The organism is Asaia lannensis NBRC 102526, from assembly GCF_024054035.1.
Classification (GTDB): Bacteria; Pseudomonadota; Alphaproteobacteria; order Acetobacterales; family Acetobacteraceae; genus Asaia; species Asaia lannensis.
In genome coordinates, this window is the sequence record NZ_JAMXQU010000011.1 from 1 (window position 1) to 57,671 (window position 57,671).

Annotated in this window: 44 protein-coding genes and 2 tRNA genes (1 of these 46 running past the window's edge); 17 read left to right on the top strand and 29 right to left on the bottom strand. The window is 60.0% G+C overall.

All coding sequences use genetic code 11. From position 1 onward, the window contains the following. Positions 1–77 (top strand) — tRNA-Met (locus NF685_RS12390). Between the two features lie 101 nt (positions 78–178). Here the strand turns inward: NF685_RS12390 and NF685_RS12395 are convergent. The 3 genes from NF685_RS12395 to rfaE1 all read right to left on the bottom strand — a co-directional run bounded on the left by NF685_RS12395 (position 179) and on the right by rfaE1 (position 3,740). Continuing rightward, positions 179–694, bottom strand: coding sequence for a hypothetical protein (locus NF685_RS12395; protein ID WP_252849859.1), 516 nt, complete (start codon positions 692–694; stop codon positions 179–181). 384 nt (positions 695–1,078) lie between these two features. Beyond that, positions 1,079–2,260, bottom strand: a complete 1,182-nt coding sequence (locus NF685_RS12400) for an AGE family epimerase/isomerase (protein ID WP_252849860.1) — start codon at positions 2,258–2,260, stop codon at positions 1,079–1,081. Position 2,261: 1 nt separating this feature from the next. After that, on the bottom strand, positions 2,262–3,740 hold the full coding sequence (gene rfaE1 / locus NF685_RS12405; protein WP_252849861.1) for a D-glycero-beta-D-manno-heptose-7-phosphate kinase: 1,479 nt from the start codon (positions 3,738–3,740) through the stop codon (positions 2,262–2,264). Positions 3,741–4,021: 281 nt separating this feature from the next. On the opposite strand from rfaE1, the gene NF685_RS12410 reads away from it, so the two are divergent. The 6 genes from NF685_RS12410 to NF685_RS12435 all read left to right on the top strand — a co-directional run bounded on the left by NF685_RS12410 (position 4,022) and on the right by NF685_RS12435 (position 13,577). Then, positions 4,022–5,203, top strand: coding sequence for a S1C family serine protease (locus NF685_RS12410; RefSeq protein ID WP_252849862.1), 1,182 nt, complete (start codon positions 4,022–4,024; stop codon positions 5,201–5,203). A gap of 173 nt (positions 5,204–5,376) precedes the next feature. Continuing rightward, positions 5,377–6,057, top strand: a complete 681-nt coding sequence (locus NF685_RS12415) for a winged helix-turn-helix domain-containing protein (RefSeq protein WP_025842033.1) — start codon at positions 5,377–5,379, stop codon at positions 6,055–6,057. 18 nt (positions 6,058–6,075) lie between these two features. Continuing rightward, positions 6,076–7,488, top strand: coding sequence for a HAMP domain-containing sensor histidine kinase (locus NF685_RS12420; protein WP_252849863.1), 1,413 nt, complete (start codon positions 6,076–6,078; stop codon positions 7,486–7,488). A 138-nt stretch (positions 7,489–7,626) separates the two neighbouring features. Beyond that, complete coding sequence (locus NF685_RS12425) at positions 7,627–7,926, top strand: hypothetical protein (protein WP_222546190.1); 300 nt, start codon at positions 7,627–7,629, stop codon at positions 7,924–7,926. A 188-nt stretch (positions 7,927–8,114) separates the two neighbouring features. Then, complete coding sequence (gene ydiJ / locus NF685_RS12430; RefSeq protein ID WP_252849864.1) at positions 8,115–11,210, top strand: D-2-hydroxyglutarate dehydrogenase YdiJ; 3,096 nt, start codon at positions 8,115–8,117, stop codon at positions 11,208–11,210. 186 nt (positions 11,211–11,396) lie between these two features. Continuing rightward, positions 11,397–13,577 carry a TonB-dependent siderophore receptor gene (locus NF685_RS12435; protein WP_252849865.1) on the top strand — a complete coding sequence of 727 codons (2,181 nt, stop codon included), beginning with the start codon at positions 11,397–11,399 and terminating at the stop codon, positions 13,575–13,577. Between the two features lie 34 nt (positions 13,578–13,611). On the opposite strand, the gene NF685_RS12440 is transcribed toward NF685_RS12435, so the two are convergent. Further along, positions 13,612–15,135, bottom strand: a complete 1,524-nt coding sequence (locus NF685_RS12440; protein WP_252849866.1) for a sugar porter family MFS transporter — start codon at positions 15,133–15,135, stop codon at positions 13,612–13,614. A gap of 224 nt (positions 15,136–15,359) precedes the next feature. Continuing rightward, positions 15,360–17,888 (bottom strand): ATP-dependent helicase HrpB, encoded by a 2,529-nt coding sequence (gene hrpB / locus NF685_RS12445; RefSeq protein ID WP_252849867.1) that lies wholly within the window; start codon positions 17,886–17,888, stop codon positions 15,360–15,362. Between the two features lies 1 nt (position 17,889). On the opposite strand from hrpB, the gene NF685_RS12450 reads away from it, so the two are divergent. Further along, a complete protein-coding gene (locus NF685_RS12450) occupies positions 17,890–20,106 on the top strand; it encodes a protein-disulfide reductase DsbD family protein (RefSeq protein WP_252849868.1) in 2,217 nt (738 codons plus the stop codon). Positions 20,107–20,167: 61 nt separating this feature from the next. Here NF685_RS12450 and NF685_RS12455 read toward each other — a convergent pair whose 3' ends face one another. Together NF685_RS12455 and NF685_RS12460 are read right to left on the bottom strand one after the other, a co-directional pair. After that, positions 20,168–20,452: a hypothetical protein gene (locus tag NF685_RS12455; RefSeq protein ID WP_252849869.1), complete on the bottom strand. Its 285-nt coding sequence runs from the start codon at positions 20,450–20,452 to the stop codon at positions 20,168–20,170. A 56-nt stretch (positions 20,453–20,508) separates the two neighbouring features. Next, entirely contained in the window at positions 20,509–21,447 is a 939-nt protein-coding gene (locus NF685_RS12460; protein WP_252849870.1) for an AraC family transcriptional regulator, read from the bottom strand. A gap of 398 nt (positions 21,448–21,845) precedes the next feature. Here NF685_RS12460 and NF685_RS12465 point away from each other — a divergent pair, with 398 nt between their 5' ends. Beyond that, a complete protein-coding gene (locus NF685_RS12465; RefSeq protein ID WP_222546184.1) occupies positions 21,846–22,577 on the top strand; it encodes an SDR family NAD(P)-dependent oxidoreductase in 732 nt (243 codons plus the stop codon). 43 nt (positions 22,578–22,620) lie between these two features. Here NF685_RS12465 and NF685_RS12470 read toward each other — a convergent pair whose 3' ends face one another. Genes NF685_RS12470 through NF685_RS12480 form a run of 3 tightly spaced genes read right to left on the bottom strand, consistent with a single transcriptional unit; the run spans position 22,621 to position 25,339 of the window. Continuing rightward, positions 22,621–23,346, bottom strand: coding sequence for a glycosyltransferase family 2 protein (locus NF685_RS12470; protein ID WP_252849871.1), 726 nt, complete (start codon positions 23,344–23,346; stop codon positions 22,621–22,623). Next, the gene (locus NF685_RS12475) at positions 23,346–24,968 is read right to left on the bottom strand and encodes a capsular biosynthesis protein (protein WP_252849872.1); all 1,623 of its coding nucleotides are present in this window, start codon (positions 24,966–24,968) and stop codon (positions 23,346–23,348) included. Before NF685_RS12475 ends, NF685_RS12470 begins: the two co-directional genes overlap by 1 nt. After that, entirely contained in the window at positions 24,965–25,339 is a 375-nt protein-coding gene (locus NF685_RS12480; RefSeq protein WP_222546181.1) for an HAD family hydrolase, read from the bottom strand. The genes NF685_RS12475 and NF685_RS12480 overlap by 4 nt, the downstream gene beginning before the upstream one ends. A gap of 453 nt (positions 25,340–25,792) precedes the next feature. On the opposite strand from NF685_RS12480, the gene NF685_RS12485 reads away from it, so the two are divergent. Then, positions 25,793–26,335 (top strand): YkgB family protein, encoded by a 543-nt coding sequence (locus NF685_RS12485; RefSeq protein WP_252849873.1) that lies wholly within the window; start codon positions 25,793–25,795, stop codon positions 26,333–26,335. A gap of 186 nt (positions 26,336–26,521) precedes the next feature. Here NF685_RS12485 and NF685_RS12490 read toward each other — a convergent pair. From NF685_RS12490 to hisG, 7 genes are all read right to left on the bottom strand, one after another. After that, a tRNA-Phe gene (locus NF685_RS12490) sits at positions 26,522–26,597 on the bottom strand. Positions 26,598–26,625: 28 nt separating this feature from the next. After that, a complete protein-coding gene (locus tag NF685_RS12495; protein ID WP_222546179.1) occupies positions 26,626–26,811 on the bottom strand; it encodes a DNA gyrase inhibitor YacG in 186 nt (61 codons plus the stop codon). Next, a complete protein-coding gene (locus NF685_RS12500; protein ID WP_252849874.1) occupies positions 26,808–27,926 on the bottom strand; it encodes a ribonuclease E/G in 1,119 nt (372 codons plus the stop codon). The genes NF685_RS12495 and NF685_RS12500 overlap by 4 nt, the downstream gene beginning before the upstream one ends. After that, positions 27,923–28,531 (bottom strand): Maf family protein, encoded by a 609-nt coding sequence (locus tag NF685_RS12505; RefSeq protein WP_222546177.1) that lies wholly within the window; start codon positions 28,529–28,531, stop codon positions 27,923–27,925. Before NF685_RS12505 ends, NF685_RS12500 begins: the two co-directional genes overlap by 4 nt. Before the next feature lie 10 nt (positions 28,532–28,541). Further along, the gene (infA, locus tag NF685_RS12510; protein WP_023979930.1) at positions 28,542–28,760 is read right to left on the bottom strand and encodes a translation initiation factor IF-1; all 219 of its coding nucleotides are present in this window, start codon (positions 28,758–28,760) and stop codon (positions 28,542–28,544) included. 187 nt (positions 28,761–28,947) lie between these two features. After that, positions 28,948–30,252 (bottom strand): histidinol dehydrogenase, encoded by a 1,305-nt coding sequence (gene hisD / locus NF685_RS12515; protein WP_252849875.1) that lies wholly within the window; start codon positions 30,250–30,252, stop codon positions 28,948–28,950. Next, complete coding sequence (hisG, locus tag NF685_RS12520; RefSeq protein ID WP_222546175.1) at positions 30,249–30,956, bottom strand: ATP phosphoribosyltransferase; 708 nt, start codon at positions 30,954–30,956, stop codon at positions 30,249–30,251. Before hisG ends, hisD begins: the two co-directional genes overlap by 4 nt. Positions 30,957–31,198: 242 nt before the next feature. Here hisG and NF685_RS12525 point away from each other — a divergent pair, with 242 nt between their 5' ends. Both NF685_RS12525 and NF685_RS12530 read left to right on the top strand, forming a co-directional pair. Further along, positions 31,199–32,068: an aldo/keto reductase gene (locus NF685_RS12525; RefSeq protein WP_222546174.1), complete on the top strand. Its 870-nt coding sequence runs from the start codon at positions 31,199–31,201 to the stop codon at positions 32,066–32,068. Between the two features lie 73 nt (positions 32,069–32,141). Then, positions 32,142–32,612: a hypothetical protein gene (locus tag NF685_RS12530; RefSeq protein WP_252849876.1), complete on the top strand. Its 471-nt coding sequence runs from the start codon at positions 32,142–32,144 to the stop codon at positions 32,610–32,612. Positions 32,613–32,654: 42 nt separating this feature from the next. On the opposite strand, the gene NF685_RS12535 is transcribed toward NF685_RS12530, so the two are convergent. Next, positions 32,655–34,154, bottom strand: coding sequence for a replicative DNA helicase (locus NF685_RS12535; RefSeq protein ID WP_252849877.1), 1,500 nt, complete (start codon positions 34,152–34,154; stop codon positions 32,655–32,657). 154 nt (positions 34,155–34,308) lie between these two features. On the opposite strand from NF685_RS12535, the gene NF685_RS12540 reads away from it, so the two are divergent. Continuing rightward, complete coding sequence (locus NF685_RS12540; RefSeq protein WP_252849878.1) at positions 34,309–35,091, top strand: MgtC/SapB family protein; 783 nt, start codon at positions 34,309–34,311, stop codon at positions 35,089–35,091. Between the two features lie 129 nt (positions 35,092–35,220). Here NF685_RS12540 and NF685_RS12545 read toward each other — a convergent pair whose 3' ends face one another. Next, on the bottom strand, positions 35,221–36,621 hold the full coding sequence (locus NF685_RS12545) for an aspartate ammonia-lyase (RefSeq protein ID WP_252849879.1): 1,401 nt from the start codon (positions 36,619–36,621) through the stop codon (positions 35,221–35,223). Between the two features lie 177 nt (positions 36,622–36,798). After that, positions 36,799–37,839, bottom strand: a complete 1,041-nt coding sequence (locus tag NF685_RS12550) for an aromatic ring-hydroxylating oxygenase subunit alpha (protein WP_252849880.1) — start codon at positions 37,837–37,839, stop codon at positions 36,799–36,801. Between the two features lie 123 nt (positions 37,840–37,962). Here NF685_RS12550 and NF685_RS12555 point away from each other — a divergent pair, with 123 nt between their 5' ends. Beyond that, positions 37,963–38,898, top strand: coding sequence for a LysR family transcriptional regulator (locus tag NF685_RS12555; protein ID WP_252849881.1), 936 nt, complete (start codon positions 37,963–37,965; stop codon positions 38,896–38,898). On the opposite strand, the gene NF685_RS12560 is transcribed toward NF685_RS12555, so the two are convergent. The 6 genes from NF685_RS12560 to NF685_RS12585 form a co-directional block, all read right to left on the bottom strand. Continuing rightward, entirely contained in the window at positions 38,895–39,935 is a 1,041-nt protein-coding gene (locus NF685_RS12560) for a L,D-transpeptidase (RefSeq protein ID WP_252849882.1), read from the bottom strand. The two genes, NF685_RS12555 and NF685_RS12560, sit on opposite strands and share 4 nt — an antisense overlap. 42 nt (positions 39,936–39,977) lie before the next feature. After that, entirely contained in the window at positions 39,978–42,032 is a 2,055-nt protein-coding gene (locus tag NF685_RS12565; protein ID WP_252849883.1) for a S9 family peptidase, read from the bottom strand. Positions 42,033–42,040: 8 nt separating this feature from the next. Continuing rightward, entirely contained in the window at positions 42,041–45,352 is a 3,312-nt protein-coding gene (locus NF685_RS12570; RefSeq protein WP_252849884.1) for an efflux RND transporter permease subunit, read from the bottom strand. Positions 45,353–45,495: 143 nt separating this feature from the next. After that, positions 45,496–46,389: an SDR family NAD(P)-dependent oxidoreductase gene (locus NF685_RS12575; RefSeq protein WP_252849885.1), complete on the bottom strand. Its 894-nt coding sequence runs from the start codon at positions 46,387–46,389 to the stop codon at positions 45,496–45,498. After that, positions 46,382–49,813 (bottom strand): YhaN family protein, encoded by a 3,432-nt coding sequence (locus NF685_RS12580; RefSeq protein WP_252849886.1) that lies wholly within the window; start codon positions 49,811–49,813, stop codon positions 46,382–46,384. The genes NF685_RS12575 and NF685_RS12580 overlap by 8 nt, the downstream gene beginning before the upstream one ends. Continuing rightward, complete coding sequence (locus NF685_RS12585) at positions 49,810–51,123, bottom strand: metallophosphoesterase family protein (RefSeq protein ID WP_252849887.1); 1,314 nt, start codon at positions 51,121–51,123, stop codon at positions 49,810–49,812. The genes NF685_RS12580 and NF685_RS12585 overlap by 4 nt, the downstream gene beginning before the upstream one ends. A 109-nt stretch (positions 51,124–51,232) precedes the next feature. On the opposite strand from NF685_RS12585, the gene NF685_RS12590 reads away from it, so the two are divergent. Continuing rightward, positions 51,233–52,915, top strand: coding sequence for a Na+/H+ antiporter (locus NF685_RS12590; protein WP_222546164.1), 1,683 nt, complete (start codon positions 51,233–51,235; stop codon positions 52,913–52,915). Positions 52,916–53,042: 127 nt separating this feature from the next. On the opposite strand, the gene NF685_RS12595 is transcribed toward NF685_RS12590, so the two are convergent. The 3 genes from NF685_RS12595 to NF685_RS12605 all read right to left on the bottom strand — a co-directional run bounded on the left by NF685_RS12595 (position 53,043) and on the right by NF685_RS12605 (position 56,490). Next, positions 53,043–53,942 (bottom strand): sugar phosphate isomerase/epimerase family protein, encoded by a 900-nt coding sequence (locus NF685_RS12595; RefSeq protein WP_252849888.1) that lies wholly within the window; start codon positions 53,940–53,942, stop codon positions 53,043–53,045. A 207-nt stretch (positions 53,943–54,149) separates the two neighbouring features. Next, positions 54,150–55,349, bottom strand: coding sequence for a mechanosensitive ion channel family protein (locus NF685_RS12600; protein WP_408868367.1), 1,200 nt, complete (start codon positions 55,347–55,349; stop codon positions 54,150–54,152). Between the two features lie 166 nt (positions 55,350–55,515). Continuing rightward, positions 55,516–56,490 carry a bile acid:sodium symporter family protein gene (locus NF685_RS12605; protein ID WP_222546163.1) on the bottom strand — a complete coding sequence of 325 codons (975 nt, stop codon included), beginning with the start codon at positions 56,488–56,490 and terminating at the stop codon, positions 55,516–55,518. Between the two features lie 226 nt (positions 56,491–56,716). Here NF685_RS12605 and NF685_RS12610 point away from each other — a divergent pair, with 226 nt between their 5' ends. Continuing rightward, on the top strand, positions 56,717–57,214 hold the full coding sequence (locus tag NF685_RS12610; protein WP_222546162.1) for a phosphate-starvation-inducible PsiE family protein: 498 nt from the start codon (positions 56,717–56,719) through the stop codon (positions 57,212–57,214). Positions 57,215–57,446: 232 nt separating this feature from the next. Then, positions 57,447–57,671, top strand: partial view of an NUDIX domain-containing protein gene (locus tag NF685_RS12615; protein WP_252849890.1) — the beginning only. It continues 462 nt past the right edge of the window; 225 of the gene's 687 nt are visible here — the first part of the coding sequence; it begins with the start codon at positions 57,447–57,449; the stop codon falls past the right edge of the window.

The following is a 57,671-nucleotide window of genomic DNA, read 5'->3' on the forward strand; positions in this document are numbered from 1 at the left end:
CGCGGGGTGGAGCAGCCCGGTAGCTCGTCAGGCTCATAACCTGAAGGCCGCAGGTTCAAATCCTGCCCCCGCAACCAAACACAAGCCCGCTTAAACAAGCGGGCTTTTTTGCGTCTGAACACCCAGAAAACAGAACGACCCAGACAGGCAACAACGCCGGGGAAGTGCGCCTCCAGCTCTAGAAGCCGCCGTATAGACAAAACGGAATCAAAGCGAAAACACTCCACGCAATCAGAAAAACAAGCGGCGCCTGATGCGCAAACATCCCACCACGCCGTGCACGATGCATCATCGCACGCGCATCCTCATCACTCCTCCCAAGCGTGAACTCAGATAAGCCAGGACAGCGCCGGTGAAGAACCTGCTCCTTCTCGTTCCATTTTCCGATCGCACCATAACCGGCCCTGATGCCGGGCAAGGCGATCAGGGTGAGCATGAAGCCCAGAAGAGAAAGGAGTGGCGGAATAAGAATGGCCATCCTGTCTCCCCAGCGTGTCGTCGAGCCCGTCATGGCCGTCGCATAGGCAATGACGAGAAATGCCTGTGAACTCAGCAGCGCCTGAAGACGGCCATTGACGGTCTCTGTCTCGAACCGGATTTCAGAGCGATAATAGGCGAGTAACTCGTTATCCGTCGGCTTGCCGTGGGCGATGACTTCTTCTGCGTCGGGCGGCGGAAAAGCGGGGATAACCATTACGCATTCTTTCTGAGCGAGGTGTCTGATAGCGCGTCATCCTGTCTTTGTTCGACCTGACAGAAGCATGCGCCGCCCTCGGGCTCTCGCATCCTGTTTTACGCAGGAGCACAAAGCACGACGAGCCGATCGGTTTGCAACAGAAAGGACTCATCCAGGTTAAAGTGTGATCTTGCGCGCACGACATGTGCCTTCTCTGTCGTGCCGACCCGGTGACGGCACGCAGATCGCGTCGCAGATGCCCACAGGCTTATTGTCAGTGAGCAAAGCCATCATGAGGCGGTATCGGGTAAAATGATCGATCGGCCGGATGAGTCCCGACCGCTTCATTCCGGATCGTCGGCTTTCCCACGTCGCCTTTTTTCTCGAGACGTGAGCCTGCCTTTACGCGACCGGCTTATGCCCGATGATCTCGCGACCTGCTCCATAGATATGATAGAGCGAGCTCGCAGGCATATAATCGACCAGTGCGCTGCCCTGAGCGTCGATATGATCGATCCAGCCTCCTTCGAGATGAGACGGCGCGAAGATATCCATAAAGGCGGATGCATAATGCGTTGCCTGATCTGCCTTGTCCGTCAGACCGGGAGTGTAAAGAAGACGCAGTAATTCTGTCTGTGCCCAGATACGCGCGGAGTGTTCCAGAACCGTATGGGTATCGCTCATGCTGTCGAGAACGACGCCGCGCTCAGGATCGCAGCCATGCGCGAAACCGGCCCTGAAGAGATGCAGGGCCGTCAGGTTACGCCAGCCCGCTTCGGCGTCTGATCCGTTCTGCGTCACGCCGGCAAGACGACCGAAGTCGCGTAACAGCCACGACCATTCGAAAAGATGCCCGGCCTGCACCTGATTGGCGCCGCGCGGTGCAAGAGGCGACCAGTCCGGGGCGAAGAATTCCAGCAGCAGACCGGATCGGGCATCGATCAGATGCGCGCGGGCCAGTTCGACCAGTTTTTGCGCCTTGTCGAGATAGAACGAATCTCTCGTTGCCTCGAAAACGACGAGATAGGCTTCGAGCAGATGCATATGCGGGTTCTGGCTGCGTTGCCTGCCTTCATCGGGTATCGCGTCGAGATAGCCGCCATTATCGGCTGTGAAAATAAGGTCGATCTCATCGGCGATACAGCGCGCCATCTCCCGGTCTTTCGGGCGGTCCGCATAGCGTATGGCCCAACCATAAGCGAACAGAATGAAGGCATGGGCGTAGAGATCGCGCTTCGTATTGGCCGGGCGGTTATCCGTGCCGATCGAGAATACCCAGCCTGGCTGGGAGTCGGCGCGATGAAACAGCGTCTCGACACGATCCAGACAATCCAGTGCCTGCGCACCGGCATCATACACGCCGTCGATTGCCGCACGGCAATAAGTCGCGATCTGTCGCGCCTGAACCATGAGCCTCAGGGCGTCGAGCCGGATGGGACGTCCCTGCCAGTCGAGACGTTCGTGAAACAGGGTGCGTGCAGAATCGAAGCCCGCCCGGCTCCAGAGAGGAAGAGCCTGATCGAAAAGCCAGTTGCGCCACCGATCCCGGATGGCGGGGGCCGTGTTGTGCATGCCGCGGGTCATATCAGTCAGGCTTCGAACTCACAGGGGCTGGCCGTGTCGCTTCTGAAAGAGCGACCTTCATCTTGCGCACGATCGAGGTTGTCGAGCGACCTGATACCAGATTGGCAAGCACCACGCGACCGCCCCAGGACTTTACCTCTGCGCCGCCAACGACCTGATCTTCGGTATAATCGGCCCCCTTCACCAGAATATCGGGCTTGAGAGCGCAGATCGTTTCAAGAGGCGTATCTTCATCGAAAATAACCACCAGATCGACATCGCGCAGCGCGCCCATAACCGTGGCGCGCGCCAGTTCGTCCTGCAATGGCCGCTCTTCACCCTTGAGGCGACGCACCGAGGCATCGCTGTTGAGTGCGACCACCAGCTTGTCGCCTTCCTGTGCGGCGGCCTGGATCAGGGCGATATGTCCGGGGTGGAGCAGATCGAAACAGCCATTCGTGAAAACGACACGTGCACCGTGCTGACGCCATGCTTCGATCATGGATTGCGCCTGATCCAGCGAGGCAATAACGCTGTCACGGTCGATTTTGGACTTGAGGGCGGCACTGAGTTCGGCACGCGAAACGGTTGCGGTGCCCAGTTTGCCGACGACGATCGCCGCTGCGTTGGTGGCGATCACCATGGCGGTCCGCAGATCGGTTCCGGCCGACATCATGGCCGCAAGCGTTGCAACGACCGTATCGCCTGCACCGGAAACATCGAATACCTCGGATTGCGGTACATGGGCATGCGTCATACGGCCATCGCGCTCAAGCAGGGTCATCCCTTCCTCGGAGCGGGTGACCAGCACGTCGCCACCGAACTGCTCCTGCGCGGCAAGCGCAGCGAAACGGATTTCGGTATCGGTGCCCACAGGCAGACCCGTTGCAAGGGAAAGCTCCTTGCGGTTGGGGGTGATGAGTTGTGCGCCCCGATAGGCTGAGAGATCGCGCCGCTTGGGGTCGACCACTACGGGGATACCCTGCTGATTCGCGGCCCGGATCACGGCCTGGAGCACTTCGTTGCTCAGCACGCCCTTAGCGTAATCCGAGCAAACGACCACATCCGCCCCCTCCAGGGCTGCCAGTGCAGCAGCAACGAGCCGCTCGCGCGTTGCGGGCGGGACGACAACCGAGGGTTCCTCATCGATACGCACAATCTGCTGGCGCCCGCTCAATACACGCGTCTTGGTAATGGTGACCCAGTCAGGATCCTGGACCAGATGCGTGAGATCGATCGTATCGCATGTGGAGACAGTGCGCCGGAACTCCCTTGCCGCCTCATCCTGACCGACCAGCCCAACCAGGGTGACCTTGCAGCCAAGGGCGGCGGCATTCATGGCAACATTCGCCGCACCGCCGGGCACCGTACTGTGTTTGGCGCGCAAAAGCACAGGCACCGGGGCTTCGGGAGAGATGCGGTCGACCGATCCGTGAATGTAGCAATCGAGCAGAAGATCGCCGATGATCAAGACCCGTCCGAATGTGAAGTCGCTAATCATCTCTCGTCCTCGATCGTCTGTCAGTCTTGGGGCACCGTCGCAGGGTCCCGGGGCATCGTTCACGAACATGTCGCCCGATCCTGTATTTCACAGGTGGCCTTGTCGTCCTGCCAAAGCCGTGGGCGAATGACAATCCTCCCTTCCGGCAGCCGAGGATGCCGCGCCCGGTTTCAGGGCTGCCTCTGTAGTATAAACGCAATGGAAGAGAGAGATGGCATCGTTTCATTTCTGCGCTATCGTGGGCGCATGATCCTGATAAACGCCTCGCCCGTGGTCTCTTGATGCGCAAAGCTCTTGTCCCCCTCGTCCTGGCCGGATTTGGTGTTTCCCAGGCTCATGCCCTGCCGGCTTTTCTGGAAAAATTCCTGCCGCGCCCACCGCCGCAGCCAAGCCATCCAGCCATTCCTGTGGTGCCGCCTGCCAGCAAGGTCCAGATCCCTGCGCAGGCGGCCGTGCCTGACGGCAGTCCTGCCCTGCCGCCCGTGCTCGTGCAGAGCGGTCCCCTTTCCTTCGCGCCTCTCGTGCAGCGGGTTATTCCCGCTGTGGTGAATATCGCCATCACCCAGATCAGCACCGAAGGGGGCGGGAAGATTCCTGCCCAGATCAAGGGGACACCGCTGGAGAAGCGCTACAAGGAGAAGATGCAGCGGCATCAGGAAGAGATTCTTGGCGCCGGATCGGGATTCATCATCGATCCATCGGGGATCATTGTGACGAACGATCATGTGGTGGGCGATGCCGATAACGTCACGGTCTCCCTCTCCAACGGGCAGGAACTTCCTGCCAAGCTGATCGGGGTTGATGCCCTGACGGATATCGCCGTCATCAAGGTCGAATCGCCCAAGCCGCTGCCCTATGTGACGTGGGGCGACAGCCACAAGGTCAATGTGGGGGACTGGGTTCTGGTCGCGGGGAATCCTTTCGGATTCGGGTCATCCGTCAGTGCCGGTATCGTTTCAGCGCGAGGACGCGATCTGGGAGCAGGCTCGCTCGACGATTTCCTGCAGCTCGATGCGCCGATCAATCCGGGCAATTCGGGCGGACCCGCCTTCAACATGCGCGGTCAGGTGGTGGCCGTGAACGCGGCCATGGTATCGCCCGCAGGCGGATCGGTGGGGATTGGCTTCGGTATTCCTTCTGAGATCGTCGCGCCGATCGTCGAGGAAATCAGGCGTACCGGCCATGTCGATCACGGTTGGCTGGGGGTCACGCTCGACGATGGTGACGGCTCTGTCGTTCTGGTCGACGTCGATCGAAACGGCCCTGCCCAGAAGGGCGGATTGATGAAAGGTGACAAGATTACCGCCATCAATAACGCTCCAGTCGAAAACGGACGCGCCCTGCTGCGTATCGTCGCGGCGGGCAAACCGGGGAATGCCGTGACTTTCACGGTAATTCGCAAGGGTAAAACCGTGACAATAACGCTTCCTATCGGAAAACGTCCTGCAGATGCCGACGAATAAGGGTGTATTGCATTCTTCGCCCTTTCTTCTCGCGCGTAACTGAAAGATAATAAGGTCACCGTAAAGTGAGGGGGCGGTGATCCCGCCCGTCGAGGCCCGTGACCGAATCATAATGTTTCGTTTCCGTGTCCTGACCCTGTGTTTTAGCCCCCTGTCAAAGCCAAGGACTGACCATGCGTATTCTGCTTGTCGAGGATGATCCTACCGTCAGGAGCTTCATCGTGAAGGGACTGAAGGAAACCGGACATCTTGTCGAGGAGGCCGATAACGGCAAGGATGGTCTGTTTCTCGCCGTGAGCGAGAACTTCGATATCGTGATTCTTGACCGTATGCTGCCCGGTGGCATTGACGGTCTGCGCATTCTCGAAACGCTTCGCGCCCAGAACAATGCCACACCCGTTCTGCTTCTCTCGGCACTGGCCGATGTGGACGAACGCGTGGCCGGTCTTAAGGCGGGCGGCGACGACTACATGACCAAGCCTTTCGCCTTTTCCGAGCTTCTGGCACGCGTCGAGGCTCTGGCCCGTCGCGGCAGTGCCGAGCAGGCCCCACAGACCAAGCTGACCGTAGCCGATCTGGAAATGGATCTCCTGTCGCGCACCGTGAAGCGCGGAGATGAAAAGATCGATCTTCAGCCGCGTGAATTCCGTCTGCTGGAATTCCTGATGCGTCATGCCGGCCAGGTCGTGACACGCACCATGCTTCTGGAGCGAGTCTGGGACTATCACTTCGACCCGCAGACAAACGTGATCGATGTGCATGTTTCGCGTCTGCGTCAGAAAGTCGACAAGCCTTTCGAGACCGCGCTGATCCATACGATCCGAAATGCAGGCTATATCCTGCGCGCCAACTAAGCAGGGTAAAGTGTTTTCATGAGGTTCAGTCTGTCGCGTTTCCCCCTGCTTCGCGTGTGGTGGAAGCGCGCCTGGCGGTTCCGGTCGGCAGGGCTCGGTTTTTCACTGGCCTACGGGCTGGTCTTTGCCCTGTCGGCCACTCTGTTTCTTACTTTTCTCTGGTGGCACACGATCGGCGCTCTCGAGCGCGAGGTAGGGCAGGCTGTCGATGCTGATGCGCACGGCCTTGCCGAGCGCTGGATGCAGGGTGGCCTGTCCAGCCTGCAACGCGCCATTCAGGACAGGCTCGATCAGGATGTCGAGGATCAGGATCTCTATCTCCTGATCACGCCTGGCGGCCAGCGTCTCGCCGGAAACATGCCTTCATGGCCTGATGCCGTGCAACGCGCAGACCGGTTCTATACGCTCAAGATCAGCCGTGCCGGAAACACCATTTCGGCGGCGATGCACGCCTATGTCCTGCCGGACGGACTGCAACTGCTGGTCGGTCGAGACATCAGGGGGCGCGATATCCTGCGCCGCGTCCTGACGGAAACGTTTCTCTGGTCGTGGCTTATGGTGACGGCGCTGGCGATCGGTGGCGCCTGGGTCGTTCGCGGTATTTTCAGTCGTATCCTGAGTTCGATTGCCCGCACGACGACGGCACTCGCCAATGGCGACATGAGGCAGCGCATGCCTCTTGTCGGGAACGATGTCGATCTTGTCGCCCATTCCATCAACAGGATGCTGGATCGTATCTCCAAACTCCTGGAGGGCGTGAAGCAGGTTTCCAACTCCATCGCACACGACCTGCGGACCCCCATCACACGGGCACGCAACAGGCTGGAAGATGCGGCTTTGCATGCGCGATCGACCGAGGAGATGCATGACGCGATCCATCGCGCCGTTGCCGATCTCGATCATGTCACGTCCGTGTTCGACGCGCTGATGCGCATTGCGCAGATCGAGGCCGGTGCAAGACGGGCGGCCTTCGAAACGACGGACCTGATACGCCCGCTGCACGATATTGCCGAACTCTATGAGGCCTCGGCGGAAGATGCCGGTCTTCAGATCGCGCTCGACCTGCCGCAGCGCCTGCTTTTTTTCGGCGATGCCCGTCTGATCCAGCAGGCCGTGGCCAATATGATCGACAACGCCATCAAGTTCTCGCCCGCCGATACGACGGTTACGCTCAGGGCAAGCGTTTCCGGTGCTCTGGTGCGCATCAGCGTGACGGATGAAGGGCCGGGCATGTCGGCCGAAGATCTTCTTCGTGCCTCGGAACGGTTTTTCCGTGCCGATCAGGCCCGTAATACGCCAGGGGCGGGGCTCGGTCTCTCGCTCGTTCAGGCTGTGGCGCAGCTCCATCATGGCTCATTGTCGCTCGAACCCCTGCAGCGTGGCCTGCGTGTCGTGCTGAGTCTGCCTGTCGAGGAAAATCCGATCGTCTGATCATTGAGCGGCAACATGAACACAGATAGGGAGGCGGGGATTAATAATTAAAAAACAGTTCATCAGTCGCCCATAGGCATGCAAGGTGACCCGGTTTAGTGCTAAGATATGACGCACTCGGCTTTAGCCCTATTCTGTTTGACGTGCACGCTCGGGCTGGGTGGTGCAGCACAGGCCGGTTCCTATCTGGTATCTGCGCCTGTTTCTTCACAGGCTGAGTCCGCCCCTCTGGCCGTGACCAGCGACACGCTGGATTACTGCCGGACGCTGGCGCACAAGGTGCATCATACCCTGCGCCAGACAATTCCCCCCTCCGCACCGATGGTCAATCAGGCCATGTATCTTGAGCATGAAGGCGAGGCGCTTTGTGCGCACGGACATCTGCGCTCAGGAATCGCGCAGGAACGTCGGGCATTGGCGGTTCTCCGGCGTTCCTGATCGTTCTGTCCGGTTCGAAAAGCCGACATGCAGTCTTTCGATGCACGTTCCCTAGGTACTCTCGCCTGACACTCTTTCCGTATAGTCTCTCCGCAATGGAGATGGACGTGACAGAGGGCTCTCTGTCTTTTGCGCAGGGTTCGGGCTAATCCATCGCCAGCGCGTGCCCTCGTAATGGAAGACCGGCCATGACCATGATTGCTGTTCTCGACAAAACCCCAGGCAATGCTGCGGATCATGACACATTTCTCAGCGCCCTGCGTCAGCAGGGATTCGAGGGCGAAATCGGCACGTCGCACGATACGCGTCTTGTGCACGCAACCGATAATTCGATCTATCAGCGCCATCCGCAGGCTGTCGTATTTCCCCGGCATCGGCAGGATCTGCTGTTGCTGGCCCGTCTGGCTGGCCAACCGGAATGGAAACAGGTTGTTCTGGCTCCGCGCGGCGGCGGCACAGGTACGAACGGCCAGTCCCTGACCGACGGGATCGTGGTCGATCTGTCCCGGCACATGAATGCCATTCTCGAGATCAACGTCGAGGAGAAATGGGTCAGGGTTCAGCCCGGTGTGGTCAAGGACCAGCTCAATGCGGCCGTAGCCCCCTATGGTCTGTTCTTTGCCCCCGAGCTGTCGACGTCGAATCGCGCGACCATAGGGGGCATGATCAGCACCGACGCCAGCGGGCAGGGAAGCTGCACGTATGGCAAGACACGCGATCATGTGCTGGGTGTGTCGGCTGTCCTGTTGGGGGGGGAGGTTCTCGATACCGCACCGCTCGATGAAGCGACGCTCTCGGTCCGCAGGCAGGGCGAAACGCGCGTGGCGCGGATTCATGACTGCGTGGCCGACATTCATGATCGTGAGAAAGAAACGATCGAACGGGTCTTTCCGCAGCTCAATCGCTGTCTGACAGGCTACGATCTGCGTCATCTACGTGATGAGGACGGCCGTTTCGATCTCACCAGCCTGCTTTGCGGTTCGGAAGGGACACTCGCGTTTCTGGCTGAGGCAAAACTCAACCTGCTGTCCATTCCGCCTCACAGCATTCTGGTCAATATCCGTTATGACAGCTTCATGGAGGCGCTACGCGACGCGCGCGCGCTGATCGGCCTTAAGCCGCTATCGATCGAGACCATTGACTCGAAAGTGCTCGGTCTGGCCATGCAGGATTTTGTCTGGAATTCGGTCGAGAGCTATTTTCCCGAAGACGAGGCCGGCCCCGCGCAGGGGCTGAATCTCGTCGAGTTCGCGGGACATGACGAAGCAGAACTGCGCCAACGGGTTGAGGCATTTCTCGATCATCTGAGACACGATGGAACGGTTCCGCGTCGCGGGCATACGCTGGCAGAGGGGCGTAAGGCAGTCTCTCAGGTCTATGCCATGCGCAAGCGTGCTGTGGGGCTGCTGGGCAATGTACAGGGCGAGGCGCGGCCGCAACCCTTCGTCGAGGATACAGCCGTTCCCCCCGAGAAACTGGCAGATTTCATTGCCGAATTCCGAGCACTTCTGGACGGGCACGGGCTGGATTACGGCATGTTCGGCCATGTCGATGCCGGTGTCCTGCATGTGCGCCCGCTGCTGAACATGCGCGATCCTGACGATGCCGCCCTGATCCGGCCCCTGAGCGATGCCGTGCATGCCCTGACACGACGTTATGGCGGTCTGCTCTGGGGAGAGCACGGTAAAGGGGTGCGCTCTGAATATGTGCCTGACGTGTTCGGGCCGCTTTATCCCTGTCTCGAACAGATCAAGGCGGTATTCGACCCGTACAATCAGCTCAACCCCGGCAAGATTGCCGCCCCTTCGGGAGGGGCAGAAGCCCTTCTGCGTGTGGATAATGTGCCCATGCGCGGTGCGCAGGACCGGCAGATACCGGATGAGGTCTGGCAGAGCTATGGCGCGGCCCTGCATTGCAACGGCAATGGCGCATGCTTCAACTACGATCAGGAAGATCCTATGTGTCCGTCCTGGAAAGCGACACGCGACCGCCGCTTTTCGCCCAAAGGGCGCGCGTCGCTCATGCGCGAGTGGCTCAGATTACAGGCCGGAGCAGGGGTGGATACGGCTGCCCTGGAGGCGAGAGCGCCGAAACCGTTCCATCGTCTTGCAGCGCTGTTCCGCCGGAGACGTACCTCGCCGGGCGATTTCTCGCATCAGCTCTATGACAGCATGGCCAGTTGTCTTGCGTGCAAATCCTGCACCAGCCAGTGCCCGGTCAAGGTCGATGTGCCCGATTTTCGCTCGCGTTTCCTGAATCTGTATCATCAGCGCTACGCCAGACCGCTGCGCGATTATGTGGTGGGGATGATCGAATATACGCTGCCGTTCATGGCACGGTTCGCCCGTCTTTATAATGCGGCCATACGCTTTGCCCCGGTCGGCTTTCTGGGCAGACAGGTGCTCGGCCTTGTCGATATGCCTGCGCTTTCAACCGAGGGGCTGGCAGAAATCTGCCGTCGGTGGCGTGTCCAGCCTGCTACGCCGGAGCGTCTGGTTGCACTGACCGAAGCCGAGAAGGCTCGCTCTGTCATTCTCATGCCCGACCTGTTTACCCGGCATTTCGAGACAGCCCTCGTCGGGGCATTTATCGAACTCGCAGCACGTTGCGGATACACGGTTTATCTTGCTGAAAGCCTGGCCTGCGGTAAGCCCCTTCATGTTCATGGGTTTCTGGGCCTGTTTGCCAGACAGGCACGACGCAATGCGGCCTGGCTGCGCATGCTGGCTTCTTCGGGTGTGCCGATCGTCGGGCTCGATCCGGCCATGACGCTGGTCTACCGTCAGGAATATCGCAAGATCATGGGGCTTGAGGTCACGCCCAGCGTGTTATTGCCGCAGGAGTTCCTGCTGCGCGCCTTGCCGGAACTCAAGGGCGGGATCGGGAACGCGGCTGATCCCGTATCGGGGGCGGTATTCCCGGAGCGTTTACTCCCGGGGTATTTGTTCCTGGGGCATTGTACCGAGAAAACGGCTCTGACCGGATCGGGTGCGGATTGGCAGACCCTGTTTGCACGTGTCGGCCTTTCCCTTGAGCTGGAAAAAACCGGCTGCTGCGGCATGTCCGGGACGTTCGGTCATGAGGCGCGCAATGTCGACACGTCTCAGGTGATTTTCGAGCAATCCTGGGGGCCGCATCTGGACCGGCAGAAAAACAGGCGCGTTCTGGCCAGTGGTTATTCCTGTCGCAGTCAGGTCAAGCGCTTCCGCGGCGTGACACTCGATCATCCACTCATCGCTTTGCTGGAACGTCTGCGCCAGACGGGCACACAGCTGCAAGGCTGAAACACGCGACGGCTGGAAAGTCTGTCGCGCCTTGCCGAACACAGAGGATAATGCCTCTTCAGGGCCGGAAAGACAGTCAGCCACGATATCCGTCACCGATTGACAGGAGTGCTCCACATTCCTACCAGACAATGCAAATGAGAAACGTTCTCATTTGTAACGTAGCTGGTTTTATCGGTAGGTTTGATGTCTGTTTCACCGCGTCTCCTTTTCTGCCTGTCCGTGCTGGCCGTAAGCGCGTTGCCGCAACCGGGTGCAGCGCAGGAGAAAAATCCGGAGCGTGATGCGGGTAGGGCGGAGAGGGCGGTGCAGACGAACGCGCCTGCACGTCCCGGCGGCGTTGTGCACGAGACGATCCATGTAACCGCGGCACGGTCAGGTTTTTTGCCCGCAGCGGCGCTTAGCGCGACCAAGACGGCGACACCTCTCGATCTTACGCCGCAGAATATCACGGTCATTACACAGGAGCGTATGAGCGTGCTCAACGCACGCAGTATTTCAGAGGCAGTACGTTATTCGGCCGGTGTCTCCGATTACGGATCGAAGGACGATCCGCGCGGCTATTTCGGGACGATTCGTGGATTTACTCCCGATATCTATCTCGATGGCACGCGCGCGCCCGATGCCAGCACGTCGCAGAGTTTCAGCATCGAGCCCTGGGGGCTGGAGGAAATGGACGTTCTGCGAGGCGCATCCTCAGCCCTTTATGGCTCGGGGCAGCTGGGAGGCATTATCAATGCTGTCAGCAAGCGTCCTCATCCGGATCAGGTCGACGAGATCGATTTCCAGACCGGTTCGTACGGTCGTGTTCAGGGCGCAATCGATGTTGGCGGTGCGCTCAATGCCCGCAAGACCCTGCTCTGGCGTTTCAACGGGCTGATCCGAAAGTCGGATACCTATGCGCGCAATATCAAGAACAACGAAATCTACGTGGCGCCCTCGCTGAGCTGGCGGCCTGACGAAAAAACCACACTCACCCTGCTCACCAGTTTCGAGCAGCTCGATGCAGGGTCGACGGCACAGTTTCTGCCCGCTGTCGGTACCGTTCTGCCATCGCGCTGGGGCCGGATTGCCCGCAATTTCCTGAGCAGCGATGCGGATTACGACGTCTACTCAAAGCATCAGGTTGCGGTCGGTTATAATGTCGTTCGGCATATTCTGCCCAACTGGACCATCACGCAGAACATGCGCTACGCGCATCTCGATGTGCTCTATCGTTTCGTGACCACCTCGTCGCTTTCTGCAGATAAGCAGAGCATCAATCGCACTGCGCTCAATCAGCAGGGCAATTATAATAACGTCACCCTCGATACACGGTCGGTCGTCACCTTCCATACGGAGGGCATTCATCATGAAATCCTGACCGGCGTGGATTTCCGCAGCGATTTTCTGGCCAATCGCCGCGGCCAGCGCGCGGCCCCTGCGCTCAATCTCTACAAGCCGGTTTATCGCGCCATCACCTGGCCGGGCTATGGCACGACCACAAGTACGAACGAGACCGAAACGGATACCGGTATCTATGCACAGGAGCAGGCCAACTGGCAGCGCTGGTATCTTACCCTGTCAGGCCGTGGCGATTTCACGCAGAGCATGACAGTCAATAATCTCAATGGCGGGCGGACACCTCAAAACAACAACGCCTTCACGGGGCGGGTCGGGCTTGTCTATCGGTCTTCCATAGGGCTGAACCCCTACGTTGCATATGCGACGTCATTCCAGCCTCAGGTCGGCACGACATTTGCGGGCTCGGCCTTTGTGCCGACCACGGGCAGGCAGATCGAGGCCGGTGTCAAATACAAGCCGGTCAGGTCCTTGCATGGCGTGGACAATTTCATGCTGACCGCCGATTTCTTCAATCTGGTTCAGGATAATGTCCTGACCGCCGATCCGGCCAATTCGTCTTTCAGTGTGCAGACCGGGCGGCAGAGAACACGTGGCTTCGAGTTCGAGGGTGTGGGGCGTCTGCCCTGCAGGATCGATTTCATCGCAAGCTTCACCTATCAGGATCCGCGTGTCATGCGTTCGACCGTTGCAGCACAGGTAGGACAGCGCCCTGTGGCCGTTCCATCCCATATGGCCTCGCTGTTCCTCAAGCGCGATGTGGCTTTTTCAGCATTGTGGCAGGCAGGGCTGGGGGGCGGTGTGCGTTATACGGGCAATACGGCTGGCTCCATCCCCCTGACATTTTCCGTGCCTTCACAGCTTGTATGGGATCTTCAGGCCCATATCGACCGGGGGCGCTCGCGCATCCAGTTCAATGGAACCAATATTGCCAATCGCAAATATGTGGCAATGTGCACACGCGACGTGGCCTGTGCCTGGGCACCGGGCCGGGCGGTATTCGTGACCCTTTCCCAGCGCTGGTAAGATCTGGCGCCGGGAGAATGAAGGCGGTGATGGCTTAACGTCGTGAGAGAAAATCACCGCTGTTCAGACTGCGTTCGATATCCTCAAGCGAGCGGCCTCTGGTTTCGGGAATGTAGCGATGGATGAACAGCCAGGCGAGGGTGGTCAGTCCGGCGAAAAGCAGGAACGTGCCTGAGACGCTGATCATCGAGATAATCGAAAGCGTGATCATCGAGATCAGCAGATCGAAAGACCAGTGCGAAATGGTGACAAGCCCCATGCCCTTGCCCCGTACCGAGAGCGGAAACACCTCGGCACCGACCAGCCAGAGAGAGGCGTTGATGCTTCCCAATGTGCACAGCACATAGATCAGCAGGCCAGCCACCGCGAAAATGCGGCCCGCGCCTTCCGGATCGCCGCCGAAAAAGACGATGGCAAGCACGATGAGCGCCAGGATCGATCCGGGCAGAACGCGCAGCATGAGCCGACGGCGCCCCCAGTGATCGACTGCCCAGAAACCGAAAACCGTGGCAATGGTAATGGCCACACCGATGGCCAGTGAGATCAGCAGGGCAGAATTGCGATCGAAGCCCGCTCCCGAAAGAATGGTGGGCGCATAGGTCAGTACGGCATTCGTACCGGTAATCTGGCTGAACATGGCCAGGCCCGTTCCGGCGATCAGGGCCGGGCGCAGACGGCGCGAGAAAAGAATGCGCCAGCTTCCTTGTTCCTGAGCGGCATCCTCGATATCGCGCATCTCGGCTTCGGGGTTCTCATCGGGGCCGCGCAGGCTGCGCAAAATGGCAATGGCCTTGTCTCTCTGGCCCTTCGAGGCCAGGAAACGCGGACTTTCCGGCAGGAAAGCAAGACCGATGAGCAGCATCATGGCCGGTATGGCACCGATCAGCACCATCATGCGCCAGTCACCGCCACGGCCGAGCAGACGTATCAGCAGGGCGCTGTCACTCAGCCACCAGCCGATCAGCGATGAAATCAGTACGCCGCCCACGATGGCCAGCTGAAACAGCAGAACCAGACGCCCGCGTCGTGCAGCCGGTGCAAGTTCGGCGATATAGACAGGAACGATCTGGCTGGCAGCGCCCACGGCAAGGCCGAGCAGAACGCGCATCAGCGTCAGTTCGGTGGGGGACATGGCCATGGCCGACCCGACGGAGCCGAGCAGGAACAACGCGCCCGAAAGCCCGACGAGCAAGCGCCTGCCCCAGCGATCGGAGAGGGGGCCGGCCCCCATGCAGCCCAGAAGGGCACCCGCCACCATACCGGCGGCAATGGCCTGCTTGCCGAACGTATCGAGTGGGAAACTGTCGCCGAGCGTCAGAAGCGCCGCCGAGATGATGCCCTGATCGTAGCCGAACAGGATACCGGCAAGACCTGCCACACAGGAGGCGATGAAGACACGCCGATGTCCGGAAGAGGTGTTGCCAGACCTCGTGTTGCCAAAGGACGCGTTATCGAACGACGGGCTGTCTGCCGGCGCAACGTTCGGGGATATATCGACAGTGGGCGCACCGGATGCTGCAATGGCGCCGGTAGCCCGGGAAGGAATGGCCGAACTCATGATCTCTCCCGGATCCTGGATCGACAGTTCGATCCGCTGTCACGAGATGAGACCGCGTGCTTTCTTTTCGAAACTCAATATTTTGTTACGAAAGTGCGTGCTTGCACTGCCCTGTCCTTTTTATCGATGAAACAAAGCGAAAGCCGTTATGGGAGAATAATAACAAATACGTGTTATCATTCTCCCGGTCTGTGTGATTCCGTGTCAGGGTGCGAGTCGCTCCATCAGTCGTCCCGTCTGCGTCGCGGGGGGGGGGGGCTGGCATCGGCCGGGTTTTCCGGCCAGTCGTGCCTGGGGTAACGACCGCGCATGTCCCGGCGCATATCTGCCCAGCCCGTCGTCCAGAAAGCGGCAATATCGGCCGTAATGGCCTGCGGGCGTCCGGCAGGAGAGAGCAGGGCGAATTGCAGTCTGACGCGCCCGTTGGCGATTTTTGGTGTTTCCTTCAGACCATAGAAAGCCTGCGCCCTGGCTGAGACGGTCGGTGTGGCCTCGCGGTAATCGATAGACGGGTTTGCGCCCGGCAGCGTCAGGCTTGTAGGCAGATCCTGATCGAGACGCCTGAGCTGCGCATAATCGAGGCGCTGGCGCAGGATCGAAAGCAGATCGAGTGACTGGATCTGGCTCAGCTTTGTCATGCCATCCATATAAGGCAGCAGCCATTCCTCGAGCGTAGCGGCCAGAGTCTCGTCGTCCATGGCCGGAAGCGCCGCATCGAGATGGTCGCGCGCCAGAGCCAGACGGGCACGGAACTGCTCGCAGGCCTCCGACCAGTTCAGGCTTCCCGACAGATCGGCCCTCAGGCGTGAAAGCAGGAGGGCCTGGATTTCTTCCGGTCTGGCAGGGGCGGAGCGATCGCGCAGGACCAGCGCCCCGAGACGGAGCCGCCTTCGGGCAATGACGTTGCCTGTGGCTGTGTCGAGCGCTGTCTCCACCTGTTCTTCAGTGCGCGCCATGAGGGTTTCCGGCAGGGATTCGAGGTCCAGCGGAGCGGCGAGACAGATTTCGGTTGCGGTACGCACATGAAGGGCTGGAGCCACGATCAGGGTCTCGCGTGACAGGGGATCGATGGCGCTCAGACGCGCAGAACCGCCACCGGACAGGCGATATCGCCCTTTTTCACCGGCTGCCATGGCCACACGGTCGGGAAAACCGGCAGCCAGAAGGGATGCCGCACAATGCGGATCGGGGGCAAGGCGCTGGTTCAGCCCGAGGCGCTTCTGGTAGCGCTGGGCCGATTGCCTGATACGGGCCAGACTGGCCCTGTCGGCATGGGGATGATGGTCAGCCCCTTCGATCAGGGCAAGACGCGACTGGATATCGGCAGGAACCGATGGGCTGCGCTGGCCCGGTACGATGCGAGGGCGCAGCGGGTCACGTTCTTCCAGCAGGGCGGCGAGGGCGGCCGCCGTGGCTTTTTCCGGTGGGGTGCGCGCGGCGCACATCATGGCGGCAAGGCGTGGCTGGGCGCCAAGGCGGGCCATGGCGCTTCCGAGCGGGGTGATTCCCGATTGCGCGTCGAGCGCGCCAAGACCCTGCAACAGGGCGTTGGCAGCCTGAACCGCGCCCGAAGGGGCGGGATCGAGGAGCGGAACCTCCTGTGGTGGCGTTCCCATGACCTCATGCCACGCAGCCATATCGAGACAATGGCCGGTGAGGTCGCTTGTCAGGATCTCGGGCAGATCATGGGCGATCAGGGCGCGCCCTGTGGCTTCGGTCCACAGGCGTACTGCAATGCCGGGGGCTTCTCGCCCTGCACGGCCTGCACGCTGCGTGGCCGTGGCGCGCGAGATACGCAGGGTTTCGAGTCGCGACAGTCCCGATCCGGCATCGAGTCGCGGTGCGCGTGCGAAACCGCCATCGACCACGATACGAACGCCCGGCACGGTGAGCGAGGTCTCGGCAATTGAAGTGGAGAGAACGACCTTGCGCCGGTCTGCCGGTTTGAGGGCAAGATCCTGCTCGCGCGTGTCGAGTTCGCCATAAAGAGGCAGGATAAGGGCCGGCGCATCGGCAAGGGCGGCGGCGCATCGTCTGATCTCGCCCACGCCGGGCAGAAACGCCAGAATATCGCCCTCTTCTTCGGCCAGCAGGGCTTTGATTGTGCGGGCCATGACATCGGGCAATTCGCGCTGGGCAGCAAGGTCGCGTCTGGCATGACGGATCTCCAGCGGAAAGGCACGCCCCTCGCTCTCGACCAGAACGCCATCGAGCAGGGTGGTGAAGGCACGCCCGTCCGTTGTGGCAGACATGGCGACCAGTCGTAACTCGGGGCGCATGGTGCGTTGCAGGTCGAGCGCAAATCCCAATGCCGTATCGAGATCGAGCGAGCGTTCATGGACTTCGTCGAACAGAATGGCCGAAACGCCCTCAAGGAGCGGATCGGTCAGCAGGCGTCGCAGCAGAAGACCTTCTGTCACCACCTCGATACGCGTGGCGGCACTGACGGCTGAATCGGTTCGTGTGCGATACCCTACGGTCTGGCCGGTTGCCTCGCCCAGCAGGGCAGCCATGCGATGAGCCGCGCCGCGCACGGCCACGCGGCGCGGCTCGACCACAAGCAGCCGTCCGTCTCCGCGCCAGGGGGCTTGTAAAAGATGAAGCGGCACCAAAGTCGTCTTGCCTGCGCCCGGTGGCGCTACCAGCACGGCATTGCGTCCGGCCGCAAGCACGTCCTGCAGATCGGGCAGTGCCGCAGAGACAGGAAGAACGGGAAGCGAAATGAGATTGGCGGGCAATATGGGACCGGTCATAATGACCTCTATGGCGCGTCCGCAGGGCGGTCGGCAATTCTCTTCCCTCATTGCGATTGGTCTCATGCTGCGTAAGCTGTCTCCACTGGCCCTTATCCTGTTTGCTTTTGGCACGGCGCCTGTCCTGGCTGCCGAGAGCGCTCCCGTCACATCGGCGCACGATACCGCCACACTGGTCACGGATCGTGACAGCGTGGTGGCAGGTGGCACGCTGCATGTGGGATTGCGTCTGCAACTCAAACCCGGCTGGCATACCTACTGGCTCAATGCCGGCGATGCAGGCGAGGCACCGACACTCAGGACCAGCGCAAGCGGTGCCATGACAGGGATGAGCGAGGCGATCGATTTCCCGACGCCCGTGCGTATCAGCGAAGGCGGGCTGATGTCCTACGCCTATACGGGCGATGTGCTTTTGCCCCAGCGCCTGAAGCTGGAGGGGAAAACCGGCGACGTTACCCTGAAGGCTCATGCTGACTGGCTTGTCTGCGCGGCAACCTGCGTACCCGAATCGGGTGATTTCTCGCTGACGCTACCCACGGGCAAGGGCGCACCCGACAGTTCGGCGCAGGGGCCGCTTTTTGCACATGCATCCCAGGCGAGCCCCATGCCTTCTCCCTTCGATGCTGCTGTAACGCCCGATGGTGTGCTCAGCCTGAGCGGTCAGGGCCTTTCTGCCGACAGCGTGAAACGCGCCTGGTTCATGCCCTCGGTGACGGGCGTGATCGATCAGGTTGCCCCACAGAAGCTCGTTGCGGAGAACGGACGGATCACGCTCGGCCTTCACTGGATCGATGCGTCACACAAGCCATCTTCTCTTGAAGGCATTGTGGTGCTTCAGGATCAGGCGGGGCAGCAGACTTCACTGTGGATCAATACCGGCCCTGTTGCCGGGGCTGCGCGTCAGGATGGCAAGACGGGTCTTGTGACACAGGGCAACGAGGCCGGAACGGGTGATATCCTGCATCATCCCGGTTCCACCCGTTCGACCGCCCCTTCGACGGCTTTGTGGCAGTTGCTGGTTTTTGCTTTTCTGGGCGGGTTGATTCTCAACCTCATGCCCTGCGTGTTCCCGGTGCTGGCCATGAAAGCGTTCTCCCTGGCCAGACTCGGGGGATCGCATCGTCATGAGCAGATACGGAGTGCTCTGGCCTACACGACCGGCGTCATGTGCAGCTTTGCGGCACTTGGCATTGTCATGATCGTGCTGCGCAGTGTGGGCTCTGCAGCGGGCTGGGGGTTCCAGTTCCAGTCGCCTGTCTTCGTCATCGGCGTGGCGTGGCTGTTGATCATGATGGCGCTCAACCTGCTGGGCGTGTTCGAGGTGACGGCGGGCCGTCTGGGTCAGGACGTCACGCCGCGTCATGGTGTCTGGGGCGATATGCTGACCGGCCTGCTTGCCGTGATCGTTGCAACACCCTGCACCGCGCCCTTCATGGGGGCGGCCATTGCAGCGGCACTGGGCGGCCCGGCATGGTCCGGGCTGTTGCTGTTTCTTGCCATGGGCTTCGGTCTGGCATCGCCTTATGTTGCGATTGCGACCATTCCCGTTCTGGCGCGCCACATGCCCAGGCCCGGCGCGTGGATGGCCATCCTCAAGCAGATTCTGGCTTTTCCGCTTCTGGGAACGGCGGTCTGGCTGTTCTGGGTGGCGTGTATCCAGCGCGGTGCCATGATTCTGCCGATCGGCCTTGGCGGGGCTGTGGGCCTCGGTCTGGCTGCCTGGCTTTTCGGTGTGACGCAAAGAGAGGCAATGGTCAGAGGCGCGACACGCTGGGTGGTGATCGGGCGTGGCGTGGCCCTCGTCGTTGTAGTTCTGGCGGGTGTGAGCCTTGTGCGTATCGCCGATAGTCGTGCGGCGTCACCCGCACTTGCGGCACAGACCGGAACCGGAAGTGTGTCCTACACGCCCGAGCGTCTGGCCCGCCTGAGAGAGGAGGGCAAGCCCGTCTTCATCGACATGACAGCGGCATGGTGCATCACCTGTATGGTCAATGAGCGCGTGGCCCTTCAGGCTGCGCCGGTGCAAAAGGCGTTTGTGGCGAAAAACATCACCTATATGAAGGGTGACTGGACCAATCGCGATGAGACGATCAGTGCCTATCTGCGCGACCACGGTCGCGATGGCGTGCCGCTCTATGTCTATTATGCACCCCATAAGGAGGGTGTGGTCCTGCCGCAGATCCTGACCGTTTCGGGCGTGCTTGACGCGATCCGCTAAGCTGGTCGGCTGCCCTGACGCCGCCCGGGAGATGGCCGTGCGGCGTCAGGCGGGAATGGCATCAGGGATGGGTGCCCCCGAAACCGGACCCCATATAGAGATGGCCGTGCGTTTTGCGACCGGCGGGCGATGCGGGGGCATTCGCATTACCGTCACTCGCGACCGGGCGCAGCAGGGCTTCGCGGCTGGTATCCACCGGGGGCCTGTGCGTCGTGCAGGCGGAAAGCGCGAGCAGAAGGCCGGGTAACAGGAACAGACGCATTGCATTACCTCGGATCGTGGTCTGCGGCGTGATGATTGCCGGACCGGGTTTCGGGGCGCGAAGAATGCGCGCAAAGAGCTCCATCGCCAAGCTGCGCATTGCACGACATTCGGAGACTGGTCGACTGGTAGGGTAGCGGCCTACGCCCAGACCGCTTCATTCAGTTCGCGATAACGCGCAACGCCGATGGCACGGATACGGCTGATATCCCGATGAGGCGGAAGCCCGAAAAGAGCCCGGTATTCGCGTGTGAACTGCGAAGGGCTTTCGTAACCCACGGCAAAGCCCGCATCGGCGGCAAGTCTGTTTTCATCCAGCATGAGGCGTCGTGCTTCCTGCAGGCGCAGATGCTTTCGATACTGCATGGGTGAGAGGCCGGTGACCTGCTGGAACTTGCGATAGAATGTGGATTTTCCCATTCCGGCCAGAGCGCAGAGCGCGGCAGGAGAAATATCCTGCATGAAATCCGCCCTCATGAGAGACAGCGCACGATTGATGCGCGACGCGTCGCTTCTGGTATTGGCGATCTCGTAAAGCACATGGCGCTGATCGCCCTTGAGCACATGATAGATCAGTTCACGTTTGAGCATGGGCGCCAGAAACGCCCTGTCACTCGGGTGATCGAGCACCAGAAGCATGCGACGCAGGACATCGAGCAGGTCAGGCGTTACCGGGCTGAGGCCCAGACTGGCATGTTCCGGCATGTCCAGCCCGGGATCGGGGCTTGTTTCGGCAATGATCGCGGCGACTTCTTCGGGCGTGAAAGCAATACAGGCTGCGAGATAGGGAGAATCGGGCGTGGCCTGGGTGATCCGGCCAGATAGCGGCAGATCGACCGTGGCGACCAGATAATGGTTCTGGTCGTAATGGAAGCTGCGCTTGTGGATCCTGATCGTCTTGGCCCCCTGGATGATCAGGTAAATGCGCGGTTCGTACACCACCAGCAGCGGATCTGTCGTGTTGTTGCACCGGTAAAGCGTCAGGAAATCGAGCGATGTCGGGGTGCTCATGGCAGTGCAATGACGACGTACGAGCGCCTGAACTTCAGCAAGCTGGTCTGGGGTTTCCGTCTGGGTCATGTGCGAAATATGGCCATGAGAGAAAAAAAGGCAAGTTTTCAGGACGGGGGCGATAACGCTCTCCTCATCTGCCGCTGCATAAAGAGGGCATCCGAAACGGGTGGTTGATCCATCGATGGAGGAACCCGAATGACCCGCTTATCCGTCCTGTTGCGTTGCGAATATGGAGCGTTTTTCTGCTTCTCCCTGTCTCGGCAGGAGCATGTTTCGACGTGCTTCACAAGCCGTGTTTCGTGCGAGCGCACAGTGCAGAAAACGCCGATACGCCGGGGGAAAACGGCAGCGCCTCCGGTTCGGGTATCCTGATCGGATGGTCGAATTCATCGTGATCTCGGACGTCATCAAATATCTCGGGCTGAATGCCCTGCTTATGTTTACGGAAATCAGGAGAAACCGGAATGACCAGTAAAGTTGCGCTTGTAACGGGTGCCAGTCGTGGAATCGGTGCGGGTATTGCCTGCCAGCTGGCAAGCGAAGGCTTCGATATTGCCTTCTCCTATCCTCACGATGTCGCCTCGGCTCAGGATACGATCAGGCAAGTCGAGACGCTCGGCCGCCGTGCTCTGGCCGTTCAGGCCGATGGAAGCACTGTCGAGGGCAATGAAAAGATCGTAGCGGAAACGGTTCGCGTTTTCGGTCGTCTCGATGTGCTTGTCTGTAACGCAGGCATGTATCCGAAGGGAACGATCGACGACATCACGGTCGAGACCATAGAGGCCGGTCTCAATCTCAATGTTCGTGGCCCGATGATCGAGACCATGTGCGCCATCAAACACATGAAGTCTGGCGGTCGTATCGTACTGATGGGATCGTCTTTTGGCGGGCGCGCGCCCCTGCCGGGACTGTCGCTTTATTCCGGCACCAAGGCGGCCCTGCGTGGCTTTGCCAAAGGCGTGGCACGCGATCTGGGCAACCGGGGAATTACGATCAATGTGGTCGAGCCCGGACCGGTCAATACAGCGCTGAATCCCTCGAATACCGAGGCCGCAGCAGTTCTGGCCAGCCACGTTGCAACCGGCGCCTATGGCGAGATTGCCGATATCACCAATATCGTCTCGTTCCTGGTCAATGAGCGTTCAAGCTACATTACAGGTGCAGCACTCGCCGTCGATGGCGGCCTTCTTGCCTGACAGGCTCTGCCCCTTCGGTGCGTGACCGAAGGGGCGTTCGGCTTCAGTTCTGTGCCAGAAGTGCCTCGTATTCGGCAGGTACGCCGCAGAAGGTGATCGCCTCGGGAGGGATCACTTCGTAATGGATTTTCAGGCCGTCCCTGATCAGATGATTGTAAAGGGGGGCCACGTAAAGCTCGGGAGATGAGGGGGTAAGCCGCTCCTGTTCCAGTGCTTCGAGAAAATCGCTGCATCGCGCGAAGTGATAAAGTCCATCACAGCACAAATCCGAAATCGGCTGTTTTTCCGTCGTGCGGGCGGCAAGCGGTTCATCGGTGTTTTCTGCGGCGCCGACATAGGACCAGTTCGCGCCCGATCCACGGAACACTTCCAGATATCCGTCCGATTTGCCAAACCAATCCCCTTCGGGGAAACGGAAACCGGGGCGGAACGTATCGATATTGAAAATGGTCAGCGGACTGTTCGGTGCCATGCCCGCCTGCTTGATGCCGTATTCCACCGTCTCGGCCTGACCGGCCGTTTCGTGATCGAGAATGACGATACGGGCATCGCGAATGCCCAGCGCTGCGATTTCCTTGCGGATGAAAGCTTCCGTATCGGCAACGGTGCGCGCGATGAAGACGAAAGGCACGCTATCGAAATAGGCTGAGAAGCTTTCGATCGAATGCGCGAATACACTCTTGCCGTGCAGGGGCAGCATGTATTTCGGTACGGGATAACCGGCTTTTGTAAAGCGGCTGGACAGGCCAGCCATGGGAATGACGATCATCACGCAAGTCCTTCGAGCGAGGCATAGAGACGCAAGGCATTGGCAATAAAGGCCTTTTGCCGGTCCGGTCGGTCGGAATGAAGTGGCAGCATCGAAACGAACAGGGAGGTGGTAATAGCCCTGATTTCGCGGCTTGAGGTGGAAAGGCCGGAAATGCTCATCTCGGCAAAGGATTTCTGGAGCCATTCGCGCTGGGGTGACGCGTCGAAATCCAGGTCGAAATCATAGGCCGTATCCTGTTTGAGCGTGTAGCGCCCGGCCAGAATGAAGTCGTACAGCCCATCTACCGAATGGGAGTATTTCGCGATGTCGTACCGGAAATCTCCCCAGATTTCGAGCTTGTCGGCAAAAACATAGCCGCGTGGATCGATGACCGAGATACGGCTGTTGCGCGAATTATAGAGGATGTTGCTGAAGCAGAAATCGCCGTGCATCAGCGTGGCTCTGGCTGCCGGATCGTGCGTGATCAGCCCTTCGATTTCCTCGGCAATCGTCAGAAGGGAAGGCATTGCACGTCCCTTGAAACTGAGATCGCGTGCGATATCGAAGCCCGTTTCACGCGCATAGCGTTCCAGACGCTCGACCGTTTTGCCACCCATGAGCTGACGCGAACAGGCCTCACGCGGGGCATCACTTTGCGTCGTGGCGCAGAGCTCGAGGAACTCCGAACAGCTTGTGAGAATTTTCTTCCAGGTCACACGGCCGATGGACGAGAAAACATAGAGTTCGGACAGGTTGGGCGCGTATTGATATTCGGTCGTGTAAAAGGCCTGTGTCTCGTTTTCACCCTTGTCGAGCAGACGCGCAGCATAAGGCTGTACGGCAGCAGGGATGGACTCGAACCAGTTCGCTTCGCCCTTCATCTTGAAGCGATCTTCCGAGAGCTTGCGCACCGTGCTCTGCGTGATCTGAAGCGAATTGAAGGCGCGCGCTGTCGTTACCAGACGGCGCGAGCGAAAATAGGTCTGGATATGGCCGAAATCGTACCATCCATCGACATGCTTGAGTGTGAGCGGGCGACGCTTCAGATAGAGATTGAGGCCGGCGATGAAATTGCCCCGCGCCTGGGTGATGGCCCGAACGAGCTCGACCCCGTTCGAAAACGAGAAATAACCGCAGGCGATGGGGCGTTCGAGATCTTCTTCGCTCGTGGCTTCGATCGTCTCGAGGCTGCTGATCGCGTCGTCTTCATGATTGATGACCGCCCATGAGTAGTCATCGCCTTCCTTATGGCTTGCAACGACATTGAGCCCCGTCGGAATTTCTCCAAGAACGGTGTCGCCATGCAGGACATGAATGCCAACCGAATAGGCATTCAGGACATTGATGGCATAGACGACAGCTTCGCCCAGCGAAATGCCATCCGGCAGTTCGAGCAGGGAAACGCCTTTCTGCTCCAGCCGGTGCAGATCATAGGCTGGAACTTCGAAGCTCTCGGGAACAGCCAGATAGATCTGGCTGATATCCATATCCTGCGCTCTCAGGCTGTCAGCCTGAATGTCATAAAGCCGACCAACACCGAGAGGGAGGAAAGACGGGGGCAGCTGGCCGAATTCGGCAACCAGCTCCTGCGTGACATAAGCCCCGGACATGATCAGGGCGATGGAGGAAGAGGGGTTCATTTGCCTGTCTCGATCAGGGCATTGATCTCGGAAAGCGAAAGCGAGACAAATTCACTGGGGCGAATAGCGCGATCGTCGACATAAAACCCTTCGGTGCCGCACCACGGCTTGCCGACATAGATCTCGTCATAAGGAACGTCGTGCTTGTTCAGCCAGTCGATGATCACAGGCAGGGTATTTGCGTTGATCTTGCCGACAGAGCCCTGATAGGTGCGCATGTTTCGAGCAGTCTGAATCAGGATCTCGAAGCCCATGGCCTTGTATTCGCGCAGCTTGGCTATGAGCGGGAGGTTCGGTTCTTTCTCACTGTACGAAAGATCGGGGTTGTTTACAGTGAGCGTGTCATCGAGATCAATTACAAGACGCTTCATAGCCTGGGTCGAGCTCCATCGTTTTCTGGCAGACGATCTATTCGTTAAAACACGAAAATACCAGACAACTCGACGAGATGAAAAACTTTGTTTTCATGAAAGATTTATAACGAAGTCCGTAATCCGTGTTTATAAGTATTGCATCTCAAAATACTGGTTTGTTCGCGCGATAGGGATTTGAAAACGCCGTATCGCAATCATTACGGGTTTATCGCTGTGCCCGGGCGCTCTGCGTGACGCGCTGCTCGCTGGAGATGTCGTGGCCAGCGGACATCCAGGCGTGATTCCTGGCTTTTCCTCTATCTTGCCGGCGGAGTTTTGACTGCGCAGGCTGGGGCAGGGGCGACAATCGTGTAGGATCATCATTTATGGCGTACAGATTCCGGTCCGAACGCCTGACGCGCAGAAAAACCCGTGCCGAGCGAAAGCACTCATGAACAGCAAGGAAAGACGATGAAGCCTGCCGAGCGGAGGACCGAAGCCCGTGACGGAAAAGGTGTGGCGGGGCTGGTATCTGAATGCCGGATTGCCGAGCGCGGTGACGGAGCAAGATTGCCGCTGGCCCTGTTGAGGTGGGTTATGGTGCTGATTTTCGTTGCATTCGGCATTCAGAAATTCACGCCGCAATCAGCTCAGGGTATCGCCGTCTATATTTCAAATAGTCCGTTCGTTTCCTGGTTGCAGATATTTGGAGTTCGCGGTGAGGCGTATTTTCTTGGCTGTACCGAACTTACCATTGCACTGCTTCTTGTTCTCGGGGCGTTCGTTCCAGTCGTTTCCATGATCAGTGCCTTGCTGGCCACTGGAACATTTGCCGTGACCTGGTCTTTTTTCTTCACCACGCCGGGTGTGGTCAGATGGAGTTTGTCCACAGATCCGATTGCCTGGACTCTGGCAGGGGAATTTCTGTTCAAGGATGTCGCATTACTGTGCATCTGCCTGACGCTTTTTATCGCATCTGTGCCGAAGCGTTTTCTACCGATGGGCCTGCGCTGATCCTGCGGGGAAATCTGTATTGCAAGCTTGGTATGCCTAGCAGACAGGCGGGATTGCAGTATGGGGGCGTCGATGCCCCAATCCGTTGTCACTCAGATGGCGCATGGAACCGGACAGGTTATGCGCGACAACCGGAACTCGCTCGAAGAGCATTCCATCGTGTCATTATGGATTTTTGGGGGAAAATGGTGCCCAAGACCGGGATCGAACCAGTGACACTGCGATTTTCAGTCGCATGCTCTACCAACTGAGCTACTTGGGCACCGTCACCTGACGGTGTGAAAGGGGGTTTACTCCAAGCCGTCCCGGTGATCAAGCGGGGGAAAGGCGATTTTTTCGTCTCCTTCCTCTGGAAGGGCCGGGACGCTGTAGCTCTCGTTGAACCAGCGACCCAGATCGACATCGGCACATCGTCTGCTGCAGAACGGGCGATAGGCGTGGTTTGTCGGGCTCTTGCAGATCGGACACAGACTCATGGATCGAAGCTCCAGTAGGAATCCGGATAATCCGGCATCATGGTCACGCTCAGGGTTGCGCCCCATTCGAGCGAGAACTGGGCGAGGGCGTCGCGATCGGCTTCAAGTGCGCGCGTCACGGCTAGCGAGGCCCTGAGCACTGGTGCGCCACCGCGCTGTCGTCCGGGTTGCCTGTCATTGCGATCGCGCAGGATCTCGCGCAGGGCCAGAAGGCCGCGACCGCCTGGACTGGCAAGCGCTTCATGCAGGGGGGGACGCCCTCTGGTACGAACGATTTCAAGCAGCCCCAGAGCCGTTGCGCCCAGCATCTTCGGCTGCATGGGGTCGCCTTGCAGCGCCTCGGCCAGAAACTTGCCAAGGGCAGGGCGCTTGCGCAGGGGAACACCGGCAGGATCGACCAGAATGGCTCCGCTCAGATTGCGCATTCGTATCTGGCGTGCCAGAGCTGAAAAAGCGTGTCTGTTGGCGTTGAACCCATCCATCTGCCGACGCTGGTCCGGGTTCGGATCGTCCAGATCGATCGCGGTCAGGGCGGGTGTGGGGGTGAAACTGGCCCGCACGCCATGAGCCAGTTCGGCATGGGGGGAGAGCAGATCGTCGCATTCCGCTTCGAGCACATCGTCGAAGGCGCGGCTGACGCGGTCGATACGCGGTCTGAGCGCTGGGGGGACAAGCGCCATCAGAGCCGGAGCATCGCAGCAAAGCCGTGCCTCGGGATAGCGCGCCGCCAGTTCCTCGAGCGGTGAGGGGCCATGAGCGAGCAGAACCGGGCGATCGCGTGTCGTGCTGTCGGTGCTGGTGCTGACGTATCCGGCGCGCCCAGCAGTATCGGGCTTGAGGCGAAGCCCCTTGCCGTTCTGGGCACTTCGCGTGACGCGTGCCGTTACCAGTGCGCCCTCGGCATGTGTGCCGGTCAGAAAGCCGGTAGAGCCGTTTTCGAGCAGAACGAAGGCACCACCCAGAGCCGGAGCGGATTTTTGCACGCGTACGGCATGAATATCGCCGTAGCCATCGGGCATGCCGGGGCGCCAGAGCGCGAAATCGACCAACCCGTTCTCGTCGCATATGGCGATGCGTGCCTCGCCCGGTGACCAGGCGATGCGGCATTCGATCATATGATGAAACGGCAGGGCTGGCCCCGCAGCATCTGGGCCGTTTCGAAAAGCGGCAGACCGATCACGGCGGAGGGGCTACCGCCCACATAACGTATGACAGAGGCCGCGGCGCCCTGAAGCGCATAGCCGCCTGCCTTGCCCTGCCAGTCTCCCTGATCGAGCAGCGCCGTAATCTGGGCGTCGCTCAGACGGGAGAAGGTGACGTCGGTCTCAACAAGTCGTTCGACATGACGCCCCTGTATCCAGCTTGCGCTGGGGGTGACGCAGACAGCCGTCAGTACGGTATGGCGACGGCCCGAAAGCAGCCTCAGGCAGCGTTCTGCCGTGGCACGGTCTTCTGCCTTGGGCAGAATGCGTCGCCCGACTGCAACAAGGGTATCGGCGGCGAGAATGAGGGCAGGCGCGTCACAGCGTCCCGCTACGGTCTCGGCCTTCATGCGGGCCAGACGGGCAACACAAAGGCGCGGTGTTTCGTTCTGGCGCGGCGATTCATCCAGATCGGCAGCGTCGATGCGATCCGGGATCAGCCCGATCTGGCGCAGAAGATCCACACGTCGCGGCGATGAAGAGGCCAGAACGAATTCAGGCCTTGTGCCGTCGGTCACGAAAACGCTCTTACTTGAAGCGGAAGGTAATGCGGCCCTTGGACAGGTCGTAAGGCGTCATTTCGACATTTACGCGGTCACCGGCGAGAACGCGGATACGGTTCTTGCGCATCTTGCCGCTGGTATGGGCCAGGATCGTGTGTTCGTTGTCGAGCGTGACGCGGAACATGGCATTGGGCAGCAGCTCGGTTACCGTGCCGCTGAATTCGATCATGTCTTCTTTTGACATCTGAGTCCTTGAAACTGTGGTCTGGAACAGGCCGGAATATCCCCGGCAGGATTAAATTCTGCCGCGTATGTGCTGGCTCGACGCCGTTACGTCAAGTTTCTTGGTGATTTTGCCATCGAAAAGAGGCGTTTTACCTCTATCCGGCGGTGCTGTCGGAGTCCTGTCCGTTCCGGTGGTTGTGGCGTGATTACGCCTCTTTGCCCAGTGCGTCGAGTCGTGCCGACAGGCTCAGGGCATGGGCATCGAGCCCTTCCGCTCTGGCAAGACGAACACCGGCGGGACCGACGGCGCGCAGCCCGTTCGCATCGGCTGAGATCGAGGTCGTGCGTTTGAGAAAGTCGAAGACGGACAGGCCGGAAGCAAAGCGTGCCGTGCGGCTGGTCGGCAAAACGTGGTTGGGGCCACCAACGTAATCGCCCACAGCCTCGGGGCAGTTGCGACCGAGGAACATGGCGCCTGCATGACGGATCCGGGTTGCGAACTGCTCGGGATCGTCAAGCATGACTTCCAGATGTTCCGAAGCAAAGCGATTGGCGATGGCTGCGGCCTCGTCCCAGTCGCGCACGATCACCACTGCGCCGTGATCCGCCCAGGATTTGCCCGCAATGGCGGCACGCGGCAGGGTCTTGAGTTCGGTTTCCACCGCCTCGACCACGCTTTGGGCAAAAGCGGCATCGTCGGTGATGAGCACGGCCTGCGCCAGCTCGTCATGCTCGGCCTGGGCCAGCAGATCGAGCGCGACGAAACGCGGGTTGTTCCGGTTGTCGGCCACGATCACGACCTCGGAAGGTCCCGCGATCGAATCGATTCCGACATGGCCGAATACCTGACGTTTGGCTTCGGCCACATAGGCATTGCCCGGCCCGACGATACGATCGACAGGGTTTATCGTGTCTGTACCGTAGGCCAGGGCTGCCACGGCCTGTGCGCCGCCCACGCGATAGATTTCGCTCACACCGCATACGCGCGCAGCGGCCAGAACGAGCGGGTTCAGTACGCCATCGGGGCAAGGCACGCACATGGCAATGCGCTCCACACCCGCAACGCGGGCGGGCAGGGCATTCATCAGGACCGAAGACGGATAGGCCGCCTTGCCCCCCGGCACATACAGGCCGACCGCATCGAGTGGCGTCCAGCGCATACCGAGCGTCAGGCCGGCATCGTCGCGATAAGACAGGTTCGAGGGCATTTGCGCCCGGTGGAAAGATTCGATCCGTGTGGCGGCGAGACTGAGCGCGTCCATCAGTTCAGCATCGACCTTGTCGGCTTCACGGGCGATTTCATCGGCTGAAATGCGCAGACGTTCGGCAGGCAGGGTCAACCGGTCGAAACGTGCCGTGTAGTCGCACAGGGCGTCATCGCCCCGGGCGCGTATGGCGGCTATGATCTCGCGCACCGGCGTGCTGACACTGGTTTCTACCGCGCTACGGTCGGAAAGCAGCGTTCCAAGACGGGATTCGAAATCCGTATCGGTGCTTTGCAGCCATTTCATGCCGTTTTCTCCTGAAGGGCGTCGCGAAAGCGTTCGATCAGGGCGCGAATGGCATCGGGCCGGGTCTTCAGGGCAACGCGGTTGACGATAAGGCGGCTCGTGACATGGGCAATGACATCGGTCTCGCGCAGGCCATTGGCCTTGAGCGTCGAGCCGGTATCGACCAGATCGACAATCACGCTGGCCATGTCGAGCGTGGGCGCAAGCTCCATGGCGCCGTGCAGATGCACGATCTCGGCATTGACGCCTTTCGCCGCAAAATGGCGACGTGTGATGGTGGGATATTTGGTCGCCACACGCAGATGGGAGCTGGCAGCCGCGTTGTCTTCTCCCGCAGAGCCGACAGGTCGGGCAATCGAGATGCGGCACCCGCCTATGCCGAGATCGAGCGGGGCATAGATATCGGGATAATCGAATTCCATCAGCACGTCGGCACCGCATACGCCGATCTGCGCGCCGCCATGAGCCACGAAGGTTGCTACGTCGAAAGAGCGTACGCGCACGACATCGACCTTGGGGTCGAGGGTCGGAAAGCGCAGGCTGCGTGTGCCTTCACCAATGGCGCTGCCATCCTGAAACAGGCCTGTACGTTCGAGCACGGGGCCAAGCGCCTTGAGAATGCGTCCTTTCGGAAGCGCCAGAATAAGGGGCGCATCCGTTTCAGCGGAGCGGGATTCGGAGGCGGGTTCGGATACGGCATTCATCACAGGCTCTGCCTAACACATTCTCACGCGCTCAAGAACCGGGCGAAAGCAACGTTTTTGCGACCTCGCGACACGTTCGCCAGGCAGTAAAGCATCGCAACCGGCTCCGGCATATCGATGCGTTCGGCTCACACAGTGATGACCCTGTAACGCCATGGGCTTGCCATCCGGCCTGCAACCCTTGGCGCTTCAATCCGCTAGACTGGACAGAACCTTTTCATGCGACTGACAGGAGTATCCATATGTCTCGCAGCGATTTGATTTCCGAACTGGGCTCGGCCACAGCGCTCGTCGATGAAGAGCAGCTGCATCTCGATCTCAATGACGGCACGCGTATCCCCCAACTCGGTCTTGGCGTTTACAAGACGCCTGCCGATGAAACCGCCGAGATCGTGCGCTACGCGGCCCGAACAGGCTATCGCATGGTCGATACGGCAGCATTCTACGGCAATGAAAGCGGCGTGGGCGACGCCTTGCAGGATTTCCCCGATCTCTATGTTTCGACCAAGCTCTGGGCCAGCGATATGGGCTATGATTCAGCCCTGCGCGCTTTTGACGAAAGTGCAAGAAAGCTGCGTCGGGATGTGGTCGATCTCTATCTGATCCATTGGCCCATGCCGAAAAAGAACCTGTATGTGGAAAGCTGGAAGGCCCTGATCGAGCTCAGGAAACAAGGGCGCGTCCGGTCCATCGGTGTCTGCAATTTCGAGCCCGAACATCTGACGCGTCTGATCGAGGAAACGGGGGTCAAACCTGTTCTCAACCAGATCGAGCTGCATCCGGCCTTTCAGCAGAAAGAGCTGCGTGCGTTCAACGATGCCCTCGATATCCGTACGGAAGCCTGGAGCCCGCTGGGCCGCGGAACGGGGCTCGATGGAGAGATCATCACCAGCATTGCAAAGAAGCACGGCAAGACGCCGGGTCAGGTCACGATCCGCTGGCATCTCGAACTCGGTAATGTCGTTATTCCCAAATCGGCGCATCACAAGCGCATCGACGAGAATTTCGATGTGTTCGATTTCAGGCTCGACGATGAGGATATGGCGCGCATCGCAACGCTGGACCGGGCAGATGGGCGCACCGGCCCCGATCCGGCAACGGCCGATTTCTGATTCTCAGCGCAGCTGTAACCACCTGTAATGCAGCGTCGTAAAATGTGACGCTGCATGATCGGCCGGATATGTCATGTCTCGGTCCATGCATGACGTCATCCGCATGAGATGGCGGGGCCTCAATGCCCTGCCGGTACTGTTGCCGGTCCTGCTCGCGCCATGCGCGCGGGCAGCACAGCCCGGCTATTTCATGCCCCCTGTTCTGGCGCACAAGTCCCTGGGTTCTGCTCCGTCTGCGGTCCATCCCCTGATCGCTCAGGGAAGAGGCTTCGATCTCAGCCTGAAGGCTGAGGCACCCCCCAAAGTCTTCGCGCCCGATACGCTGCAATCGGTTCTGCGTCATCTCGGCCCCGTTTCGGTTGAGCAGAAAACAACCTCTCCTATCGCTATGGAACATGGCGTAACAACTGTGTTTGCCCTGCCTGTGCAGGCTATCCCCGGGCTGGACCTGACAGCGAGCTTCTTTGGCGGGCATCGCGACACCCGCCTTGGTGCACCACCCGGCTCTGCCGCCGTAACGGGTGGATTGAGATTTCGCTGGTAGACCCTGGCGCCCAAGAGGGGCGCCTATCGGTGTCAGACGTCCTCATACGTCGTGGACCGTATCCAGATCGCCGAAGCGCGTGAATTCGCCCTCGAAATAGAGTGGAATCGTGCCCGTCGGTCCATGACGCTGTTTCTCGAGAATCAGCTCGGCCTTGTTATGCACCAGCGCCATCTTGCGCTGCCATTCCTCCATCGCGACCTGATATTTATCCATGCTCTCATAGGCGCTGTCTTTGGGCATGCGCTGTTGCAGATAATATTCATCGCGATAGACGAACATCACGGCGTCGGCGTCCTGCTCGATCGAGCCGGATTCACGCAGATCCGAAAGCATCGGGCGCTTGTCCTCGCGCGATTCCACCTGACGCGAGAGCTGCGACAGGGCAATCACAGGGACCGAAAGCTCCTTGGCGATGGCCTTGAGTCCCTGCGTGATCATCGAGATTTCGAGCACGCGACTCTCGGGCTTTGTGCCGATGGCAGGCCGCATGAGCTGAAGATAGTCGACCACCACAAGGCTCAGCCCCTTGGTGCGAGCCAGACGGCGGCAGCGCGTGCGCATGGCCGAGAGAGAAATGGCCGGGGTATCGTCGATATGAAGCGGCAGCTCCGACAATTCGCGCGACACACGCACGAAACGGTCGAATTCACGCTGGCCGATATCGCCACGACGGATTTTTTCGCCCGAGACTTCGGATTGCTCGGACAGAATACGCGTGGCCAGCTGTTCCGACGACATTTCGAGAGAGAAAATCGCGACAGCGCCCCGTGGCTTGATGCCCTTGTCCTCAGCCTCACGCAGGAGGGCCTGCGCAGCCGAGAAGGCGATCTTGGTGGCCAGTGCGGTTTTGCCCATAGCCGGTCGTCCGGCCAGAATGAGCAGATCCGATGGATGCAGCCCACCGGTTTTCTTGTCGAAATCGCGCAAGCCGGATGTCAGACCGCTGACATCGCCTGTACGTTGAAAAGCCTGTTCGGCCACCTGCAACGCGCCGGTCAGGGCACGCTCGAAGGTAACGAAACCGCCGTCCTGCCCCTTGTCGGTCGCAAGTTTGAACAGCGTTTCTTCCGCTGCGGCAATCTGGTCGCCGCCCTCAAGATCGGCACGCGCGCCGTAGGCGTTATTGACCACCGTCTCGCCGATATCGATCAGCTGGCGCCGTATCCAGGCGTCATGAATGGCACGCCCGTAATCGCCCGCATTGACGATACCGACCATCGCCATCAGCAGCTGGCCCAGATATTGCGGTCCGCCTACCTCATCCAGCAGGCCCGAATGTTCGAATTCGGCACGCATGGTGATCGGATCGGCCAGCATGCCGCGATCGATACGTCGGGCGATGGCCTCGAAGATCCTTCCATGCAGCGGATCGGCAAAATGGGCAGCCTCGAGGAAATCCGAGACGCGCTCATAGGCCTTGTTGTTGGTCAGAAGCGCGCCAAGCAGGGCGCGTTCTGCCTCCGGATTGGCAGGAGGGGTGCGCCGTAGCAGCGCGGTCAGGCCGTCGTCGGCCGCTTGTCTGGCTGGGGTATCGATCATGGTCACAGCGACCCTCTATCATGCCCGACCACGATTCGATCAAGTTAAGAGGACAGGGTGTTGCCAGCGAACGGCATTGGGGCAATTTTCAGTCTGTCAGGTTTCAGTCTGCTAGGCCGCCTGTTGCCGATGCCCCGTCATTCGTCGGGTCGGCATGGCAGGGGGCGGCTTCATCGGGGTCGGTTATGCCGGCTGTATCGCTCAGGGAGAGCATGTTTTGGTTCATCCGGCTCTTTTTGCCCATATTCCCGGTGAGGGGCTGTTGCAGGTGCAGGAACTCGGACTGGCCTTCATCCTCTCCGCTCTTGTCGGTCTTGAGCGGGAATATCGTCAGAAATCGGCGGGGTTTCGCACCTATACGCTGGTCGGCGTGTCAGCCGCCCTGTTCATGCTGATCTCCAAATACGGTTTTGACGATGTGCTGATCCCGGACCGGGTGGTCGTCGATCCGTCACGTGTTGCCGCCCAGATCGTGTCAGGTCTCGGCTTTATCGGGGGTGGCGTCATTTTCATGCGTCGCGATACCGTGCGTGGCCTGACCACCGCGGCATCCGTCTGGCTTACCGCCGCCATCGGCATGGCGTGTGGGGCAGGCATGACCATCGTCGCGCTTCTGACCACACTCGGTTATCTTGTGATCATGTTTCTCACGCCGGGTTGGCTGCTGCATTTTCCCCGTGCGCCACGCCACGGCTTCAAGATCAGCATTCGCGGTGCGGCGGAAAGCCATTTTGTCGAGGCTGCCTGTCAGACACTGAAAAAGCTCGGTTTCACGCTCGGCCATATGTCTCAGGAACGCCATGACGAGAGCGACCGGCTGATCATGAGCGTTCATGTGCATGGACTCAAAGCCCCCGATGATGTCGTGACCGCCCTGATGCAGATCCCCGGCGTTCAGTCTGTGTGGAGCGAGAAACAGGATGAGGCTCCGGATTAGGAGAATAAGGCCCCTCTGCGCTGCCCTTCCCCCGCCCCCTGAAAGGGGCGTGCCCCTTTCATCCTGAAATGCATGTTTTCAAAAAGCGAAGCCCTGAAACAGGTCGCGCGTGATGTGACGATGCGACGCCTAGACGCTGTGCAGATGACACAGGCCTTCGGGTGAAAGGATTCGGGTCAGGGTTTCTTCGGGTACGAGATGGCGTTCACGCACGATTTCGATTACGCCGCGCCCGGTACGATGGGCCTCGAGGGCGATGGCTGTTGCGGTTTCATAGCCGATATAGGGATTGAGCACGGTGATGAGCCCGATGGAATGGGTGACCATGGCTTCGAGATGGGCGACGTTGGCCGTGATACCGCGGATACAGCGTGATTCGAGCGTCAGGCAGGCTGCGTGCAGATGGGTCAGGCTCTTGAACAGGCTATGGGCGATGATGGGTTCGAAGGCGTTGAGCTGAAGCTGCCCGGCCTCGGCGGCCATGGTCACGGTCAGATCGTTGCCGATCACCTCGAAAGCGACCTGATTGACCACTTCGGGGATAACGGGATTGATCTTGCCCGGCATGATCGAAGAGCCCGATTGCATGGGTGGCAGATTGATTTCGTTCAGCCCGGCGCGTGGGCCGGAAGAAAGCAGGCGCAGATCGTTGCAGATCTTGGAAAGCTTGACGGCGAAACGCTTGAGCACGCCGGAAACCTGAACGAAAGCACCGCAATCCTGTGTGGCTTCGATCAGATCCGAGGCAGTCAGCAGATGCAGGTCGGTAATCATGTTCAGGTGGCCGCAGACCGTTCTGGCAAAGGCCGGGTGGCCTGCAATGCCGGTGCCGATGGCGGTGCCGCCCAGATTGATCTCGCTGATGAGGAGAATAGCCTCTTTCAGGCGCTTCTGGTCCTCGTCGAGCATGACGGCATAGGTGTGGAATTCCTGCCCCAGTGTCATGGGTACGGCATCCTGCAACTGGGTACGCCCCATTTTGAGAATGTCGTGAAATTCCGTCGCCTTGGCCATGAAGGCCTTGCGCAGCACGGTCATGGCATCGGTCAGATGGTTCACACCGTGGATGGCAGCGATACGCAGGGCGGTGGGATATACGTCATTGGTGCTCTGGCCCATGTTGACGTGATCGATAGGGTGAAGCGCCATGTAATCGCCTTTGGCGCGCCCCAGATGATCGAGGGCGCGATTGGCGATGACCTCGTTGGCATTCATGTTGGTCGAGGTGCCCGCACCGCCCTGAATGACGTCGACGACGAACTGGTCATGCAGCATCCCGCCGCGGATATCCTCGCAGGCGGCGATAATGGCGCGTGTGCGCGAGGCATCGAGCAGGCCAAGGTCGTGGTTGCTCTGGGCTGCGGCCTGCTTGATGGCGGCGAGCGCATTGATGAGTTCGGGATAGGCGCTGATCTGACGCCCGGTGATAGGAAAATTCTCGACGGCGCGCAGCGTGTGGATGCCGTAATACGCCTCTGCTGGCACTTCGCGCGTGCCGAGAAGGTCGTGTTCCGTTCTGGTGGCTGGCATGATCGTTCGCTCTCCTCGATGCTGCGACAAGAGGAGAGGATCGCGCAAGGCATGGCAAGACAGCCGGGTCGTACCGGTCATGTCTATTGCTGACATGAGCCATGCGATTAACGCACGATCATATCATGCCTCATGCGGGGCGAAGGGCACGAAGCCGCATCCTGGGGTCGAGACGGCTCAGGCAGTGAAGAAATGGCTCAGACCGAGGTCGCGCAGCCCTTTCCGATAAGCGATCGAGCTGCGATCGGCCATGACATGCGCTTCCAGCGTCGGATCGAGCGGCAGGCATTCTGGTTTCTGGGCTTCCACGAGAAGGCGATCCTCTTCGAAGACACGACGGTTGAATGCGTAAACGGCTTCGACGGGGATATCGGTGTCGAAATTCCGGCAGATGGGCGCAAACATGCGTGTCTTGCGGGCGGAAACAGGTGAGGCAGCATTCATGATCACCAGACGACCGTTTTCCGGGAAATGGATTTCCAGCGTTGCGGTAAAGGGCAGCGCGGTTCGGAAATGGCGCAGCCATTCGAATCCCTCAGGTGCGCGGCCTTCCACGCCGATGGGGTAATTGCCGACAGAACTACGATATTCCACCTCGAAACCGGTTGCTGTGCGTCGTGGCATATAGGGGGGCACAACCGGGTTTTCGGGGGTGGCGAAGGTGTCTGTATGGACGAAGGCAAAATGGGCGACATCGAGAAACCCTTCGACCTGTCGGCCTGCAAAACCGGCAATATCGATCCAGGGGCAGGTGATCTGCTGATAGGCGGGATCGTTCCAGTGCGGCATGTCCGGCACGGCGTGGGAGGTTTCACCGGCAAGGCAGGTCCAGACCAGCCCGTAACATTCGCGCACGGGATAGGTTTTCAGATGGAGCTTGCCCGGAATGGCGGCGCTCGGATGGGCGGGCACGCGCACACAACGCCCGGACCCGCCGAAGCGAAAACCATGATAGGCGCAGGCAATGGTTTCGCCGTCTCCAGTGCCCAGACTCAGCGGCACGCCGCGATGGGGGCAGATATCCTGCGCCACCACGATGGTCTCACCTGCACGATACACGACGAGCGTTTCGTCAAGCAGGGTCGCGGCAACGGGGGCGGTCCCCACATCGCGACATAGCGCGACCGGATACCAGAAGCGCGAGAGAATGGCCCAGTCGGCAGCGTCGAAACTGCACTGGCGCGGTAGCTGGACCGGGCGGTCGAGTGTTTCTGACATGAGCGGCCTCGCCAAGGGTCGGGATGAGGGGGAGAGGGATAATGCGCCAAGCATGTCATTCCGGACCGTTCGCGGATATGATCAAATTCCTCACAATCTGTTCTAAAAATGAGAGCGCCCGTCATGCCGGTTTTCTCGCGCTTTTCACGTTATTTCATTGCCGTGGCGCAGCATGGATCGATACGCCGTGCGGCTGAGGCGACGGGTATTTCCGCCTCGTCGATCGACAGGCAGATCCTGCTGGGTGAGGAGCGTCTGGGAGCGACCCTGTTCGAACGCCTGCCATCCGGGCTCAGGCTTACGGCCGCAGGAGAGATGCTGCTTGTGCAGGCAAGACGCTGGGAGCGCGAATTCGATGACTGTCGCACCCGTATGGACGATCTCAAGGGTCTGCGACGTGGTCATGTGACCCTGCTGATTCCAGAGGCCATGGCCCGTGGTCTCGTTCCACGCGTGATTGCCGATCTGCGCGTTCGCCATCCGGGGATCACGCTTGGGGTGCGGGTCATGACCAATCATGAAATAGCCCCGGCTCTCCTTGAGGGGGAGGGCGATCTGGCTCTGGTTTTCGACCCTGTCGCCTCTCATCGTCTGGCTATCAGAGCCTCTGTCGACTGTCCGGTGGGATTCGTGCTGCCGCCCGGTCATGCGCTTTCGGTGCAGCGCGCCGCGCGCTTCAGTCTGTGCAATGCCTATCCGGTCATCTCGCCCGCTCCCCCGCTGGCGGTGGCGCAGAAACTGCTATGGCTTGCAGAGGAAACAGGGCTGGTTCTGAACCCTGTTTGTGAATCGGACGATATCGAGACGATCAAGGCCCTGATACGTCATGGTGTCGGGATCAGTCTGTTGAGCTCCATCGATGTGGTCGAGGAAGTCAGGGAGGGCACTCTGGTTTTCGTACCCCTCGATCACCGGCGGATCCACAACTTCACACTGGGGTTTTGCGTCGATCAGGCGCGTTCCCTGCCCGTTGCGGCAAGACTGGTTGCACAGGCGCTGGAGGCGGGGCTGCCGGAGCTGGCTCTCTCCCGCTCCGGCCGTGTATCGGGTGAGGCCTAACCCTCGTGGTGGTTCAGAAGATTCTGATGGCCAAGGTTTGCCGAGGAGATTGTCTGAGGCGTCTCGGCTGAGTCGACAACGACAAGGGCATCGCCGGCGATCGGTGTGGGTGTGCGATCCTTGGGGAGGAGGGCACGGAAACGACCGTCATAGCTTGCAGCCTGCTCATATTGCGCATCCAGCAGACCGTTTTTGTCCATGAAAACATTCATGGTGGCGGGAATGCGGATGCAGCCTTCTGAAGCTGGATGGCCGAGACGCTGTTCAAGAAAATCCGGGTCGGTGGCATGGATTTCAAGGCGTATGTCGCCTGTCTCGTGACTGGGCAGCCATCCCTTGACTGCGTTATGCCACCCCATATCCCACACACGCATGCCCTTGGCCCCAATGCCGCGTATGCCGTTTTCATTCTTGGTGCCGAGTGCGCGGTAGCCGAGGCGGTCGGGCGTATTGATGAACACGCCTGTCGGGGTGATGTAATAGAATTTCCGCCCCGCCTTGCCGGTCGAGACCGGTGTGCCTCCCAGGGTCTCCCACTCTGCATTGCCCGGCATGGCCAGCACGAAGCACAGACGCTGCACCCTGGGGTTGCGATCCACCACCATCAGAAGCTGCGGACGGTCGATCGGCGTATTGGTGCTGGCGATGGCGGCGCGCGCGAGACGGATGAAGCGTTGACGCTGCTCGGGCGTGTAGGTGGTGAAACGCGAGACCGCGCTTTTCATCCGTAATGTCAGGCGGCTTGCTTCACGCCTCGCATCCTGCTCCGACAATACGGGCAAAGGCGGGATGACAATCGCCGGTGTCGTTGCGTGATCGGGCACGGAAGAAACAGCCCCCGCCTGGGAAGGAAGCGGAGGCTGCGCGGCTGTGGTGGGAGCGTTATCCGGATTGGTTGCCTGATTGACGTTCGTTTGGTTGGCGTTCGTCTGGGCCTGGGCGCAGGCGGAGAGGGCGCAGCCCAGAAACAGGCCGGGCAGGATCAGCCTGAGAGGGGTCAGAAGGCCGGTCGATACGGTCCTGTGTCTCGTCTGCATCTCAACTCCAAAGCTCCATGGTCTTAACGCCTGTGAGCGCCTTCAGTTTGTCTTTCCGCTCCCGGATGACATGGCAGTGGGGGGCGCCGCGTTCAGATAGCGGCCGAACCAAGCCAGCATACGCTTCTGGGCATCGACTGCATGATCGTGACCGCGCATGCCATGTCCTTCACCGGGATAGATCACAAGGCTCGTCGGAATCCCGAGTGCGCGCAAGGCATGATAGAATTCAAGACTTTGTGCGGGCGGACATTCCACATCATTGGCCCCGACATAAATAAAGGTCGGGGTTCTGACCTGTTTGATGAATGTCATGGGCGAGGAATGGGCATAGATGGCGGGGTCGTCATAGACGGTGGCGCCGAAGAAAGGCGGCATCCAGGCATCGATCCCGTTCTGGCCATAATAGGACTGCCAGTTGGCGATGCCACCACCCGCCGCTGCCGCTCTGAAGCGGTTCGTCTGGGTCACGATCCACATGGTCATGTAGCCGCCATAGGAATAGCCGGTAACGCCAAGACGGCTCTCGTCGATGGGGGCAGTCTTTTCGAGTGCATCGATACCGCGATGGATGTCGCGCAGATCGCCGTGCCCGAAATCGCGCCGGTTCGCCAGGGTGAAGGCTTCGCCCTGACCGTAACTGCCGCGCGGATTGGGCATGAACAGGTCATAGCCTGCATTCAGCAGCACGGCTGCATCACCCGATGCGCGCAGGAAGCGCGGGGTAACGGCAGAGGAGGGACCGCCATGGATCATGGTGATCATCGGCACCTTGCCATTGCGTGTCATGGCGGCAGGGCGTGTTTTTGGGGTGAGATGCCAGCCCTGAACCTGAAACCCGTCACTCGTCCAGCTGATGCTGGACGCTGTGAAAGGTACGGTCTCGCCGTCGTTCAGATGGGTAAGCTGTTGCCATGACCCGAATGGGCCTGCCCAGATCTCGGGTGGTTTCGTGAAGCTCTGTCGGATCACGACGCTTTTGTCGCCTGCGCAGACCAGACGCGGTTCGCCGCTGCCATCCGACAGAAGATCGTCTGAGCTGACGATGAGCGGGCTCTTGGTGTCCAATGCCTGCATGATCGTTTTCGGGCTGGCAATGGTCGAGGCAATCAGACGCCCCTGACACCAGCTCAGTCCTGTCACGGTGCTTTTGGCATTGCGCGTCAGATTGACCGGTCTTGCTCCCGCCCGGGTCAGGTCGAGCTGGAATGCATCGCCACCGAAAAAGCCGAAATCGCTCATCAACCCGGCAACGAAGCTGACCGTTCTGCCGTCGGGCGAAACGAGAGGCAGGCCGATCTGCTGCGAGAGCGGATGGGTGTAGAGAACCTGTTCATGCCCTTTGGCAAAGCGCGACAGATGCGCCGACCACCAATGGGCATCGCCATTGCCTGGGGCCGCAGTGCCGACGAAAGCTGGCCCGTCACCGCTCTTCTGCCAGTCATATTCATAGACATACAGGGTATCGGGCGATTGCCAGTGCAATCCGTCTTTCTCGATGGTGGCGATACGCTGCTCGTCTTCCTGCGCATCGATTTCACCTGTTTCCGGCGCACCGGCCTGAAGGGCGCCGGGATCGCGACGGGCATTGGCGATGGCGAGCACGGCCAGTTGGCTGTCTGGGCCATAACGCAGGTTCTGAAGCGAGCCGGTGAATTTCAGCAGGCTGGTCACTGTTTTTCCATCGGCCGTAACGCTCAGCACCTCGCGGTTCTGGGTGTTCTTGTGACGGACGATAAAGGCCAGACGGGTGCCGTCCGGGCTCCAGCTGGGGCTGGATGGCGCACAGTCCTCGCAGGGCAACGTCACAGTGATGTCGCGATTGCCCGTTTCCTGCGTGGCCGTCTCACGACGCGCCTCGTCCCGCTGGTCCGGCAGGGTTCGCAGCACGAGACGGGCCGGCGGTGCTTCTTCCGCGCCGGTAGCCTCGATGCTGTCGAGCGTTGCCAGACGGTGCCCGTCAGGCGAAAGCGCTGGCGCGCTGTAAAGATGAAGCGGTGCGGCTTGGGCACTGCTCGAAGCAAGGCCTTGTGAGAGACCCAGAGAAAGCAGCGAGGTGCCGAGCAGGCAGGACCATTTCAGGGAAGCAGGAGACATGACCGGCCTTATGTTTCTGAAGAGAGCGGTGTCGGGGCGATGGAATGCGTGGCGGGACGGGGTGGAAACAGGCGATGCCACAATCTGGTGCCGAAACGGCCGATGGCGTCCATGTACAGATAGACGACGGGCGTGGTGTAGAGGGTCAGCAACTGGCTAATCAGCATGCCACCGACAATGGCGATACCGAGCGGGCGCCGCATTTCTGATCCGTAGCCATGGCCCGTCATGAGCGGCACGGCGCCAAGGGCCGCAGCCAGTGTCGTCATGAGGATAGGGCGAAAGCGCGTCAGGCAGGCTTCATAAATGGCCTCACGCGGCGTGTGCCCCAGCTCTTTTTCGGCATAGAGCGCAAAATCGATCATCAGGATCGCGTTTTTCTTCACGATACCGGTCAGCAGGATCATGCCGATCATGGCGATGAGACTGAAAGCCTCCCCACCGATCCACAGGCCCAGAATGGCCCCGATCCCTGCGGAAGGGAGTGTGGAGAGGATCGTGAAAGGGTGGATCAGGCTCTCATAGAGAATGCCGAGCACGATATACATGGCAAAGAGTGCGGCCACGAATGCCAGCAGCTCGTTGACCAGCATGGCCTTGGTGTCACCGGCAAGACCGGAGAATTCTCCGGTCAGCCCCGGTGGGGCGCCCATATCCTGAAGCGTCTGTTCGATCAGCTTGCGGGCATCCTCATAGGTTTTGCCGTCGGCCAGGTCGAAGCTGATGGCAGTCGAGGTCATGCCATCCTGATGGTCGATCTCCATCGGCGTGGGCTCCATCGCCAGATCGGCCACATTGATCAGCGGGATCATGGTTTCAACCGATGATGCGACGGCAGAGCCGTTGGAGTTGTTGCCGGTAATCTGGTTGGCGATGGCATTGCGAAGCGAAGCCTGACTGAGCAGCGTCGCCGTCGAGGCCGTGGCACTGTTATCGGCACGCACGCGTATCTGGTTGGAGCGAACGGCGCCGGCGGGCGTGCCCGAGGCCGTGGAAATCCAGGCACTGCGGAGTTGTTCGGGGGATTCGCGATAGGCGCGCGCCACTTCCATCACCACGGAATGCGTGGTGATTTCGGTATGGATACGCGAGGCAACCGTCTGGCCATAGGCATCGTAAAGCACGTTGCCCACGAGCTGGGGGGTGACGAGATAACGGGCTTCCGTATCGCGACGTAGCTTCACATGGACCGATGCGCCATGACCCTCGATATTGCTCGTGACGGTGGACATCATCTTGTCCTTGCGCAGACGCGCGACAAGACGCGGAACCCAGAGCTTCAGCTCGGCCATATCCTGATCGCGCAGCACATAGCGGAAGGCACCGCTACGATGCTGGCCTCCGCCGCCATTGGGATCGCCTGCCGAAAAGAACGAGGTACGCAGGCCGGGCATATCGCCAAGTTTCTTGCGTATGCTTTCCACAATCTGCGTGTCGGTCCGCGTGCGCGTGCGCTTGTCGCTCAACCGGGCGAAAAGCTGCCCGTCGCTGCTGCTGTTGTTCCAGCTCGTGACGGACAGCACATCAGGATCGGCCTTCATCACCTCACCGACGTAATGGATACGCTTGGTGATCTCGCTGAACGACATGGTGTCGTCACCGCTGATCGAGCCGCCCACCAGTGCGATATCCTGCGCAGGCACGCCTGTTTTGGGCATGAGCACGATCGAGCCGACGAGCGCCACAAAGCTGAGCGGCAGGGTGAGAAAGGTCAGGATGTGGTGGCGCAGGGCCACGCGCAGGGTACGGCCGTAAAGCGCGATGATTCCGTCGAGGGCCCAGTCGATCAGGCGCAACGTGCGATCGCGCAGGCTTTTACCGGTCGGCTCTTCGTGTTCCACATCCAGCCAGTACGCGCACATCATGGGTGTGAGCGTGAGCGAAAGGACGAGCGAGATGAGCAGCGCCGAAACGATGGTCATGGAAAACTCGTAGAAGATCGCGCCGACCTGACCGGGAATGAACAGCAGGGGAATGAACACGGCAATCAGCGAGGCCGTGATCGACAGCACGGTAAAGCCGATTTCGGCCGAGCCGCGCAGACTGGCGCTCATGCGGTCCATACCGGCTTCCATGTGACGGGCGATGTTTTCCAGCACCACAATGGCGTCGTCCACCACAAAGCCCACGGCGATGGTCAGCGCCATGAGCGACATGATATCGAGCGTGAAATGCTGCCATTTCATCACGGCAATCGTGCCGATCAGGGCAATCGGCACGGTGACGGCCGGGATGATCGTCGAGCGCAGACGACGCAGAAAGACCAGAATCACCCCGATCACGAGAATGATCGATATGCCAAGCGTGAGCTGTGTGTCGTCCATCGACGCGCGTATGCTCGATGAAAGATCGATAGCCGTATCCATCTCCACGCCCGGTGGCAGGACAGAACGCAGCATGGCCATGCGTTCTTTGACGGCATCGACGATCTTGACCGTATTGGCCTTGGGCTGACCGCGTACGATCAGGGTGATCGCAGGTTTGTTGTTGAAATACCCGGCCTGATACAGATCCTGAACGCTGTCCGTGACTTCAGCGACGGACGAGAGCTTTATCGGATTGAGGCTGTTGCGATAGCCGATGATCAGATCGCGGTATTGCGCGGCATCTTCGGCCTGATCGTTCGTCTCCAGCATGAGACGCTGACCGCCTGAATCGAGAAAGCCCTTGGGTGTGTTGGCATTGGCTGAGGCAAGCGCCTGTCTGACGTCCTCGAATCCGACGCCCCATTTGTAGAGCGCATAGGGATTGACATCCACACGCACGGCAGGGGCGGCAGAGCCCACCGCCTGCACATGACCCACGCCCTTGATCTGGGCCAGTAGCGGCTTGACCCTGATCTGTGCCAGATCGAACAGCTTGGGCAGGGTCATCACATCTGACGTCAGGGACAGCAGATAGACCGGCTGCGAGGTCGGGTCTTCCTTATAGGCGTAGGGGTCGCGGTCGAGCGTGCCCTGCGGCAGATCGGCGCGTGCAGCTCTCAGGGCAGCCTGCACATCGCGCAGAGCCCCGTCGATATTGCGCGATTCCACAAAATCGATCCGGATATAGGCAAAGCTGTTTTCGCTGTCGGATTCGATCTGCTTCACACCGGCAATCTGGCCGAGATAGCGTTCGAGCGGCGTGGTGACGGAACTGACCATCTGCTCTGGGCTTGCGCCGGGCTGCTCGATCTCGACATTGATCGTCGACGATCCGATATCGGGCAGGCTTGCGACCGGCATAAGCGGATAACAGATCGCACCTGCAGCGAGCAGCGACAGGGCGAGCAATATCGTCGCCACGGGGCGCATGATGAAGAGACGACACAAATTCATTTCGTCTCCATAGCAAAATTTTCGAAGGAATACTTCGTGGCAGCGCGATACGCGGCTATCTTTTCGTCATCTTGTCACAAAGGCCAGTAGAAAACGGAGCGCCGTCTCCGCCGGCGGCGATTACCGCCTTACGGAAGCGGCGATTACGGGGCCTTGTCGGCGGATACAATGAGCGTGTCCTTGCAGGCGGGATTGTCGATTCCCGGCATCGAGCCGGGGCAGCCTGTCGGTTGATGGGTATAGTAGAATTCAGCCAGCCAGATCGGCAATATATCCATGAAACGTGACCCGAGAACCAGCCAGGACGGGAAAACGATCCGTCTTTTGCGTTGTGCCAGACCACGGAGAATATGAGCCGTCGCTGTCTCGACACGCATCAGCCCCGGCATGGGAAAGCGGTTCTGCGCGACCATGGGGGTTGCGACGAAGCTGCAGCAGACGCTCGACAGATAGATGCCCGCCTTGCGGCTATAGGCGCCGCTCGCCACGAGAAAACGGTCGAGCGCAGCTTTGGAAGCCGAATAGGAGGGGGTGCCGGGATAGGAAACAAGCCCGGCGACCGAGGCGATGGCACAGATCTGACCGCGTTGTTTATGGAATCGCCCAGCCTTTCTCAGAGGCTGGTTTCGCATACGCTCCATGATGGGGAGAATGGCATTCAGGGCGCCATCGAGATTGACGGCCATCATGCGTCGTATCTGGCCCGGCGTCTCGAAGGCTGCGCCCTCCCCGTCGCAGGAAGAGACGCCCCCCGTCACACCGGCGCATACAAGAAGCAGATCGATGGCGAGGTGAGGAACCTGCGCGCACCATTCGGTCATGGCTGCGGTGTCCGTCACGTCCAGGCAGGTAATGACGGCCTGTGCGCCTCGCGTCTCGCACCCTTCACGCGTGGCATCGAGGCCGGTCCTGTTGCAGTCGGCGAGATAGAGCGTTCGTCCCGGTGCCGAGAGGGACAGGGCGAGGGCGCGGCCGATACCGGAGGCCGCACCGGTGATGAAGATCGTGCGATAATCCATGGCGGCGAATTTATACATTGTGTGTCACCCCGCCAAATCCCGCCGCCATTTCAGCCAGATGGGCATGATGGGTCATGAACAGGATCTGATTATGCCGCGCCAGGGCAGAGAGTGTCGCAAATCCTGCCGCAGCGCGCTGCTCGTCGAATGTGATGAACAGATCATCGGCGACAAAGGGCAGGATCACGCCGCGTGCACGCGCCTGATCGAGCGCCGCAAGACGCAGACTCAGGAAAAGCTGATCGCGTGTGCCTTCGCTCATGGCACCGGGGCGGATCATGCGTTCGTCATCGAGCATGGCCGCCAGTTCGGGCGCTTTGCCGTCTTCGGCAATGGTGAGCTTGCGATAGCGTCCGCAGGTCAGCGCCGCAAAATGGTCCTCGGCCGATTTGAGCAGGGGGTTGGTGTTTTCATCCCGCTGGCGTCTGGCCACATGGGTGAGGACAAGCGTCTGGATGCGTGCGGTGGCCCAGGCCTCGGCAGCACTGGCCATTTCAGTGCGGCAGATTTCGATATCGAGTGCGGCATCGCGTGCATTATGTGCCTGCTCGATCTGCCTCATATCATTGGCAATCTCGCCCTGCCTTCTGATTTTTTCCTCGCGCTGGCGTTCTGCTTCCTCCTGTCTGTCGGCCAGGCCGGTCAGATGCAGCGCAATCCGTTCTGTGGGCCAGTCTCTCGCCTGTTCATGCAGCGCATCGAGATCGGAAAGTGCGGCTTCACGATGCAGGCGTTGCTCGAGACGCGTATATTCGTCCTGTGCGGCATAACGCGTCTTCTCGCGCATGACGACGCTGCGCAGCCTGTCTATGGTCGTCCGCACGGTTTCGTCTTGCGTCACCATGCCTGACGGCAGGCGGCGTATGAAGGGCGTGAAATCCTGTGCTGCCACGGACAGCGCCTGTTCAGCCTCGGCCAGGGCATGGCCGGTTCTGGCGAGCTCCAGATCGTAATCCTTCGCCTTTTCACGATCGATTCTTGCCTGATGCAGTGCCCTGACAAGGCCCACCAGACAGTCCTGCGCAGGCTGTTGCGCCAGCCCGTCTTCTCTATGCAGTTCCGTGGCAAACGCGATGACAGCGTCATCGAAGGCAGTGGCTTCATGCTTCTGGGCATCGAGTGAGCCCCTGAGATGGACGGCTTTCTGTGCGGCGTTGCGTAGCGCGATCAGACGGTCGAGCCCGTCGATGCTCTGAAGAGAGAGATCGGATCGCGATGCTGTGGCTTCCGTCCAGGCTGCGGCCAGCGCCTTGCGCTCCTGGGCAAGGATCGCGTTCTTGCGTGTCTCGCCGCTCAGGCTTCGTTCTTCCTGCTCGATATCTGCCCTGATCTGGTGCAGGCGGTCTGCTTCTCTCTGCCAAAACGCATGACGGTGCTGTGCCTGAAGAATGGCATCTGCCACCGTCTCGGCAGGGGGCATGTCGGGAAGTTCGCGCCGCAGAAGATCGAGGGCCTTGAGGCGCTGGGTCGCGCGCTCAGTCTGTTTTGCGGCAATACGGCTCAGTGTGGCTGCATCCGTCAGGGCGCGATCGCGCAGGACGAGCCAGCTTCTGAGCGTTTCAGGGTCGAGTGCAGGCAGGGTACGCGCGGCAAGGAGAGCCTGCCAGTCACGGTCTGCGGCGTCACGATGGGCGTCCAGCGTTGCCTGCTGTGTTTCGAGGTGCTGACGTTCGAGGGTCAGGCGGTCGATTTCCTGATCGATCTGGGTCAGCTTTGCCGATTCTTCCGCTTCCTCGAAGCGTCGGTCTGCCAGGGTATCGGCATGAGATACGGCATCGAGATAGCGCGTGCGCAGGGCATCGTCCGGCTTGCCATGCGTGAGGCTGTCGAACAGGGCATCACGCTCCTTGCGTGCTGCGAGCAGTGCGGCGGCAGAGACGATCTGGCGCTGTTCAAGATGGGTCTTGGCGAGGGTCTGTCGATCGAGTGCAACGCAGACGGCGTCGCGCGCGGTTTGCAGGGTTTCATGTTGTGCCCTGTGCGTGCGCCATGCTGCGATGATGCGATCGAGCGAATCCGGTTCGGGTACGGCCATGGCATGAAGGGCTTCTGGCGTGCCTTCCCATGGTGTCAGGTCGCGCAGGGCAGCGGCCAGTCGCGTTGCGGCTTCCTGATGATCGCATGCGAGAGCCGATAATTCGGCGTCCACACTGCTGCGCCGTTCGGCCTGTTGCAGCGCGATGGCCAGTGATTCCAGCGGTGGTGCGGGCGTGTCGTCGAGGCGGGATCTGGCACGCGCAAGGCGATCCTGTGCTGCTTCACAGGCCTCGCGGCATTCTGTCTCGCGCTGTGTCAGCCGATCGTTCCGGTTGGCAAGCGGACGCAGGTTTTCAAGCAATGCCTGATCCGGCAAGGCATCGAGCATCGCCGCATGATCCCCCTTCAGCCCTGCGGCATGCAGGGTGAGATTCAGTTCTTCCAGCGTTCTTTCGAGATCGGGCCATGCGGCGCGCAGAGGGGTGTAGTGTGCCTGCTGCCTCTGAAAGCCGTCGATACGATCTTCATGGGCGAGAAGATTCAGATCCGGTGTGCAGGCTGCGCGCATGGCGCGTGCGCTCTCATGCTGTTCTGCCAGCCGGTCGCGGTTTTGCTGACAGCTGACGTAACGGGAAAGACCTTCATCGAAGACATCATGATCCTCCCTCGTAAACAGGGGAGGCTCTTCCGTGGCGAGCCAGGCTGTGAGCTGGGCATGCCGGTCCAGATCGGTGCGCAACCGGTCGATACGCTCCAGCGTGGCGCGCTCTTGCTGTATGTCCCTGAGGGTGGTCTGCATTGTCTCGAGTGTGGCATCGATCTCCTCGATCTCCCGATTGAGGGCAGTCCAGCGCTGACTGTCTTTTTCGGCGGCTCCCAGACGCTGGCGTGCGTCGCCAAGGCGGTTTCTCAACTCGTTCAGTCGTGTGCTGCGCCCGTTTTTGCGCCAGATCGCGCCGGCTTCGGCCTCCAGCGTGTCGAGCACGTTCTGCACATTGTCCAGACCGAAGCCGGCGGCCAGAAGCTGCTGGCCGAGATCGTCCTCGAAATGGGCCATGGCCTCGCCGCCAAGACGCAGGCGTTCATGGTCGAGGCTCCACAGACGTTCGAACGCGCCCCGATCCACACCGCCGAGCCAGCGCAGAAGCCGGTTCTCATCCAGAGGGGTTGAGCCATCTTCTGCCAGAAGCGTCTGTTTGGTGCCGCGTCGTCGTATCAGGGAGAGCGGTTCGCCGTCGCGTTCCAGACATGCGCCGACGCGCAGCTGTGACGCATCGAAACGCCAGTCCTGTCCCTTGTGATGCGGAAAGCCGAAGAGCAGGTCGCCGATTGCTGAAAGCGTGGTGGATTTCCCGGCTTCGTTCGCGCCGTAAAGCACCTGCAGGTCCAGCGGGTCGGACGCAAAATCGTACCGGCGTTCGGCAAAACTGCCATAGCGCAGGAGATCGAGCCGGGCGAACCTCATGGCATGTCTCCCGGTGAAAGCTCGGTCTGGCGCCTGTCGCCCCGGTCGGACTCATGCTCACCGGCCAGTTTTTCGCAAAGCGCCTCCTCGATGAAGGGAAGGATGGCGGTCCAGTCGCGCTTGTCGATCCGGTCGAGCAGGGAGCCGGGTGCGATATCGCCCAGACTGAGCGTTTTCAGGCACAAATCGAGATCCTGCCCGATGTCTTCAAGAAGATCCGGATCCTGCGTGGCACGATGGATCAGGGCCGCGAGGGCCGTGTCATCGGTGACGGGCGCGCGGTCGGCTGACTCGCCCACTGGGGGATGCGTTTGCAGAACGAGTTTTTCAAGTTCGATTTCGCCGCCGCTCATCGCGGCGAGATGCTGCACCGCTTCACGCAGGACGGGGCCCTGTCGTCTGAGACGATCGTGCAGGACGGTCTCGCCCGTGAGCGTGAGGCGCATGACGCAGAGATGATCGGGATGAGCGCGAGCGGTTTCCTGAAACAGCGTGCCCAGACGCTGATGCAGTTCGGCCTCGTGAACGATGGCTGTGCAGTCGAAGGATTTGTCTGTCCAGCGCACCACATCGCAGGAGATCGGCTCGATCGCCTTGACGACATGGTCTTCGACCGTGACGAGAACGACGCCTTTTTCGCCTGTCTCGCGTATATGTCTGCCCTGCAGAACACCCGGATAGACGATAGGGGTTCCGTCATTCAGGATCATGCGTTCATGAACATGACCCAGAGCCCAGTAATCGTAGGATTTTGCGCGTAATCCCTCCGGGGTGCAGGGCGCATAGGTTTCATGCTGCCCATGACCGGAGAGCGAGGTGTGAAGTACGCCGATATTGAAATAGCCCTCGACCGGCGGCGGGTAGGCGGGGGTCATGTCATGAGGCACGTGACGCTCGGCAAAGCTCTGGCCATGCAAGGCGACGCGCAGCGTATCCATGGTGAAACTGCCGGGCTTACGTGAGGGAAAGCGGTCGATCCCGGCCTGAAGAGGCAGATCGCGCGTCAGGATGGAGGCTGCATCGTGATTGCCCTGCAGCAGAAAAACGCGGATGCCATGTCTGATCAGCCGCCCAAGCGCATGGGCCATGTAGCGCCCGGTACTGATCGTCTTCCAGTTGCCGTCGTACAGATCGCCCGCGATCACCACGAAAGCGACCTCATGGGCGATGGCGGCGTCGACCATTTTATCGAGTGCGCGTCGTGACGCATCACGAATGCGTTCCATGGACAAACCGTCATGACGCTCGAGCCCTCTGAGTGGGCTATCGAGATGCAGATCGGCGGCATGCAGAAAGCGGAAAGAGCTCATGACGTCTTTCTAGCGCATCTGGATCCATAATGCGCCGGTCGATACACCACCGCCGATAACAGGGGCACAGACTCACCACCATGTCACACCACCCAGTGCCGGTTTCGTCATGATACCGGCCGATAATATTCTTCTGCTTCTTGTGCTCGCCGCGGCAAGCGGCCTGATGGCCCGGGCAATACGCAACCGGATGCCGCTCCCTCTACTTCAGATCATTCTCGGCGTCGTGGCAGCGCTGGCCGGAGTAAGGATCGGGCTCAGGCCTGATCTGTTCATGCTGGTCTTTCTGCCGCCGCTGCTGTTTGCCGATGCCTTTCGCATGCCCCTGCGCGAATTCCATGAGCTGCGTGGCACGATTTTCTTTCTTGCTTTCGGTCTTGTGGTGCTCAGCACGGTCTGTTGTGGCTATGCGATCCACTGGCTCGTTCCCACGCTCGACCTGCCCTGCTGTTTCGCGCTGGCTGCGGCGCTTTCACCGACCGATACGGTGGCCGTCTCGGGTTTGCTGGCCGGACGGCATGTGCCTGAGCGCATGATTCATGTTCTGTCCGGAGAGGCGCTGTTTAACGATGCGTCGGGACTGGTCTGCTTCCGTTTCGCTACGGCGGCGGCGCTGACGGGCGAGTTTTCCTACCGTCAGGCATTTGACGAATTCCTGCTTGTCTCGCTCGGCGGTCTCGCGATCGGCGCGGTGATTGCCTATGTGTCGGCGCGCCTCAACCGTATTCTGCTGCGGCGCGGTTTCGACGATCCGCCCTTGCAGATCACGCTGATGATCCTGCTGCCTTTTGTGACCTATATCCTTGGTGAGCGCGCGCATTGCTCGGGTATTCTGGCATCTGTCTCTGCCTGCATGGTCATCAAGATGATGGGTATGATCGAGGAGACCAATACGGCGACGCGCCTTCAGGCGACAACCGTATGGGGAATGGTCAATTACATCTTCAACGCGCTGATTTTCCTGCTGCTGGGCTTGCAGCTTCCGGCCCTGATGCGTGGCGGGATTGCGACCGCGCATGAAGGCAGTATTTCCGTCCTGCAGCTGTTCGGCCTCGTTCTGGCGATCTACGCCATCATGACGGTGCTGCGCTTTGCCGGGGTGTGGCTCTCTATTTTCAGACGCTGGCTGGTGGCACGCTGGATGCATGTGCCTTTCCTCTGGCCCGATTTTCTCGGTTCGGTGCTGCTCACCTTTGCCGGGGTGCGAGGGGCGGTCACGCTGGCAGCCGTCCTGTCTCTGCCTGCTGCAGGGAGTGCGCTCGGGGCTTTTCCTTCACGCGAGCTGCTCATCACCGTAGCGGCCGGGGTGATTGTGGTGTCTCTGGTGGGGGCCGGGTTACTCATGCCGCTTTGTCTGCGTTTTCTGCCCAAGGCGGGTATGGAGCGTCATGCTGCGGAGGAAAATGCAGCGCGTCAGAGTCTGCTGCATACGGCTATCGATTTTCTGCATGAGGAAAAAACGCATATCGCCAGCGAGCCTCAGGGGCAGGATGCCGACAAGGCTCTGCGTCTGGATGTCATCGACAGGCTTGCGCAGGTTTATCTCAACCGCCTGAGCCAGATCGAGGAGACGCCGCAGGGCTCTCTCATGAGTCGCAGCCTGTCCCTGAGGCGTGAACGTATAGAGCTGGCGACAAGACTGCTTTTGCTGCGCGCGCAGCGCCAGACGCTGCACAGGCTGTTCGTAACCCGTGGGATCAATGACCAGATGGAGTGGGAGCTCCAGCAGGAGCTGGATTTCGAGGAGCAGCTGTTGCGTTCGCGTGTGCAGCGTCTGCCCGTCGATATCTGATGGTGGGTTTTACCCGACCGTTTTCACCTATCCGTTTTCGGTTCGGGATACCGGATGGGCATGAAACCGGTTGGCGACACCCGGCACAGGGGGCACAAACCGGTCCGGGCTTTTCAGCGATGCGATTTCATATCATGCCGCGCTGGTTCAGCTCCCTTTTCATGGTGTCGAGCATGAAGCGCGTGGACTCCTCGGCCCGGTCTTCCCAGGCGAAGACGCAGGACGAAAGAATGCCATCGAAGCGTATCTCGGCCAGCGTATCGAAAAACCGCTTCCAGTCGATTTCGCCCTGACCGATATCGAGATGCTGATGAACGCGTACGCGCGATCCGGGCGGGTTGACGATGTAGCGCAACTCCGAGGATTTGCGATGGTCGAACGTATCGGCCACGCGGATATGCACGAGAATGTCGGCAGCCTCACGCAGCATGGCCGCCATATCCTCGCCGTAGAAGAATGTGTGCGGCACGATATACGACATCCTGACGGCATCGGAGCCGACATTGCGGATGATATCGATGGCGGGATGGAAGGTCTCCACCCAGTCTTCGGGGTGCGGTTCGAGCGAGAGGGTTATGCCTGAGCGTTCGAGCAGGGGCACCAGATCGTCCATCGAGCGCCAGAAAGCCGCCTCGCAGGTTTCCGGCGTGGCAACGCCGGGCGGCAGACCGGACGAGCGTTCGGGCGATGTGCCGCGCCCGAATTCCGATACCATCACCTTGCATTCCATCTCGCTGGCAATCTCGATGGCGCGTCGCCAGTAGCGCATGGCGGTCTGGCGCTCTTCCTCGATCGGGCTGGACCAGCGATACATGGGCTGAAGTGTGGTGAGTTCGGTGCCGTTGTCGCGCAGGGCCTTTCTGAAATCGCGTATGCGCTGCGATGTGGCGCGCGGCATGACCCACCACTCCAGAAAATCGGCACGGGGGGATAATTCTATGCCGTCGAAGCCGTAAGACGCTGTTGCACGCGCAATATCCGGCAGGGAAAGATGGCGCTGCATATAGGGGTCGAGAACCAGTTTCACCGTTGAGGCTCCTCTCTCTTTGTCGCGACATCCCTCAGGGAGAGGGGCGTTGCGCCGACACTAGGCAGAGGTGCAATGCGGTGGGTCAGGAAAACTGATCTGAAACCATCATCCGGCCATTCTCCGGGGTAGAACAGCCCCGGTTCTCACGGATCTGCGCGCGGATGGTGCGCAGATCTCACGCGAGGTTTATCGGCGCGCCGTGTGTCAGCGCTTCGGCAGGATATCCGGGCCGTTATACTGGCCGCCTGCCATGGGGCGATTGACCGGTGGCGAGACCATCGAGTCCGGCCAGGCAGGTTCGTCCGCCGCACCCGGCACGATGGCCGTCCGGTTGCGGGGAAGCGATTGCGGCATTTCCTCACGCAGGCGCTTGAGCATACGCTCGCGCAGGTCGCAGCACAGATCCCACATGGCGTTGGCATCGCGTGCGCCGGCGATCAGCCGTATCGAGATGACCTGTGCGTTGCTGTCTGCCACCTGACAGCCCACCGACCCCATATCGTGATCCCAGTCTTTCGACTTCGCGAGCTCTTCCTGGAACATGCGGCGTACCTCATCGACCGGGGTCTGGTAGTCGAGCCAGAGGAAGATCGACCCGATCAGCGAGGGCGAGCTGTGCGTCCAGTTCTGGAACGGATTTTCGAGGAAATAAGCGATCGGCACGATATAGCGACGACGATCCCACGTGCGCAGCACGACATAAGTGGCGTTGATTTCTTCCACATAGGCCCAGTCGCCGTTGAGGATCAGCATATCCTCCATGCGTATGGGCTGGGTGATGGCAATCTGGATACCGGCAATCAGGTTCGACAGGGCCGGACGGGCCGAAAGACCGACGACCAGTGAGGCAGCACCTGCGGATGCGAATAACGACACCCCGTACTGACGTACGGACGGGAAAACGATGAGAGCAGCACCGACCGTAATGACGCCGAAAGTGATCTCGATCACGCGACGCAGGATGCGTATCTGTGTCTGATGCGACCGTACGGTGATGTCATCGACTTGGGCGCGGTTGGCGATGCGGTCGAGATATTTGTCCGTGCCGAAACGGAATGCCTTGATCAGCCCGAAACCGAGCGTGATGATGAAGGCAAACGCAAAGAAATGGGCCAGGAACTGGGTGGTGGACCATGAAAAGCCGGTGGCAGCCGGAAGGGCAGCACTGGCTGCCACAATCATCAGCAGCAGGCGGACGTGGTTTTGCAGCCGTGCAATCGTTTCGTGAATGAACGCGATGCGACGCAGTCCGGGCAGCCGCGGCAGAGCCTCGGTGATCAGCCTGCTAAACAGCAGGGCAAACAGGGCCGCTGCAATGAGAAGCATCGATGAGGCGAGTGAAGGCGGCAGCCAGTCGAACCATGCGAGCAGTTTCGACATGGAGTGCACGTAGTCTTGCTTGATCACAGGCTTTCCTTCTTCTCTCCGGTCCGGCAGGTCTTGCTATCACTTTGCTGTGATATGACAAAACCGACGCCTCGAAGGGTTAACCCCCGATGGCGTCTGCGTTTCCCATGAAAGAGCGGTAAGAAAAGAGCAGCCCCTCAGGCGGCAGGTTTCTGCGCCTGTTTCAGGCCTCGCCTTCGGCCTCGAGAGGCAGGCCGGGTCGTGCAGCGAGACGGCGTGCCAGGAGTGTGCAAACGAACAGCTGGATCTGATGATACATCATGAGAGGCAGCACCACGGTACCGACGACGGAAACCGGGAACAGGATATTGGCCATGGGTACGCCGGTTGCGAGAGACTTCTTGGACCCGCACAGCATGAGCGAAATACTGCTCTCTTCCGAAAAGCCGAGCACACGCCCCAGCAGGCGTGACAGAACCAGTACCAGCACGAGAAGCACGAGATCGAGCCCGGCGGTAAGGGCCAGATCAGGCACCGATACGCGATGCCAGATACCCTCCACGACGGCATGGCTGAACGCCGTATAGACAACGAGGACGATAGAGCCGCGATCGCTGAACGAGAGCAGTTTCTTGTTGCGATGGGCCCAGGCACCGAGGCGCTTGTGAAGCAGCTGCCCCACGCCGAAGGGCAGGAGAAGCTGCGTTGCAATATCGACGATGGCATGGGCCGACCAGACATTACCCTTCTGCACGATCAGCCCGACCAGAATGGGCGTGGCCACGATACCGATCAGGTTGGACAGGGTGGCGGCGCAGATCGAGGCAGGCACATTGCCTCTGGCGATGGAGGTCAGTGCAATCGAGCTCTGCACCGTCGAGGGCAGGCAGCACAGAAACAGCACGCCATGCCACATATCGGGCTTGAGCAGACCGGGAACGAGGGCATGCAAGGCCAGACCGAGCAGCGGAAAAAGCAGGAAGGTGCAGGAAAGCACGCTTCCCTGAAGGCGCCAGTCGCGCACGCTTTCGAGCACGGCTTCGGGTTTCAGCCTTGCGCCCTGCAAAAAGAACATCAGGGCGATCAGACAGGTCGTGAGACGGGAGAGCAGTACGGCCTCATTTCCTGAGCAGGGCAGGAACGTTGCCAGCACGATGGCGGCGATCAGGCTGAGCAGGAAAGGGTCTAGTTTGCGCATGGAAAGGGATTTCCACTGCAATGGCATGGTTTGGCAAGAGGGTATGAAGTGGGCTCATCGACAGGTCCCACGGGGTTTTTGCCGGGAGAATGAGGACCGGTCATGCGAGCACTCAGGCGCAATAAGGCCCGGAGATTACGAAATCCCAACATTTGGGTTGCTGCTGCCGCAGGCGCACTCCGCTATAGAAATGTCAGTCTCCAGATAACCAAGATTTTACAGGGCCATGATCAAGAGCTTTCCCGGTTTTTTCAAAGTCTCGTCGCTTTTCGACCTGTTCGAGGAGTGTGCGATGCTCGTTCTCACCCTGTGCGTTATGGTGGTTGCAGCACTTGGCCTCGTTCATGTCGTCTATGCGGTGTATGAGATGATACGCACGGCCACGCTGGAGCCCTCCAACCCGGCTGTGCTGCAATCCCTGTTCGGCCTGTGCTTTACGGTGCTGATTGCGCTCGAATTCAAGCACTCGATTCTCGTGGCGCCCGATACGCCCTCTCATAGTCTGGTGAGAATGCGCTCTGTCCTGCTGATCGGCATGATGGCAACCGTGCGCAAATTCATCGTGCTCGATCTGAGTTCGGTCGATGTGATGCAGGTTCTGGCGCTGTCGGCATCCGTTCTCGCGCTTGGTATCTGCTACTGGCTGGTGCGCAATCGCAAGCCGAGTTCCGAAATCTCCATGTCCGCTACGTCTTACGACGCAACGCCTCACGAAATCGTCTGATCCCGATCATCTGATTCCGGTCATCTGACGTTCGTGATCGGACTTCCGGAACCCCGGCGCCTTCGAGCGCCGCGCCTTTTCTGAAAGAAAGCGCATCGGGTGAAACGGCCCCGATTGTGCCGATTCTGCTTTACCTCTCGCAGGAAAAACCCGGTTGGGGCACGATGCCGGCCGATGCGATCTGCACAGACAAAAGCCAGACGGAAATCTGTGCGTGTGAAAGCCCGCCGCCATGAGCGAAACGCCTTTTGATCCGACAGATGATGCCGATGCGCAAGAGGCGCATGCTGCCCCTTATCCGCAATCGGACGGCCGTATTGCGATACGCGAGGCAAGGATTCTTGCCGATGACTGGGCCGTCCTGACGAAATACACGCTGAGTTATCGCCGCAGGAATGGTGTCGAACAGGTTCTGACACGTGAGACCTACTATCGCGGGGATGGAGCCGCCATTCTG

Excerpts from the sequence above, each read along its gene's own strand:
- NF685_RS12450 (WP_252849868.1), top strand. The coding sequence starts at position 17,890 with ATGACCTCTATGGCGCGTCCGCAGGGCGGTCGGCAATTCTCTTCCCTC.
- NF685_RS12610 (WP_222546162.1), top strand. The coding sequence starts at position 56,717 with ATGATCAAGAGCTTTCCCGGTTTTTTCAAAGTCTCGTCGCTTTTCGAC.
- NF685_RS12470 (WP_252849871.1), bottom strand. The coding sequence starts at position 23,346 with ATGATCGTCATTCCCATGGCTGGCCTGTCCAGCCGCTTTACAAAAGCC.
- NF685_RS12580 (WP_252849886.1), bottom strand. The coding sequence starts at position 49,813 with ATGAGGTTCGCCCGGCTCGATCTCCTGCGCTATGGCAGTTTTGCCGAA.
- hisG (WP_222546175.1), bottom strand. The coding sequence starts at position 30,956 with ATGAATGCCGTATCCGAACCCGCCTCCGAATCCCGCTCCGCTGAAACG.
- NF685_RS12485 (WP_252849873.1), top strand. The coding sequence starts at position 25,793 with ATGAAGCCTGCCGAGCGGAGGACCGAAGCCCGTGACGGAAAAGGTGTG.
- NF685_RS12435 (WP_252849865.1), top strand. The coding sequence starts at position 11,397 with ATGTCTGTTTCACCGCGTCTCCTTTTCTGCCTGTCCGTGCTGGCCGTA.
- rfaE1 (WP_252849861.1), bottom strand. The coding sequence starts at position 3,740 with ATGATTAGCGACTTCACATTCGGACGGGTCTTGATCATCGGCGATCTT.
- NF685_RS12400 (WP_252849860.1), bottom strand. The coding sequence starts at position 2,260 with ATGACCCGCGGCATGCACAACACGGCCCCCGCCATCCGGGATCGGTGG.
- NF685_RS12410 (WP_252849862.1), top strand. The coding sequence starts at position 4,022 with ATGCGCAAAGCTCTTGTCCCCCTCGTCCTGGCCGGATTTGGTGTTTCC.
- NF685_RS12465 (WP_222546184.1), top strand. The coding sequence starts at position 21,846 with ATGACCAGTAAAGTTGCGCTTGTAACGGGTGCCAGTCGTGGAATCGGT.
- NF685_RS12415 (WP_025842033.1), top strand. The coding sequence starts at position 5,377 with ATGCGTATTCTGCTTGTCGAGGATGATCCTACCGTCAGGAGCTTCATC.
- NF685_RS12530 (WP_252849876.1), top strand. The coding sequence starts at position 32,142 with ATGTCTCGGTCCATGCATGACGTCATCCGCATGAGATGGCGGGGCCTC.
- NF685_RS12605 (WP_222546163.1), bottom strand. The coding sequence starts at position 56,490 with ATGCGCAAACTAGACCCTTTCCTGCTCAGCCTGATCGCCGCCATCGTG.
- NF685_RS12560 (WP_252849882.1), bottom strand. The coding sequence starts at position 39,935 with ATGCAGACGAGACACAGGACCGTATCGACCGGCCTTCTGACCCCTCTC.
- NF685_RS12535 (WP_252849877.1), bottom strand. The coding sequence starts at position 34,154 with ATGATCGATACCCCAGCCAGACAAGCGGCCGACGACGGCCTGACCGCG.
- hrpB (WP_252849867.1), bottom strand. The coding sequence starts at position 17,888 with ATGACCGGTCCCATATTGCCCGCCAATCTCATTTCGCTTCCCGTTCTT.
- NF685_RS12455 (WP_252849869.1), bottom strand. The coding sequence starts at position 20,452 with ATGGAGCTCTTTGCGCGCATTCTTCGCGCCCCGAAACCCGGTCCGGCA.
- NF685_RS12525 (WP_222546174.1), top strand. The coding sequence starts at position 31,199 with ATGTCTCGCAGCGATTTGATTTCCGAACTGGGCTCGGCCACAGCGCTC.
- NF685_RS12460 (WP_252849870.1), bottom strand. The coding sequence starts at position 21,447 with ATGACCCAGACGGAAACCCCAGACCAGCTTGCTGAAGTTCAGGCGCTC.
- NF685_RS12480 (WP_222546181.1), bottom strand. The coding sequence starts at position 25,339 with ATGAAGCGTCTTGTAATTGATCTCGATGACACGCTCACTGTAAACAAC.
- ydiJ (WP_252849864.1), top strand. The coding sequence starts at position 8,115 with ATGACCATGATTGCTGTTCTCGACAAAACCCCAGGCAATGCTGCGGAT.
- NF685_RS12500 (WP_252849874.1), bottom strand. The coding sequence starts at position 27,926 with ATGATCGAATGCCGCATCGCCTGGTCACCGGGCGAGGCACGCATCGCC.
- NF685_RS12550 (WP_252849880.1), bottom strand. The coding sequence starts at position 37,839 with ATGTCAGAAACACTCGACCGCCCGGTCCAGCTACCGCGCCAGTGCAGT.
- NF685_RS12575 (WP_252849885.1), bottom strand. The coding sequence starts at position 46,389 with ATGTATAAATTCGCCGCCATGGATTATCGCACGATCTTCATCACCGGT.
- NF685_RS12420 (WP_252849863.1), top strand. The coding sequence starts at position 6,076 with ATGAGGTTCAGTCTGTCGCGTTTCCCCCTGCTTCGCGTGTGGTGGAAG.
- NF685_RS12570 (WP_252849884.1), bottom strand. The coding sequence starts at position 45,352 with ATGAATTTGTGTCGTCTCTTCATCATGCGCCCCGTGGCGACGATATTG.
- NF685_RS12565 (WP_252849883.1), bottom strand. The coding sequence starts at position 42,032 with ATGTCTCCTGCTTCCCTGAAATGGTCCTGCCTGCTCGGCACCTCGCTG.
- NF685_RS12590 (WP_222546164.1), top strand. The coding sequence starts at position 51,233 with ATGATACCGGCCGATAATATTCTTCTGCTTCTTGTGCTCGCCGCGGCA.
- NF685_RS12475 (WP_252849872.1), bottom strand. The coding sequence starts at position 24,968 with ATGAACCCCTCTTCCTCCATCGCCCTGATCATGTCCGGGGCTTATGTC.
- NF685_RS12555 (WP_252849881.1), top strand. The coding sequence starts at position 37,963 with ATGCCGGTTTTCTCGCGCTTTTCACGTTATTTCATTGCCGTGGCGCAG.
- NF685_RS12540 (WP_252849878.1), top strand. The coding sequence starts at position 34,309 with ATGGCAGGGGGCGGCTTCATCGGGGTCGGTTATGCCGGCTGTATCGCT.
- NF685_RS12495 (WP_222546179.1), bottom strand. The coding sequence starts at position 26,811 with ATGAGTCTGTGTCCGATCTGCAAGAGCCCGACAAACCACGCCTATCGC.
- NF685_RS12395 (WP_252849859.1), bottom strand. The coding sequence starts at position 694 with ATGGTTATCCCCGCTTTTCCGCCGCCCGACGCAGAAGAAGTCATCGCC.
- infA (WP_023979930.1), bottom strand. The coding sequence starts at position 28,760 with ATGTCAAAAGAAGACATGATCGAATTCAGCGGCACGGTAACCGAGCTG.
- hisD (WP_252849875.1), bottom strand. The coding sequence starts at position 30,252 with ATGAAATGGCTGCAAAGCACCGATACGGATTTCGAATCCCGTCTTGGA.
- NF685_RS12585 (WP_252849887.1), bottom strand. The coding sequence starts at position 51,123 with ATGAGCTCTTTCCGCTTTCTGCATGCCGCCGATCTGCATCTCGATAGC.
- NF685_RS12440 (WP_252849866.1), bottom strand. The coding sequence starts at position 15,135 with ATGAGTTCGGCCATTCCTTCCCGGGCTACCGGCGCCATTGCAGCATCC.
- NF685_RS12545 (WP_252849879.1), bottom strand. The coding sequence starts at position 36,621 with ATGCCAGCCACCAGAACGGAACACGACCTTCTCGGCACGCGCGAAGTG.